General features: G+C 71.8%; 47 protein-coding genes. 23 read left to right on the forward strand and 24 right to left on the reverse strand.

Annotated features, from left to right (window positions below):
* Positions 1-141: 141 nt before the first annotated feature.
* Genes ACFXMF_RS02990 through ACFXMF_RS03015 form a run of 6 tightly spaced genes read left to right on the forward strand, consistent with a single transcriptional unit; the run spans position 142 to position 6,198 of the window.
* Positions 142-1,047: a sugar ABC transporter permease gene (locus tag ACFXMF_RS02990; protein WP_360313434.1), complete on the forward strand. Its 906-nt coding sequence runs from the start codon at positions 142-144 to the stop codon at positions 1,045-1,047.
* Entirely contained in the window at positions 1,044-2,009 is a 966-nt protein-coding gene (locus ACFXMF_RS02995) for a carbohydrate ABC transporter permease (protein ID WP_379992472.1), read from the forward strand. Before ACFXMF_RS02990 ends, ACFXMF_RS02995 begins: the two co-directional genes overlap by 4 nt.
* A gap of 35 nt (positions 2,010-2,044) precedes the next feature.
* Positions 2,045-3,109, forward strand: coding sequence for an NAD-dependent epimerase/dehydratase family protein (locus ACFXMF_RS03000; RefSeq protein WP_379992471.1), 1,065 nt, complete (start codon positions 2,045-2,047; stop codon positions 3,107-3,109).
* Positions 3,110-3,157: 48 nt separating this feature from the next.
* Positions 3,158-4,252: a dihydrodipicolinate synthase family protein gene (locus ACFXMF_RS03005; RefSeq protein ID WP_360313444.1), complete on the forward strand. Its 1,095-nt coding sequence runs from the start codon at positions 3,158-3,160 to the stop codon at positions 4,250-4,252.
* Entirely contained in the window at positions 4,236-5,297 is a 1,062-nt protein-coding gene (locus tag ACFXMF_RS03010; protein ID WP_379992470.1) for a hydroxyacid dehydrogenase, read from the forward strand. Before ACFXMF_RS03005 ends, ACFXMF_RS03010 begins: the two co-directional genes overlap by 17 nt.
* 49 nt (positions 5,298-5,346) lie before the next feature.
* Positions 5,347-6,198, forward strand: coding sequence for a fumarylacetoacetate hydrolase family protein (locus ACFXMF_RS03015; protein ID WP_360313426.1), 852 nt, complete (start codon positions 5,347-5,349; stop codon positions 6,196-6,198).
* 67 nt (positions 6,199-6,265) lie between these two features.
* Here ACFXMF_RS03015 and ACFXMF_RS03020 read toward each other — a convergent pair whose 3' ends face one another.
* The 4 genes from ACFXMF_RS03020 to ACFXMF_RS03035 all read right to left on the reverse strand — a co-directional run bounded on the left by ACFXMF_RS03020 (position 6,266) and on the right by ACFXMF_RS03035 (position 11,828).
* On the reverse strand, positions 6,266-6,661 hold the full coding sequence (locus ACFXMF_RS03020) for a RidA family protein (protein ID WP_360313424.1): 396 nt from the start codon (positions 6,659-6,661) through the stop codon (positions 6,266-6,268).
* A 346-nt stretch (positions 6,662-7,007) separates the two neighbouring features.
* Positions 7,008-8,768 carry a Cys-Gln thioester bond-forming surface protein gene (locus tag ACFXMF_RS03025; protein ID WP_360313422.1) on the reverse strand — a complete coding sequence of 587 codons (1,761 nt, stop codon included), beginning with the start codon at positions 8,766-8,768 and terminating at the stop codon, positions 7,008-7,010.
* A gap of 258 nt (positions 8,769-9,026) precedes the next feature.
* A complete protein-coding gene (locus ACFXMF_RS03030; protein ID WP_360313420.1) occupies positions 9,027-10,475 on the reverse strand; it encodes an APC family permease in 1,449 nt (482 codons plus the stop codon).
* 57 nt (positions 10,476-10,532) lie between these two features.
* Positions 10,533-11,828, reverse strand: a complete 1,296-nt coding sequence (locus tag ACFXMF_RS03035) for a zinc-binding dehydrogenase (protein ID WP_379992652.1) — start codon at positions 11,826-11,828, stop codon at positions 10,533-10,535.
* A gap of 177 nt (positions 11,829-12,005) precedes the next feature.
* On the opposite strand from ACFXMF_RS03035, the gene ACFXMF_RS03040 reads away from it, so the two are divergent.
* Together ACFXMF_RS03040 and ACFXMF_RS03045 are read left to right on the forward strand one after the other, a co-directional pair.
* Positions 12,006-12,680: a helix-turn-helix domain-containing protein gene (locus tag ACFXMF_RS03040; RefSeq protein WP_379992653.1), complete on the forward strand. Its 675-nt coding sequence runs from the start codon at positions 12,006-12,008 to the stop codon at positions 12,678-12,680.
* A gap of 166 nt (positions 12,681-12,846) precedes the next feature.
* Positions 12,847-13,548, forward strand: coding sequence for a transcriptional regulator (locus ACFXMF_RS03045; RefSeq protein ID WP_360313414.1), 702 nt, complete (start codon positions 12,847-12,849; stop codon positions 13,546-13,548).
* Between the two features lie 94 nt (positions 13,549-13,642).
* Here the strand turns inward: ACFXMF_RS03045 and ACFXMF_RS03050 are convergent, their stop codons facing one another.
* A complete protein-coding gene (locus ACFXMF_RS03050) occupies positions 13,643-14,449 on the reverse strand; it encodes a zf-HC2 domain-containing protein (RefSeq protein WP_360313412.1) in 807 nt (268 codons plus the stop codon).
* The gene (locus ACFXMF_RS03055) at positions 14,446-15,006 is read right to left on the reverse strand and encodes a sigma-70 family RNA polymerase sigma factor (protein ID WP_360313410.1); all 561 of its coding nucleotides are present in this window, start codon (positions 15,004-15,006) and stop codon (positions 14,446-14,448) included. The genes ACFXMF_RS03050 and ACFXMF_RS03055 overlap by 4 nt, the downstream gene beginning before the upstream one ends.
* A gap of 347 nt (positions 15,007-15,353) precedes the next feature.
* Here ACFXMF_RS03055 and ACFXMF_RS03060 point away from each other — a divergent pair, with 347 nt between their 5' ends.
* Positions 15,354-16,325 (forward strand): ATP-binding cassette domain-containing protein, encoded by a 972-nt coding sequence (locus tag ACFXMF_RS03060; protein WP_360313408.1) that lies wholly within the window; start codon positions 15,354-15,356, stop codon positions 16,323-16,325.
* Positions 16,322-17,122 carry an ABC transporter permease gene (locus ACFXMF_RS03065; protein WP_360313406.1) on the forward strand — a complete coding sequence of 267 codons (801 nt, stop codon included), beginning with the start codon at positions 16,322-16,324 and terminating at the stop codon, positions 17,120-17,122. The genes ACFXMF_RS03060 and ACFXMF_RS03065 overlap by 4 nt, the downstream gene beginning before the upstream one ends.
* A gap of 516 nt (positions 17,123-17,638) precedes the next feature.
* Here ACFXMF_RS03065 and ddaH read toward each other — a convergent pair.
* Positions 17,639-18,484 (reverse strand): dimethylargininase, encoded by an 846-nt coding sequence (gene ddaH / locus ACFXMF_RS03070; RefSeq protein ID WP_360313404.1) that lies wholly within the window; start codon positions 18,482-18,484, stop codon positions 17,639-17,641.
* A gap of 1,267 nt (positions 18,485-19,751) precedes the next feature.
* Between ddaH and ACFXMF_RS03075 the strand changes: the two genes are divergently transcribed.
* Together ACFXMF_RS03075 and ACFXMF_RS03080 are read left to right on the forward strand one after the other, a co-directional pair.
* Complete coding sequence (locus ACFXMF_RS03075) at positions 19,752-20,444, forward strand: LmbU family transcriptional regulator (RefSeq protein WP_380020496.1); 693 nt, start codon at positions 19,752-19,754, stop codon at positions 20,442-20,444.
* A 703-nt stretch (positions 20,445-21,147) separates the two neighbouring features.
* Positions 21,148-22,497, forward strand: a complete 1,350-nt coding sequence (locus tag ACFXMF_RS03080) for a lysine N(6)-hydroxylase/L-ornithine N(5)-oxygenase family protein (RefSeq protein ID WP_379990206.1) — start codon at positions 21,148-21,150, stop codon at positions 22,495-22,497.
* Between the two features lie 85 nt (positions 22,498-22,582).
* Here ACFXMF_RS03080 and ACFXMF_RS03085 read toward each other — a convergent pair whose 3' ends face one another.
* From ACFXMF_RS03085 to ACFXMF_RS03095, 3 genes are all read right to left on the reverse strand, one after another.
* On the reverse strand, positions 22,583-23,455 hold the full coding sequence (locus ACFXMF_RS03085) for an SAM-dependent methyltransferase (protein ID WP_360313398.1): 873 nt from the start codon (positions 23,453-23,455) through the stop codon (positions 22,583-22,585).
* A gap of 191 nt (positions 23,456-23,646) precedes the next feature.
* A complete protein-coding gene (locus ACFXMF_RS03090) occupies positions 23,647-23,799 on the reverse strand; it encodes a hypothetical protein (protein ID WP_379990205.1) in 153 nt (50 codons plus the stop codon).
* Positions 23,800-23,935: 136 nt separating this feature from the next.
* Entirely contained in the window at positions 23,936-25,435 is a 1,500-nt protein-coding gene (locus ACFXMF_RS03095; protein WP_360313394.1) for an MFS transporter, read from the reverse strand.
* A 131-nt stretch (positions 25,436-25,566) separates the two neighbouring features.
* Here ACFXMF_RS03095 and ACFXMF_RS03100 point away from each other — a divergent pair, with 131 nt between their 5' ends.
* On the forward strand, positions 25,567-26,337 hold the full coding sequence (locus ACFXMF_RS03100) for a TetR/AcrR family transcriptional regulator (protein ID WP_379990203.1): 771 nt from the start codon (positions 25,567-25,569) through the stop codon (positions 26,335-26,337).
* 189 nt (positions 26,338-26,526) lie between these two features.
* On the opposite strand, the gene ACFXMF_RS03105 is transcribed toward ACFXMF_RS03100, so the two are convergent.
* Entirely contained in the window at positions 26,527-26,967 is a 441-nt protein-coding gene (locus ACFXMF_RS03105) for a MarR family transcriptional regulator (protein ID WP_360313390.1), read from the reverse strand.
* 160 nt (positions 26,968-27,127) lie between these two features.
* On the opposite strand from ACFXMF_RS03105, the gene ACFXMF_RS03110 reads away from it, so the two are divergent.
* Entirely contained in the window at positions 27,128-28,642 is a 1,515-nt protein-coding gene (locus ACFXMF_RS03110; RefSeq protein ID WP_379990202.1) for an MFS transporter, read from the forward strand.
* Between the two features lie 65 nt (positions 28,643-28,707).
* The gene (locus ACFXMF_RS03115; RefSeq protein ID WP_360313386.1) at positions 28,708-29,727 is read left to right on the forward strand and encodes an NADP-dependent oxidoreductase; all 1,020 of its coding nucleotides are present in this window, start codon (positions 28,708-28,710) and stop codon (positions 29,725-29,727) included.
* A 122-nt stretch (positions 29,728-29,849) separates the two neighbouring features.
* On the opposite strand, the gene ACFXMF_RS03120 is transcribed toward ACFXMF_RS03115, so the two are convergent.
* The 5 genes from ACFXMF_RS03120 to ACFXMF_RS03140 all read right to left on the reverse strand — a co-directional run bounded on the left by ACFXMF_RS03120 (position 29,850) and on the right by ACFXMF_RS03140 (position 35,049).
* On the reverse strand, positions 29,850-31,307 hold the full coding sequence (locus ACFXMF_RS03120) for a CHRD domain-containing protein (RefSeq protein WP_379990201.1): 1,458 nt from the start codon (positions 31,305-31,307) through the stop codon (positions 29,850-29,852).
* 194 nt (positions 31,308-31,501) lie between these two features.
* Positions 31,502-32,125, reverse strand: coding sequence for a hypothetical protein (locus ACFXMF_RS03125; RefSeq protein WP_379990200.1), 624 nt, complete (start codon positions 32,123-32,125; stop codon positions 31,502-31,504).
* A 242-nt stretch (positions 32,126-32,367) separates the two neighbouring features.
* Positions 32,368-33,837 (reverse strand): SDR family NAD(P)-dependent oxidoreductase, encoded by a 1,470-nt coding sequence (locus ACFXMF_RS03130; protein ID WP_360313380.1) that lies wholly within the window; start codon positions 33,835-33,837, stop codon positions 32,368-32,370.
* Between the two features lie 187 nt (positions 33,838-34,024).
* The gene (locus ACFXMF_RS03135) at positions 34,025-34,438 is read right to left on the reverse strand and encodes a PPOX class F420-dependent oxidoreductase (protein WP_360313378.1); all 414 of its coding nucleotides are present in this window, start codon (positions 34,436-34,438) and stop codon (positions 34,025-34,027) included.
* The gene (locus ACFXMF_RS03140; protein ID WP_379990199.1) at positions 34,324-35,049 is read right to left on the reverse strand and encodes a YitT family protein; all 726 of its coding nucleotides are present in this window, start codon (positions 35,047-35,049) and stop codon (positions 34,324-34,326) included. The genes ACFXMF_RS03135 and ACFXMF_RS03140 overlap by 115 nt, the downstream gene beginning before the upstream one ends.
* Positions 35,050-35,173: 124 nt before the next feature.
* On the opposite strand from ACFXMF_RS03140, the gene ACFXMF_RS03145 reads away from it, so the two are divergent.
* Positions 35,174-35,644 (forward strand): MarR family winged helix-turn-helix transcriptional regulator, encoded by a 471-nt coding sequence (locus tag ACFXMF_RS03145; protein ID WP_360313374.1) that lies wholly within the window; start codon positions 35,174-35,176, stop codon positions 35,642-35,644.
* 32 nt (positions 35,645-35,676) lie between these two features.
* Here the strand turns inward: ACFXMF_RS03145 and ACFXMF_RS03150 are convergent, their stop codons facing one another.
* Together ACFXMF_RS03150 and ACFXMF_RS03155 are read right to left on the reverse strand one after the other, a co-directional pair.
* The gene (locus ACFXMF_RS03150; RefSeq protein WP_379990198.1) at positions 35,677-36,621 is read right to left on the reverse strand and encodes a nuclear transport factor 2 family protein; all 945 of its coding nucleotides are present in this window, start codon (positions 36,619-36,621) and stop codon (positions 35,677-35,679) included.
* 226 nt (positions 36,622-36,847) lie between these two features.
* Entirely contained in the window at positions 36,848-37,393 is a 546-nt protein-coding gene (locus ACFXMF_RS03155) for a GNAT family N-acetyltransferase (RefSeq protein ID WP_360313368.1), read from the reverse strand.
* 150 nt (positions 37,394-37,543) lie between these two features.
* Here ACFXMF_RS03155 and ACFXMF_RS03160 point away from each other — a divergent pair, with 150 nt between their 5' ends.
* The 4 genes from ACFXMF_RS03160 to ligD all read left to right on the forward strand — a co-directional run bounded on the left by ACFXMF_RS03160 (position 37,544) and on the right by ligD (position 40,811).
* Positions 37,544-39,022: an aminotransferase class V-fold PLP-dependent enzyme gene (locus tag ACFXMF_RS03160; RefSeq protein ID WP_360313366.1), complete on the forward strand. Its 1,479-nt coding sequence runs from the start codon at positions 37,544-37,546 to the stop codon at positions 39,020-39,022.
* A 62-nt stretch (positions 39,023-39,084) separates the two neighbouring features.
* Positions 39,085-39,255: a DUF5670 family protein gene (locus ACFXMF_RS03165; protein WP_355537031.1), complete on the forward strand. Its 171-nt coding sequence runs from the start codon at positions 39,085-39,087 to the stop codon at positions 39,253-39,255.
* Between the two features lie 258 nt (positions 39,256-39,513).
* Positions 39,514-39,792, forward strand: a complete 279-nt coding sequence (locus ACFXMF_RS03170; RefSeq protein WP_360313363.1) for a hypothetical protein — start codon at positions 39,514-39,516, stop codon at positions 39,790-39,792.
* A gap of 137 nt (positions 39,793-39,929) precedes the next feature.
* Positions 39,930-40,811, forward strand: a complete 882-nt coding sequence (ligD, locus tag ACFXMF_RS03175) for a non-homologous end-joining DNA ligase (RefSeq protein WP_360313361.1) — start codon at positions 39,930-39,932, stop codon at positions 40,809-40,811.
* Between the two features lie 54 nt (positions 40,812-40,865).
* Here ligD and ACFXMF_RS03180 read toward each other — a convergent pair whose 3' ends face one another.
* Positions 40,866-41,816: an ATP-dependent DNA ligase gene (locus tag ACFXMF_RS03180; RefSeq protein ID WP_360313359.1), complete on the reverse strand. Its 951-nt coding sequence runs from the start codon at positions 41,814-41,816 to the stop codon at positions 40,866-40,868.
* 306 nt (positions 41,817-42,122) lie between these two features.
* Positions 42,123-46,748, reverse strand: coding sequence for a hypothetical protein (locus tag ACFXMF_RS03185; RefSeq protein ID WP_379988162.1), 4,626 nt, complete (start codon positions 46,746-46,748; stop codon positions 42,123-42,125).
* A gap of 352 nt (positions 46,749-47,100) precedes the next feature.
* Between ACFXMF_RS03185 and ACFXMF_RS03190 the strand changes: the two genes are divergently transcribed.
* A complete protein-coding gene (locus ACFXMF_RS03190; protein ID WP_360313355.1) occupies positions 47,101-48,213 on the forward strand; it encodes a glutamate--cysteine ligase in 1,113 nt (370 codons plus the stop codon).
* 183 nt (positions 48,214-48,396) lie between these two features.
* On the forward strand, positions 48,397-50,190 hold the full coding sequence (locus tag ACFXMF_RS03195; RefSeq protein WP_379988161.1) for an amidohydrolase: 1,794 nt from the start codon (positions 48,397-48,399) through the stop codon (positions 50,188-50,190).
* A 74-nt stretch (positions 50,191-50,264) separates the two neighbouring features.
* Here ACFXMF_RS03195 and ACFXMF_RS03200 read toward each other — a convergent pair whose 3' ends face one another.
* Together ACFXMF_RS03200 and ACFXMF_RS03205 are read right to left on the reverse strand one after the other, a co-directional pair.
* Entirely contained in the window at positions 50,265-50,810 is a 546-nt protein-coding gene (locus tag ACFXMF_RS03200; RefSeq protein WP_360313351.1) for a YbaK/EbsC family protein, read from the reverse strand.
* A gap of 251 nt (positions 50,811-51,061) precedes the next feature.
* Positions 51,062-51,739 (reverse strand): hemerythrin domain-containing protein, encoded by a 678-nt coding sequence (locus ACFXMF_RS03205; RefSeq protein WP_360313349.1) that lies wholly within the window; start codon positions 51,737-51,739, stop codon positions 51,062-51,064.
* A gap of 167 nt (positions 51,740-51,906) precedes the next feature.
* Between ACFXMF_RS03205 and ACFXMF_RS03210 the strand changes: the two genes are divergently transcribed.
* Positions 51,907-55,389 (forward strand): BTAD domain-containing putative transcriptional regulator, encoded by a 3,483-nt coding sequence (locus ACFXMF_RS03210; RefSeq protein WP_379988160.1) that lies wholly within the window; start codon positions 51,907-51,909, stop codon positions 55,387-55,389.
* 35 nt (positions 55,390-55,424) lie between these two features.
* Here ACFXMF_RS03210 and ACFXMF_RS03215 read toward each other — a convergent pair whose 3' ends face one another.
* Both ACFXMF_RS03215 and ACFXMF_RS03220 read right to left on the reverse strand, forming a co-directional pair.
* Positions 55,425-57,170: a GMC oxidoreductase gene (locus ACFXMF_RS03215; protein WP_379988159.1), complete on the reverse strand. Its 1,746-nt coding sequence runs from the start codon at positions 57,168-57,170 to the stop codon at positions 55,425-55,427.
* Between the two features lie 139 nt (positions 57,171-57,309).
* Positions 57,310-57,540 carry a DUF5302 domain-containing protein gene (locus ACFXMF_RS03220; RefSeq protein WP_355547702.1) on the reverse strand — a complete coding sequence of 77 codons (231 nt, stop codon included), beginning with the start codon at positions 57,538-57,540 and terminating at the stop codon, positions 57,310-57,312.
* Positions 57,541-57,671: the final 131 nt, after the last annotated feature.

The following is a 57,671-nucleotide window of genomic DNA, read 5'->3' on the forward strand; positions in this document are numbered from 1 at the left end:
GCCCGCCTTCCCCGCCGGCCCCTGGGCGCCCCCGGGCGGCGCGGCGCGCCCCCCGGGGGGGCGGGCCGGGTCGGCCCGCCCCCCCCACCCCGCCCCCGCTTCCCGTCCCATCCATCCGCTCTTCAGCCCAAGGAGGTCCCCGTGGCCGCAGTCGCGGAACAACCCCGCAGGCTCCGCCGACGCGGGCCGCACGCCCGCCGCGAGGCCCGAATCGGGCTGCTGTTCGTCCTGCCCGCCTTCGTGCTGTTCGTGCTGTTCCGTTTCGGCCCCAGCATCGCCGGCGTGCTGCTCGGCTTCACCGACTACTCGCTGATGGACTCGCCGAAGTTCACCGGCCTGGACAACTTCACCCGCCTGTGGGACGACCCGGTCTTCTGGTCCTCGCTCAAGGTGACCGTGCTGTACACGGTGATCACCGTGCCCGGCACGATCATCGCCGCGCTCGGGCTCGCCCTGCTGACCCGACGCGCCTTCCGCGGTTCGAAGTTGTTCCGCTCGATCTTCTTCCTCCCGGTGGTCACCAGCCTGGTGCTCGCCTCCACCGTCTTCATCTGGATCTTCTCCACCGACGGCCCGTGGTCCACGGTGATGAGTTGGGTCGGCGGACACACCGGATCCTGGCTGGCCGACGACGTGTTCGTGGTGCCCGCGCTGGCGATCGTGGGCATCTGGTCGCGGTTCGGCTACGGCATGCTGATCCTGCTGGCCAGCCTGCAGAACGTGCCGCGCGAGCTGGAGGAGGCCGCGCTCACCGACGGCGCCGGCCCCTGGCAGCGCTTTCGCTACATCATCGCGCCGAGCCTGAAGCCCGCGCTGTTCTTCCTCGCCGTGATCGAGACCACCGCCAGCTTCCAGGTCTTCGACGCGGTCTACGTGATGACCGGCGGTGGCCCGGCGAACGCCAGCTACACGCTGGTGTTCCAGCTCTACGACGCCGGCTTCAAGTACTTCGATCTCGGCTACGCCAGCGCGATCGGCCTGGCCCTGTTCGTGCTGACGCTCATCGTCGCGATCATCCAGCGCCTGGTGATCGGGAAGGAGAAGTGACCATGTCCCTCGATACCCACGAGGTCACCGAGAGCACGCCGCCGCCGATCGTGACGGCGAAGCACGAACCCCCGCGCGCCCGCCTGCGGTTGCGCCGCGACCGCTCCGCCGGCAGCCGCGAACAGGACACCGTGCCGCACGCGTTGCGCGGCACCCGACGCGGCAAGGTGCTGCGCGGCGTGCTGCTCGGGGTGGTCGCGCTGGCCACGATCTTCCCGTTCTACGCGATGGTCGTGCTGTCCCTGAAGCCGTCCGGCGCGGTCGAGTTCCCGGGCAGTCTGCTGCCGTGGAACCTGACCACCAGCGCCTACAGCGACGTCCTCGGTTCGCAGGACGTCCCCCAGTGGTTGATCAACACGCTCATCTACTCGATCGTCGGCGTGCTCGGCACGCTGCTGCTCTCCGCGCTGGCCGGCTACGCGTTCGCCAAGAAGCGTTTCCCCGGCCGCGAGGCGATGTTCTGGTCGTTCCTGTCGATGGTCATGGTCCCGTACCACGTGACGATGATCCCGACGTTCGTCCTGATCGCGAAGATGAACGGCGTCGACACCTACTGGGGCCTGATCCTGCCCTCGCTGGCCAACGCGCAAGCGGTGTTCCTGATGCGGCAGTTCATCCAGGGACTGCCGGACGAGCTGTTCGAGGCGGCCAAGATCGACGGCGCCTCGGAGTTCCAGATCTTCGTCCGGATCGTGTTGCCGCTGATCAAGCCGATCATGGCCACGCTGGGCACGTTCGTCTTCCTGTGGCACTGGAACGACTTCCTGTGGCCGTTGATCGTCGGCCAGAGCACCGACATGCGCACGCTGACCGTCGGCATCGCCTCCCTGCAACAGCAGAACGTGCCGCTCAACGTGGTCCTGGCAGGCTCCGTGGTCGCGTTCGTGCCCATCTTCATGGCCTACCTGGTGGGCCAGCGCTACGTCACCGAAGGCGTGGCGGCAACCGGAATCAAGGGCTGATCACCCGTCATGGCTGATCATCCGTCAGGAGAGAGGTGGCTGTAGCTGTGGCCGAAGCGAAGGGCACACCCGCGGGACTCGCCTTCCCGGACGGCGAGGCCGCGTTGGAGGAACTCCTCGCGACCCCGTCCGCGGCGCTGATCGCGGACCTGGCCGAACTCGACGGCGACCTGGTCGTGCTCGGCGCGGGCGGCAAGATGGGCCCGAGTCTGTGCCGGCTGGCCCGCCGTGCGCTGGACGCGGGCGGACGCGCCGACGCGCGCGTGTACGCGGTCTCGCGCTGGTCGGACCGGGCGGCGGCGAAGGCGCTGGAGGCCGACGGCGTGCACACCGTCGCGTTCGACCTGATGACCGGCGACCCGGCCGAACTCCCGGACGCGGGCAACGTGGTGTTCATGGTCGGCGCCAAGTTCGGCTCGGCCGGCGCCCCCGAGCACGCGTGGGCCGTCAACGCCGCGCTGCCGGACCGGATCGCCCGCCGCTACCCCGACGCGCGGATCGCCGCGTTCTCCACCGGCAATGTGTACCCGCTGGTGGACGCGGGCTCCGGCGGCAGCGTGGAGACCGACCCGGTCGGGCCGGTCGGCGAGTACGCGATGTCGTGCCTGGGCCGCGAGCGGGTGTTCACCCACGCGGCCACCACGCGCGGCACCCGGGTCGCGCTGATCCGGCTCAACTACGCGGTGGACCTGCGCTACGGCGTGCTCGCCGACATCGCGGCGGCGGTACACGCGGGCGCACCGGTGGATGTGACGACGGGTCAGGCCAACGTGGTGTGGCAGGGTTACGCCAACGAGGTCGCGCTGCGCTCGCTCGGGCACGCGGGCACACCGTTCACGGTGAACCTGACCGGCCCCGAGACCGCGTCCGTACGACGCCTCGCGGCGATGTTCGGCACCGAGTTCGGCCGGGAGGCGATGGTGACCGGAGCCGAGTCGGGCAGCGCGTTGTTGTCCGACGCGAGTCTGTGCCACGAGTTGTTCGGCTATCCCGAGGTCCCCCTGCGCACACTCGTGGCCTGGCAGGCGGACTGGATCCGGCGCGGGTATCCGCTGTCCGGCAAGGCCACCAAGTTCCAGGTTCGCGACGGAAAGTTCTGAGGCATCGTGATCAACTCCGCAACGGACAACCCGAGTCCGGTCGGCTCGATGGACCCGGTCGATCCGGCCGGTGGGCTCGACGCGGTCGGCTCGACCGACGCGGCGGCAGGCCCGCGCACGCCGATCGAACTGCTGCTCGAAGGCACCGTGATTCCCGCGCACCCGCTGGCGCTCGACGCCGAGGGCCGCTTCGACGAGCGTCGGCAGCGGGCGCTGACCCGCTACTACCTCGCCTCCGGCGCGGGCGGCCTGGCGGTGGGCGTACACACCACGCAGTTCGAGATTCGCCGGCCCGAGGTCGGGCTGCTCCGGCCGGTGCTGGAGCTGGCCGCCGAGACGGTCGCGCGCGAGGCGGGCCGCCCGGTGGTGCGGGTGGCGGGCGCCTGCGGGTACACCGCGCAGGCGGTGGCCGAGACCGAACTCGCCGCCTCGCTCGGCTACGACGCGGTGCTGCTCAGTCCCGCCGTGCCGGGCGCGGACGAACAGGGCCTGTTGGACCGGGCGCGGGCGGTCGGCGAGGTGTTGCCGGTGATCGGCTTCTACCTCCAGGACGCGGTGGGCGGCCGGTTCCTCACCCCGGAGTTCTGGCGCGCGTTCGCCGACATTCCCAGTGTGGCGGCGATCAAGATCGCACCGTTCGACCGCTATCGCACCTCGGACGTGCTCGCGGCGGTGGCCGACGCCGACCGGGCCGACGAGGTCGCGCTGTACACGGGCAACGACGACGCGATCATCACCGACCTGCTGACCCCGTATCGGGCCGGCGACCGGCCGCGCTGGTTCGCCGGCGGGCTGCTCGGCCAGTGGGCGGTCTGGACCTCCAGCGCGGTCACGCTGCTCGACCGGGTCCGCCGGGCGCGCGCCGGCGATCACCGCATGATGGTCGAACTGCTCGGTCAGGCACCCGAGTTGACCGACGCCAACTCGGCGGTCTTCGATGTGCGCGGCGGCTTCCGCGGCTGCATCGCGGGCGTGCACGAGGTGTTGCGCCGGCAGGGGTTGCTGGCCGGGACCTGGTGCCTGGACCCGGCGGAGACCTTGTCGCCGGGACAGGCCGAGGAGATCGCCCGGGTGGCGAAGGCATATCCGTGGCTGACCGACGACGCGTTCGTGGCGGAGCACCTCGATGCCTGGCTCGCCTAGTCCGACGTGGGCCGCCGGGCCGGGCGCTCGCGCCGCGGTCGTGCTGGCCGTCCCGCCCGGGTTGCGCGCGGAGTTCTTCGGCGCGCGGGACCCGGCCGGGCCCGGGGGAGTGGCCGAGCGGCTGCGGGACCTGGCCGAGGTGCTGCCGGTGGACGATCCCGCCGACGTCGACGCGCTGCGGGCGGCCCTGGCGGGGGCGGACGTGCTGGTGTCGTCGTGGGGCATGCCGCGGTTGACCGGCGAGTTGCTCGCGGCGGCGCCCCGGGTCGGGCTGTTGGCGCACACCGGCGCGGCGATCACCCCGTATGTGGGCGCGGACGCGTTCGCCCGCGGGGTCCGGGTGACCCAGGCCGGGCAGGGCATGGCCCGCTCGGTGGCCGAGGTCGCGCTGACCTTCACCCTGGCGCTGTTGCACCGAACCCATCGCTACGACCACGCGCTGCGCGGGGGAGGCGACTGGGCGACGGCCTCGGTCGCGCCCGAGCGGCACGAGATCCTCGGCAGCCGGATCGGCGTGGTCGGCGCGTCGCGCACCGGGCGGGCGTACATCGAGGTGGTCCGCGCGCTCGGCGCCCGGGTACAGGTCACCGACCCCACCCTGAGCGCCGCCGAAGCGGCCGACCTCGGGGTCGAACTCGTCGAATTGCCGCGACTCCTGGCCACCAGTCGCATCGTCGCGCTGCACGCACCGTCGTTGCCGGAGACCCGGCACCTGCTCGGGGCCCGCGAGTTGGCCCTGCTCGCGGACGGCGCCGGGCTGGTGAACACCGCGCGCTCGTGGCTGGTGGACGAGCGGGCGCTGCTCGCGGAGTTGGCCACCGGTCGCATCGACGCCGCCTTGGACGTGTTCGACCGGGAACCGCTGCCCGTCGAGCATGCGTTCCGGGGGTTGCCGAACGTGCTGCTGACGCCGCATCGGGCCGCCGGTACGGTCGAGTGCCGCCGCCGGCAGGGCGACATCGTGCTGGCCGAGGTGCAGCGCTACCTCACCGGCGCCGCGCTCGACCACGAGGTCGGCCCGGACGCGCTCACCCGGGTCGGCTGAACCCTCCTTCACCTCCCATACCGACACCTTCACCCCTGGAGAGACCACCGTGCGCCTGATGCGCGTAGGCGAACCCGGCAACGAACGCCCCGTACTGTTCGCCGCCGACGGCCGCCACTTCGACCTCGGCCGGCTCACCGCCGACATCGACGGAGCCTTCTTCGCCTCGGACGGCGTCCGGCGGGTCCGCGAGGCCGCCGCGGCGGGCACCCTGCCCGAGCTCGACGTCGCGGGCCTGCGGGTCGGCGCACCGGTGGCCCGGCCCGGCGCGGTGCTGTGCATCGGTCAGAACTACGCGGCACACGCGGCCGAATCCGGCGCCGAGCCGCCGAGCACGCCGATCCTGTTCTACAAGACCCCGCACACCGTGGTCGGGCCCTACGACGACGTGTCGATTCCGCGCGGCGCGGTCAAGACCGACTGGGAGGTCGAACTCGCCGTGGTGATCGGCCGCCGAGCCCGCTACCTCGACTCGCCCGAGGAGGCGTTGGCCCACGTCGCGGGCTACACGATCAGCAACGACGTGTCCGAGCGGGCGTTCCAGCTCGAACAGTCCGGCGGCCAGTGGTCCAAGGGCAAGAACTGCGAGACGTTCAACCCGTTGGGCCCGTGGCTGGTGACCACCGACGAGGTCACCGACCCGCAGACGCTCGGGCTGCGGTCGTGGGTCGGCGGGGAGATCCGGCAGGACTCGACCACGGCCGACATGATCTTCGACGTGGCGTACCTGATCCACCACCTGTCGCAGTATCTGGTGCTGGAACCCGGCGACATCGTCAACACCGGGACGCCGCAGGGGGTGGCCCTGTCCGGGCGCTTCCCGTATCTGGCGGCGGGCGACGTGATGGAGTTGGAGATCGATCGGCTGGGGCGCCAGCGCTCGCACCTGGTCCCGGCCTGACCCGTTCGTGATCGGCGCCGGCCGGGGTGGTTCACCCGGCCGGCGCCTTCGCATGTCGGGGCGCGGGTCAGGGGCGCACCGCGACCGCGTCGACCTCGAACAACATCTCCGGCAGGGCCAGCGAAGCGACACCGCTGAGCGTCTGGGTCGGCGGCACGTCACCCCAGATCGCCCCGATCGCCTTGCCGAGGATGGCCAGTTTGTCCGAGTCGTGATCGACGATGTGGGTGCGCAACTGCACGATGTGGCTCAGGTCCAGGCCGACGGCCGCGAGGGCGATCCGCAGGTTGTCGAAGGACTCCTCGACCTGCTCGGCGAAGTCGTCGGTGCTCACATGGCCGTCGGCGTCCGACGCGTACTGTCCGGCGACGAACACGAGTTCCCCGGATGCCACGGCGACGTGGCTGTAGCCGAAGTGCACCGGGTCGTGCAGGCCGTCGGGGTTGATGATGCGGTGCGACATGGTCGGGGTCCCTCCGAAGCGAACGGTCGTCGAGTACAGGTCGTCCAGGGGTCGGATCATTCCCGGCGACGGTGACAATCGCGGCCGTCGGAGTGCCCGCGTCACAATCTTGTACCAGTCGAGTTCTTTCGAATTATCGAGCCGTTTCGGTGCCCGCCAGGGAAATGAATCGTGCTGTCGACAAAGCACGGATTGCATTCGCAGGAATACGCATGGGAATCGCGCCCGTCCGGCCGGCCGAAAACGACAAGGGCCCCGCCGGGTCGGCGGAGCCCTTGTCATCGGATCGGGTCACCTGGTGACTCGGCCCGGTTCAGCGGTCGTGCGGTTGCCCGGGTCGAGGACGTCAGACCTGGTGGCGACCACGGCGGCGGTTGAAGTAGATCGCGCCGCCACCGGCCGCGAGCAGTGCGGCGGCCGCACCGGCGATCAGGAAGGTGGCGGAGTCGTCACCACCGGTGTTGGCCAGGTCCTTGCCCTTGCCCGCGGGGGCGACGGGCAGCCACGGCACGACAACGGCCGGGTCGTCGGTACCGGGCTCCACGATCGGCTTGGTCGGCCCGGTGCTGCCGCTCGGCTGCGCGCTGGTGGCCGGCGGCGCCGAGGAGGTCGCGGGGGCGGACGTGGTCGTCGGCGCGCCCGTGGTCGCGGGGGCGCCCGTACCCGGGCCCTGGCTGGTGGTCGGGGCCGCACTCGTCGGCGGCGCGGACGAGGTCGCCGGTGCCGAGGTGGTCGGCGCGGCGCTGGTCGCGGGGGCGGACGTGCCCGGGGCCGGCGGCGCGGTCGTGGTGGGCGGCTTCGGCGTGGTCGGCGGCGTGGTGTTGACCGGCGGCAGGCTGGTCGGCGGAGCCGTCGTCGGCGGGACGGTCGGCGTCTCGACGCAGTCGAGCTTGTTCGTGTAGGTCTGCGAGTAGTTGCCCGGGCCGGTCACCTTGATGGTGTAGTCGGTGTCCTCGGCGACCTTGACGAAGTGCGTCTTGGTCGAGCTCGGCGGCACCTTCACCGTGGTGCCGTTGACCTTGAAGTCGGCCGGTCCGTCACCGGAGTTCTTCAGCGTGACGGTGACACCGCCCTCGACGCAGTCCTCCTTGGCCGCCGAGGAAGGCACCGGGACGGGCTGGTGGGACCACTTGACCTGGGCCGAGGCACTGGCCGAGAACGGCTGCGAGCCCGCGGTGATCAGGGTCTGGGTGTGCTTGCGGTTCTTGCCCAGGAACACCCGGCCGATGTTGATGCCGGCCTTGGTGGTGGCCGAGATCTTGGTCTCGCCCGGCGTCTTGGGCGCCTTGACGTAGAGCTCGGTGCCGTTCGCGGCCGTGTTGATCGGGTTGCCGTCCTTGCCCACCAGCGAGGCGCCGGCCGGGACGTTGCCGTCGAGCTTGACCGCGACCGGGTCGGTGCCGGAGGTCGTGACGGTGATCGGACCGACGCCCGGAGTGTCACTGTCGTTGCCCGACTTGGTGGTCGGCGACAGCTCCAGCGCGGCGCCCGGCTCGGTGGCCAGACCCTTGTTGGCCGGGCCAGTCAGGTAGGCGTAGAGGGCGTTGACGTCCTCGTCGTTGCTGCTGCTCGCGTCGACACCGTTGCTGTAGTGCCAGATCGCCGCCTGGGTGGCCGCGACGGCCTCCGCCGCGTCGAGGTCGTAGAACTTCTTGTCCTTGTCCTTGCCCCGGCCCTTGTGCAACGGCAGACCCGCGGTCTTGGCCAGCGCGTCGAGGTCGGCGGTCTTGGGGTACGAGTTGTTCAGCACCCAGTTGATCTTCGCGACCTTCGCGGTGTCCTGGAGCCAGGACTCCCCCCAGGTGCCCTCGCGGTACTCCGCCTGGTCCTGGACGGTGGTGTCCAGGTCGATGCAGTAGACCAGAACCTCGGGCGTCCCCCGGCGCTCCTGGCTGAGGATCATCAGCTCGGTCTGCACGCCGAAGGGGAAGCCCTTCAGGCGGACCGAGCCCTCCGTGTCGTCCACGTGACCGCGGAAGCGGAGCTTGGTGCCGGCGTCGGCGTCCGCGTGCGCGGTGGGCGCCAGGCCCACGACCGCGACCGCGGCCAGTCCGGTGGCGACGAACGCCGAAGCCACGCGGGATATACCCCGCTGCGTCTTATGCATGAAAGAAACGACTCCTCGCGAAAAGGCGGCCCCCGCTGCCCGGGTCTGTCACCGGGATCCCCACCCCTGGGCCGCCGAACGCAAGAATCGTGGTAGCGCGAAGTTTAGTCAATTCACGTCCAGGGAAATCCGGCCGCGAATCGGAATCCGCCCGGCGGCGTATCCGGGCATTGATTACCATTTGCCGTTTTTGATGCCGATGGGCGTCCGTCGCGCCCGCCGCCCCCGAGCGGGCGGCGGCGGGCGCGACGGAACCGGCTACGCCGCGTCGTCGGCGAACGTGCCCGCGCGGGCGGCGCGTTCCGGGTCGCGGGCGCGCAGGACCGCGTAGCCGGCGATGCCCACCACCAGGGCGCCGACGAAGACGTACGGCAGCACGTTGAGCGGGGATTCCGGGACGGGCCACAGGTTGCGGTAGAAGACGTAGACCATCGCCGCCGCGCCGATCAGGCCCAGGGCCCAGGTGATCGCCAGGGCCCGGGCGCCCGTCCTGCGGACGAACAGCGGCGCGGCCAGACAGACCAGGACGTACGACAACATGTAGCCGAAGACGCCGATCGTGTCGATGTACGTGGTCGCGTCCAGGCCGTTGGTGCCGGCGAGCACGACCGCCACCGTCGGGATCGCGACGAAGGGCGTGACGACCAGGATCGCCGCCGAGGGCGTCTTGTGCGTCGGGTGCGCGCGACCCAGGCGGGCCGGCACCACGCCCTCCCTGGCCATGCCGAACAGCAGTCGGGCCGCGACCGTGACGCAGGCCATCACCACCGCCAGGAACGAGGCGGCGAAGCCCGCGTGCAGGAAGAACTTCAGGAAGCCCAGGCCGGAGAGTTCGGCCAACTCGTCCATCGGGTCGGCGCTGGCCACCAGGCCGTCGGGGCCGCCGAAGCCGACCACCTGCGCGTAGGTGGCGAACATGTACAACAGCCCGGCCAGCAGCGCGCTGCCCATCACCGCACGCGGGATCGCCTTGTACGGGTCGGTCGCCTCCGCCCCCAGCGAGGCCGCGCCCTCGAAACCGACGAAGCCGAGCACGCCCAGGACCACCGCGAACACGACGCCGTCCAGGGTGCTGCCGCTCAGGGTGAGTTGGTCGGTGTCGAACAGGTCGTTGCCGCTCTTGAAGAACACCGCGAGGAGCACGACCACGATCAGCACGATCGAGATCACCTCCAACGTCGCCGCCACCCGCGCCGCGGTGCGCACGCTCGCGATGGTCAACCGCACCGCGATGGCGGCCAGCAACACGTCGAGCAACACCTGACCGGCCACGCCGGTGAAGGCGCCCACGCCGATTCCGTCCAGCGCCCGGCCGGTGTAGTAGCCGGCGCCCGCGAGCGAGCCGGAGCCGATGCACACCGCGCCGATCAGCAGCGCCCAACCGGTCACGAACGCGCCGGCCGGTCCGAGCGAGAGCCGGGTGAAGGCGTACAGCGAGCCGGTGCCGGCCCGGCGGCGGGCGAACACGCAGATGCAGTACGCGATCGCCAGCACCGCGGCCATGGCCAGGAAGAACGAGAACCACGCGCCGTTGCCCGCGGACGCGGCCATGCTCGCGGGCGCGAACGCGATCACCGCGCTGGGCGCGACGTTGGCCACGCTCTGCGCGCCCACCTCGAAGGTGGTCACGCTGCGCCGGGCCAGGCCGTCGTCGGGCGGGCCGGAGTGGGCGCCGGGGGAGGGGAGCGAGGCTGCGGATGCGGGCACGGGTGCTGCCTTTCCGGACTTTCCGGCCGAATTGCCTGGGGTGAGAGTAGTCATCGGTCAGCCCTCGCGCTTGGTGGGGTCGTACGCGGACGGGGCGTGCGTGGTGGAGCCGGAGGCGGACCGGGGCGCGACGCACGCGGTGTACGCGTCGTAGGCCGCCGAGTCGGAGCCGGCCACGCCGGCCTCGGCCGGGTCGTGGGGCGCCGGCCGGTAGCCGGTGATCAGCAACTGCCGCAGGGCACGGCCCTCGTTCAGCTCCGCGAGGGCGTCCCCGGCCTCCTCCAGCGGACGCCGGGCCGAGATCATCGACTCGACGTCCAGGAAGCCGCCGACCACCAGGTCGACCAGCACCGGGATGTCGCGGTGGGCGACCACCGAGCCGTAGTTCGAGCCGAGGATGCGCTGGTCGGCCTCGGCCAACGCGAGCGGGTCGAAGCGGGCGGTGCTGCCGGTCGGCGGGAGGCCGACGATCACCGCCGCGCCACCTTGACCGAGCGCGGCGATGGCCTGCTCGGTGGTGGCGATCTTGCCGATCGCGTCGAACACGTAGTCCAGGCCCTCCGGGACCAACGTGCGCAGCGCCGCCACCGGGTCGACCGCACTCGCGTCGACGGTGTCGGTGGCGCCCAGCGTGCGCGCCAGGTCGAGCTTGTCCGCGACCACGTCCACCGCGACGATCCGGCCCGCGCCGGACAGCCGGGCGCCCTGTACGCAGGAGAGCCCCACGCCGCCGCAGCCGATCACCGCGACCGTCGCGCCGGCCTCCACTCCCGCGGTGTTGCGGACCGCGCCCACCCCCGTGGCGATCGCACAGCCGACCAGGGCCAGCGCGTCCAGCGGCGCGTCCTTGCGCACCTTGATCGCGCCGGAGGCGGGCACCACCACCCGGTCGGCGAACGAGGACACGCCCAGGTAGTGGTGCAGTTGCTCGCCGTCGGTCGAGCTCAGTCGGCTGGTGCCGTCGTACAGCACGCCCTTGGGCGCGACCACCTCGGCGACCAGCGAGCACGCGGCGGGCCGGCCGGCGAGGCAGTAGCGGCAGGCGCCGCAGGCCGGCACCCAGGACAGCACCACGTGGTCGCCGACGGCCAGGCCCGAGTCCTCGGTGTCCGGGCCGAGCGCGGTCACCACGCCGGAGCCCTCGTGGCCCAGTACGACCGGCATCGGCACGTCCCATTCGCCGCGCACCACGTGCAGGTCCGAGTGGCACACGCCGGCCGCGACCACCGCGACCTCGACCTCGCCGGAGCCGGGCGGGGCCAGCACGAGATCGGTCATGGTCAGGTCGTTGCCGGGGCGCAGAACCACGCCGCGGACGCGGTCGGCGGGTGCCGGGGAGGGGATGGTGCTCATGGCTGCTCCTGGCTGGACGAGGTCGCGTTTAGTAGCGCTAAACTTTCGTCAAGGTTTTACAGGAGTAAACTCGTGGCGTAAAGACCCCCGAGCAGGGTGAATCCGAACCTTTACGGACCGCTCGGCGGTCGCGGAACGGTGCGCTGAAACGACGGGAGGACGGGTACCGTGTCGCGCGTGCCAGCACATACCGGAGCAGAGTCCGGCGCAGAGCCCGCGGCCACACCGGCCGCCACCGGCGCAGAGCCCGCAGCCACACCCGCCGCCAAGGACACCTCCAGCCGGATGTCCCGGGTCGGCCCGCGCCTGCGCGAACTGCGCCTGGCCCAGGGGCTGACGCTGGTCCAGGTAGCCGGCGCCGCCGGGGTGACCAAGGGCTTTCTGAGCCTGGCCGAGCGCGGCAAGGCGTCGGTGTCCGTGCCGACCCTGCTGCGCATCTGCGACGCGGTCGGCACCAGCATCGCCGCCCTGTTCGACTACCCCGACCAGGACGTGGTGCGCAGCGGCATCGGTGCCCCGCTGGAGATGGGCGGCATCGGGATCGAAGAGTTCCTGTTGACGCCGGCGGAGGAGACGCACGTCCAGGTGATGCGCACCGTGCTGAGCCCGGGCGGCGGCTCGGGCGGCGCGTACGCGCTGGAGGCCGAGACGGTGTTCGCCTACCTGGTCCGCGGCAGCCTCGAACTCACCGTCGACGGCGCCGTGCGACATCTGGGCGCGGGCGACTCGACCACGTTCTCCGCGCGACTCGAACACGGATGGACGAATCCGGGCGAGATCGAGGCCGAGGTGTTGTGGTCGATCGCGCCGGCGCTGCCGCGCCATGTGACCAAGCTACGGCCCAACCGGTAATCATCGGTTGCCGATCGGTTGCCGCTCGCTTGCCGACCGGGGTCGATCGAGTGCACACCCGGTACGGACCGGGTGCCGGCCCGATGTCCCCCGGACGCGGGCCGGTTCGCCGTGTTCCCGGAGACGTCGGCACCACGCCGGCGCCGAGGCTTTCTATGCTTGCCGCGTGACCGACCCCAATGACCTCGATGTCCGACCGGCGTTCTCGCCGTCCGCAGCCGCCTCCGCCCGGGGGGTGATGGCGCTAACCTGCGAGCGTGTGGCCGCGACATTGGCTTCGTACGAGCTGCGGGTGCTGCCGTCGACCGTGGCCCAGTGGGAAGCCGGGACGGAACGCCCGAACGAAGCCGAACTGCTCGCCCTCGCCAAGTCCTTGGTCGTCCCCGTGAGCCAACTCATGGGCGGCCGACCGGGCAATCTCCAGGACCACCGGATCGCGGCCGGCCTCACCCGCGCCCAACTGGCCAACCAGGTACGGATGAAGGAGATCGGCTACGCCCGACTCGAACGTGCGAACAAGTGGCGGGCCGACGAGCAGCGGACCGGCTTCCTGGTCCGCGCCCTCGGCCTGTCGATGCGTGACCTGGCCGAGGTGTCCGGCGTCGGCCCCGAACTGGAAAACCTGCTCGCCGAGGCGGTGGTGGGCCGCTGGAAGACCCAACTGCCGGATATCACCCGGTTGATCGGGATGCGCCGCAAGCGCATCGGCGAGGTGCTCGAAGCGCTGAGCTCGGTCTTCCCGGAGGGCATGGACGTGGCCGACGTGCCGCGGGCCGCGGTGGTCGAGCGGTTCTGGGGGCTGCTCGGCGACCCGGTCGCGGACCCGGGCGCCCCGGGCGTGTGGCTGCTGCAAGGACGATTCGCGTAACCGACCCCGAACCGAACGGTCCTGCCGTCCCGGGGGTTCCGACGGGACGGCAGGACCGTTCTTTGTTCGCGCCGGGCGCGTCCGGCGGCACGTACTAGACCGGTACGCCGACCAACGTTCCGCCGTCGGCGATGCGGACCTCGAAGCGGGCGAGTTGGTCCGCGGGCGTCCAGGTGCCGGTCCGGATCACCAGGGGCGCCTCCGAACCCGGTACACCGTAGCCCTTCGGCGGGACCGTCCAGCCGGAGATCTGCTGTTCCTTGCCGTCCTTGCCGATCGCGACCAGCGAACACCGCAACGGACCGCGAACGTTGCGCAGTTCGAGCGCGAGGTTGGTGCCCCAGGCCTTGCTCTCCAGCGCGATCCGGGCGGCTGCCCCGGTGCGCGGATCGGTGGCCTGCAGCGTCGTCCCGTTCTCGGCGATGGCCCGGAACGGGTCCGCCTGCTGCGCCGAGGTGGACGAATCGTCCTTGAGCCAGGTCCGGCCGGCGAGCACGCCTGCGCCCAGACCGATCACCAGGAGCGCGACGCACGCGGCGACCAGGAGGGCGAGCCGGGGGGTGCGTCGGGCGTTGCGCCGCGCGGCCAAATCGTCCACCGGACCCGGGCCGGCGACCGGTGGCGGGGCAGCGGTCGGTTCCGGCGTCGGCACCGGGACCGGTCCGGGTGTCCACGCCGGTCGGGTCGGCGCCGCGGGTGCCGGTGCCGCCGGCTCCGGCAGTTCGTACACGCCCTCGTCGCGCACCTCGGTCAGCAGCGTGGCCAGACCGGAGAAATCGGCCAGCTCGTCGAGACAGCGGTCGCAGCCGGCCAAATGCTCCTCGAACGCATCCCGGTCCGCCGGCTCCAACAGGCCGAGGGCATACGCGGCGACATCCGCATGTTCGGGTTGCACGCTCATGCCGACACACCCCTCTCCTCCAGGACGAGCCGCAGCGCGCGCAGCGCGTAGTACACGCGTGACTTCGCCGTACCCGCCGGGATGCCGAGTACCTCGGCCGCCTGGTTGACAGTACGGTCGCGGAAGAACGTTTCGATCAAAATTTCCCGGTGCGATGTGGAAAGGGCGTCCAGCGCGTCGCCGACCACCACCGAGCGCAGCAGCCGATCGACCTCGTCCCCGGTGGGCAGCGTGGCCAACGGCTCGTCGCCGACCTCCGGCGGACGGGCCGCGCGGGCCCGCTGCTCGTCGATGACCAGCCGGCGGGCGACGGTGACCAGCCAGGGCAGCAGCGGCGCGGCGGGATCGAGCTTGGCGCGATTGCGCCAGGCCCGGACCAGCACCTCCTGCACGCTGTCCTCGGCCCGCTGCCGATCGCCACCGTTCAGTCGCGACACGACCGCGAGCAACGGCCGTGAGTACTCGCGATAGAGCATCGTGACGAACTTGGTCTCCTCGTCCGAGCCCGGCGGGTCGGAACCCGGCGGGCCGGACCCCGGCACGTCCACATCGGACATTCGCGACCGGCCTCCTCCCGTAGCCGAGATCCGCATCCCGGAGCAGGCAACACCCTAGGGGGCGCCTGCCTGCCGCCATGGCGCCATCCCTGTTTCGGCCCTCCGACCAGGCACGATGCGAAAATGACGCCACTTTGGCTCCATAGGGTTCACTGTGGCGTCAAAAGTGTGCCATGCTGGCCGCAACGGACCTCCAGGGTCACCGGAAGCGGTTGTTGTGGTCGGATCGCCGCCGGACTGCGACCCGATCACGGACCGATCGGTACTTGGCACCACCATGGCGCCGCAGCACTGCCATGCCGGCGCCGAACCATTCGACAGATCCAGGGAAAGGAAGGGTGGGCGCGATGACCGCCACCACCACTCGGATCGCCACCCCGGGCGGAATCACCGCCCGCGGGGTGCGCAAGTCCTACGGCGACAAGGTCGTGCTCGACGGCATCGACCTGCACATCCCCGAGGGCACGATCTTCGCCCTCCTGGGTCCCAACGGCGCCGGCAAGACCACCACCGTGCAGATCCTCACCACGTTGATCGGCGCCGACGCGGGCGAGGCGCGGGTGGCCGGGCACGACCTGCGGACCGACCCGGACGGGATCCGCCGGGAGATCGGCGTCACCGGGCAGTTCGCGGCGGTGGACAACCTGCTCACCGCCGAGGAGAACCTGCTCCTGATGGCGGACCTGCACCACCTGGACCGGCGGGAGGGCCGGCGGCGCGCCGCCGATCTGCTCCACCGCTTCGACCTCGCCGCCGAGGCCGGGAAGTCGGCGTCCACCTTCTCCGGTGGCATGCGACGCAAGCTCGACCTGGCGATGACCCTGGTCGGCCGCCCGAGTGTGCTCTTCCTCGACGAGCCGACCACCGGCCTGGACCCGCGCAGCCGGCGGGTGATGCGGGACCTGATCCGCGATCTGGTCGCCGACGGCACGACCATCTTCCTGACCACGCAGTATCTGGAGGAGGCGGACCAACTCGCGGATCGCATCGCGGTGTTGGACCACGGGAGGCTGGTTGCCGAGGGCACCGCGGCCGAGCTCAAGGGGCGCATCCCGGGCGGGCACATCCGGGTGTTCTTCGCCACCGAGCGGCGCCTGGACGCGGCGGCCGCGCTGTTCCCCGGCGCGCTGCGCGACAACGAGGAACTCGCCCTGCAAATCCCCGGCGACGGCAACATCGCGGCCCTGCGCGACGTGCTGGACGCGCTGGAGTACGCCGGTGCGGAGGCGCAGTCGCTGTCCGTGCACACCCCCGACCTCGACGATGTCTTCCTCGCCCTGACCGGTCGGCCCGAGTCGTCCAAGGAGAACGCGCGATGAGTACTTCCACCTATGCGGTACGCGACTCGATGACGATGTTGCGCCGCAACCTCAAGCGCGCCCGGCGCTACCCGTCCATGACGCTGTCGACGGTCATCACCCCGATCCTGATGTTGCTGCTGTTCGTCTACGTGTTCGGCAACGCGCTCGGCAACGGCATCGAGCTGCCCGGCGGCGGCTCCGGCCGCGGCGACTACATCGACTACGTCACCCCGGGCATCATCTTGATGACGGCCACCTCCGGTGCCGTCTCCACGGCCGTGTCGGTGTGTTCGGACATGACCGAAGGCATCATCAACCGCTTCCGCACCATGTCCATCTCCCGGGCCTCGGTGCTCACCGGTCACGTGCTCGGCAACGTCATCCAGACCATGATCGCGCTGGTCATGGTGACCGGCGTCGCCTTCGCGGTCGGTTTCCGGTCGAACGCGACCCCGATCGAATGGCTGGCCTCCATCGGCCTGTTGCTCCTGCTCGCCTTCGGGTTCAGTTGGCTCTCGGCCGCGATGGGCCTGGGCGCCTCGACCGTGGAGACCGCGAGTAACGCGCCGCTGCCGCTGACCTTCCTGCCGTTCCTGGGCAGTGCGATCGTCACGCCCGACTCGATGCCCACCGGGCTGCGCTGGTTCGCCGAATACCAGCCGTTCACCCCGATCAACGAGACGCTGCGCGGCCTGCTCCTGGGCACCGGGATCGGCAACGACGCCTGGATCGCCCTGGCCTGGTGCCTCGGCCTGGCACTGGTCGGCTACCTGTGGTCGCGCTCGATCTTCAACCGCGAGGCCCCGAAGGTGTAGGCCCGTCACCGTGTCGCACGATGCCGAAGGGCTCGGCCCGTCACCAGGTGACGGGCCGAGCCCTTCGGCATCGTCGCGCGCTCGGGGTGCCCCGAATTCCGGCGGATTTCCCGGCCGGCGGTATTTCCCGGGCGATGACCCGGTTCCTCCTGTGACCGGCCGGCCGCAGGAGGAACCGGGCCGCCGACGGGAATTGCCCGGGCGGAGGCATTTCCCGACGGCAGTCGATGGGTGGAACCGATGATCAGCCTTGTCCGGCCGGCGATTCGGGTAATTCGGTGCGACCCGGTTGCAGGGGTCGCGCCCGAACCCCGCCGAGTTCCCGATCCGTATTCCGACACCCGCTCCGGTGAGGCGAGCATACCTCCCGGTCGGAATTCGGTGACCGGAAACGACGGTCGGTCGAGTCGGCCGCGAACAATTGGGCCCACCACGAATCCTCGGCGCCGCCGGCGGGGGCTGTCCCGTCGACGGGACCCGGTACCGAACGAGCGCCCCGCCCCGCATCGGGGCCGCTCAGCGGCGCAGTTCGAGCGTGCAGCACTTGGCGTTGCCGCCGGCCTTGAGCAACTCGACCAGGTCGATCCCGATCGGGACGTAGCCACGTTCGCGGAGCTGCGGGCCGGCGAGTTCGACGGCGCGTTCCGGCAACAGCACGTGTCGGCCGTCGGACAGCGCGTTGAGCCCGAAGACGACCGCGGTGGCCTCGTCGGCCAGGATCGCGTCGGGGAAGCGCTCGGCCAGCAGCCGCCGGCTGTCGGGGGAGAACGCCTGCGGGTAGTACATGATCTCGTCGGGGCCGAGCACCGTGAGCGCGGTGTCCAGGTGGTAGAACCTGGGGTCGACCAAGGTCAGGCTGAGCACCGGGATGCCGAAGAACTCCCGTGCCTCGTGGTGCCCGCGCAGGTCGCTGCGGAATCCGGAGCCGGCCAGCAGTTCGCCGCCCACGTAGAGGAAGTCGCCCTCGCCCTCGTTGAGGCTCTCGGCCTGGCGTACCTCGGACCATCCGTCGGCGCGGAACCAGTCGAGGTACGCCTGCGATTCGTCGGCGCGCTGCGGGTGGCGAAACCGGGCGACGAGCACCTTGCCGTCCACGACCGTCGCGCCGTTGGCCGCGAACACCATGTCCGGGAGACCGGGCACCGGTTCGATCAACGCCACGTCGTGCCCGAGCGCGACGTAGGCATCGTGCAGACCCTTCCACTGGGCCGACCCGGTGTCCGCGGAGGTGGGCACCCGCGGGTCCATCCACGGATTGATCGAATACGTGACGTCGAAGTAGGTGGGCCGGCACATCAGGAAACGCCGCGGCCGAGCCGTGCGGTTGCCGTCCGAAGTCGCCTGGGTGTTTGTCTGGGTCACTTTGATTCCCTTGTTCTCCGCGATTTGTGTCCGGGGTGAAATCAATGCCGATGCGAAACGGTGTGTTCGACCGGACGGAAACACGGCGTTCGCCCGATGCAGGCATGCCGGAAAGGAGCGGGATCGCCGCGGGCCGAAGTTAGCACGAGGTGTGGGCCGCACTCGTCCCGTTGACGGGACAATCACCTGCAATTGATATTCGGGGATTTCATCGGAGTCGATTCGGGTAATTCCCCCCGGCGTTCCGTCGGGCGCTCGGTCGGGGTGCGGGGCGGGTGCACGACGGGGTGCGCGACGTGGTTCGCGGGCCGGGCCGAGGTCGCCGCCGGCGGGCTGCGGCGAGCCGGGCCCGCATCTGCGGATCGCCCACCGGCCGGCCGACTCGCCCGGTGGCGGGTCGACGCCCGACCCGGCCGCGTCCGGTGCGGTGCACAGGCCGGGAACCGCCGCGGAGCCGAGCGCCGGCCCGGTTCGGCGCGGATCCGGGCCGGCCGAATTCGATCGATCGACGCGCGTCGCCGGCACTCGAACGGGGCGCCGAAGAATCCGTCCGGATGGTCGAGGTCATTCCCGATGCGGCCCGGTCGTGAATGTGCGATGACACCCGCCTATCGGTGCCGTTAGGACCGCGTCAAGACGGCCGGGTTTTCGAGCCGCAGCAGGTACGCGCCCTTATAGTGACCGGCCCCGCGAACTCGCTCGATCCGATCACCCCGGCCATGTATAGAAACAACTTGGTTGGTCAAATCTTTTTTCGCCGGTTGTGGAATGAGACGATCGACTACCCGGCGACAGTGGGCGGTATCGTTCCGAAACGATCAGCGGCCGTTTCCTTGATTTCCGGGAGTTGCTGGGATCTACTCGGGTAGGCCGTCGAAGAGGCCCACTTTGAATGTGGATCTTCGGGAGACGGCAAGGCGTGACGCCGGTAGCCGCAATGCCAACGGGGATCTGCAAAGAGGCGAACGGGGCAAGTCGTTGATGCACGCATTCGTACATATGTCCACCATGTCCGACCGCGCGATCCCAAGGATCGCGTGGCACGGTCGTACGCAGGTGGAGCCCAGGTCGTCGAACATTCGGCCGGGAGCGATCCGAGAGTGGCCTTCGGGTCCGATCGCGCCGATGGGATCGATGGTCGACCGAATGTATATCGGATATGTCTGGTATGCACCCGTGGTGGGACTCCCCGTGGCAACGAACTGCGCAAGAGCGGCACGGAATCTGCGCAACATTCGCTTGTTCGAGCGTGCACTCACATGGAGGCATGGTGGCGAATCAAACCAGAAATCATGAAATCGCGAGAGAGACGCAGCTTCGCTCGGGCCCGGGGGTCGTCGCCCGACCGCGGAGAGCCGTCGGGGACCATCCGCACTGCGGTCGGTTGCTCACCACAAAAGTGGGTCTGCAAATACCTGCCGATATGACCTTCGAAGACTGGGAGCAGGCCGGTCGCAAGCTGTCGGGAATCCTGGATTCCTCGTCGTGGTGGCTCGGCGACTGGTTGGTATACGGCAAGGACCACTATACCGATCTGTACCAGCGGGGGATACGCGCGGCCGGATTAAGCTACCAGACGCTAAGGAATTATGCATGGGTTTCGAGGCGTTTCGAGTTCCATCGCAGGCGGTCGGCACTGAGTTTCCAACACCATGCGGAATTGGCCTCGTTGCCGCTCGCCGAACAGGAACTGTGGCTGGACCGCGCGGAAGAGATGAAGTGGACCACCAAACAGCTTCGCAACGCCATCCGTGACGTCCGGGCGGCGACCGAGGGACAGGACGGCCGGCAGGCCGAGGCGACGCGCCGGCTCGCGGTGCCGGGCGATCGCATCCAGTGGTGGCACAAGGCCGCGGAGCAATCGGGGATCGACTTCGAGCAGTGGGTGCTCGCGACGCTGGACAACGCCGCCGAGCGGGTCCTGGAGGACGTCGAGGAGCAGACGGCGGTCAGCGCCTGACGGCAGGTGATCGAGGCACAACGGGGTGATCGTGGACAGTGCACCGCCCGGGGCGGTGCAACGCACCACGATCCCGGGGCCCGTGCTCGCGAGCACGGGCCCTTCGGTCGTTCTCCGGAACGGGTCCGGCTTCGGCCGCCCGGCCGCCCGGCAATTCGTCGATCGTCCGCCGAGCCCGGAATACCCGGCGGGTGTATGGCGAAAGGGGCGTCCGCCGAGCCGGCGTCCGACGCCGGTTACCAATTGATTACCACGGATCGGCTCGACCATCCATGAACGGCCCGGTTCGCGATACCGCCGGGTAACGAACACGCGGGAACTCACCCGCTCGGTAATCCGGTGCGCCATGTCGCGGAGCATCCTGGCTTCGTGTGCCCGGGCAGTGGTTCGGTACCCGGGTGGACGATCGGGCCGGCGGACCGACCGGAGCGTTGTCCCGTCGGCGGGACGGCCCCGGCGGTCGTATTGCGGACCGAGCCCCTTGAAAGGTTTGCCCGGCCCCCCTACGTTGGAACTGCGGTGCCCCCAGACGCAATATCGAATGCGTTTCTCCCGTATGGCCGGTCGAGAGATTCGGGAGCATGGGCACGTCGGACAATGGTTATCCTGAATTCCCGACCAGGGTCCTCTTATCGGTTTCCGTGACCGACCCGCCGAAGATACGGAAGTCCCTGTCGCCGCCCTGCTAGCGGGAGAGTTTTCTATGGGCACTTTTGCACGCGAGATCTACGACGTGGTGGGCATCGGGTTCGGCCCTTCCAATCTGTCGCTGGCCATTGCGCTGGACGAGTATCGGTCCGCAGGTCCGGACGATCCGTCACAGCCGTCGGCGATGTTCTTCGAACGACAGCCCGCGTTCGGCTGGCATCGCAATATGCTGTTGCCCACGACGACCATGCAGATTTCCTTCATGAAGGATCTGGCCACGTTCCGCAATCCGGTGTCGAGCTTCGGCTTCGTGTCGTTCCTGCATGCGTCCGGTCGGTTGACGCAGTTCGTCAACAACCAGGACTTCTTTCCGACGCGCCAGGAATTCCACCAGTACCTGGAATGGGCGGCGGCCCGCTTCACCGACCGGGTCCGCTACGGCACCGAGGTGACCGGGATCCGACGGCCCGCGGCGACCGAGGGCGACGCCGGCGAGCCGTACGTGGAACTGGAGGTCCGCAGCGGCTCCACGACCCGGGTGGTGGGCGCACGCAACGTGGCCGTCTCCACCGGCCTGGTGCCGCGCATGCCCAAGGGTGTGCAGCGCGACGAACGTGTGTGGCACAGCTCGGAGTTCCTGGACAAGTTCGGTCGGATGGACCCGGCCGGGCTCAAGTCCGTGGCGGTGGTCGGCGCGGGTCAGAGCGCGGCCGAGATCACCCGCTATCTCTACGACGAACTGCCGCACGCGCAGGTCTACTCGATCATTCCGTCCTACGGCTACTGCGTGGCCGACGACACCCCCTTCGCGAACCAGATCTTCGACCCGGGCGCGGTGGACACCTACTACTTCGGGACGGATCGCTCCCGCGAGGCGTTCTGGCACTACCACCGGAACACCAACTACTCGGTGGTCGACGACGAGGTGATCCGCGACCTGTATCGGCGTTCGTACGACGAAGAGGTGCGCGGCCTGGACCGGTTGCGCTTCCTCAACCTGACCAGGGTCGACCAGGTCAAGCGGGCCGGCGACGAGACGCGGGTGTCGCTGCTGTCCCTGCCGACCGACGAGACGCCGGAACTGGACGTGGACGCGATCGTGTTCGCCACCGGCTACGACGCGATGGAGCCGACCGCGCTGCTCGGCGACCTCGATCGATACTGCCTGCGCGACGACACGGGTCGGCATCGCGTCGCCCGGGACTACCGGCTGGTCACCACGCCCGAGTTGGGCTGCGGCATCTACCTCCAGGGCGGTACCGAGCACACCCACGGCCTGACCTCGTCGCTGCTGTCGAACCTGGCCGTGCGCAGCGGTGAGATCGCCGAATCCATCATCGGCCGGCGCGCCGAGCCGATGGCGGAGCCACCGCTTCGCCGGGTGGTCGCCGGCGAGACCGGGTGATCCCCTCCATCCGGGAGTCGCGGCCCGTCGGCGATCCCGACGGGCCGTTCCCGGCTCGGACGCGGCCGTCCGGCGCGGTGCCTCGTCAGGGCTTGATGCCGACCGCGCCGTAACCCCAGACGTTCTCCACCGTGTCCAGGGGGTGGTCCGGCTCCGCGTCCGGGTTCCAGTGGGTGCGCAGACCGGGGTCGACCAGGTCGAAGCCGGCGAACAGCGACAGGATGTCGTCGTGGCCGCGCATGGTCATCTCGGCGGAGGCGTTCTTCCATCCGTCGGCGCCCTTGCGGCCTTGGTTCGGGTCGGCGTCGAAGGACGCGTGCGAGAGCAGCAGCATGCTGCCGGCGGGCAGCGCGTCGCGCAGTCGGGCGACGATCTCGTGCGGCTTCTCGTCGTCCCGGATGAAGTGCAGTATGGCGACCAGCATCAGCGCGACGGGCTCGCCGAAGTCGATCACCTCCAGCACCTCGGGCGCCGACAGGATGTCCTGCGGCGAGCGCAGGTCGGCCTGGGTGAAGGTGGTCCGGCCGGGTCCGGCGTCGGCCATCAGCGCCCGCCCGTGCACCAGCACGATCGGGTCGTTGTCCACGTACGCCACCCGGGCGTCCGGGGCGATCTCGTGCGCCACCTCGTGGGTGTTGCCCGAGGTGGGAATGCCGGTGCCGATGTCCAGGAACTGCCGGATGCCCCGGCGCGCGGCGTAGCGCACCGCGCGGCGCAGGAAGAGCCGATTGAGTTGCAGGGTGACCGGCAGGTCGGGAATGGCGGCGACGATGGTGTCCGCCGCCGCGCGGTCGACCGCGAAGTTGTTCTTGCCGCCCAGCAGATAGTCGTAGATCCGGGCGGTGTGCGGAATGCTCGTGTCGATCCGTGCGGGCAACCGACTCTCGACCTCGTCGAGGCGGGGCAACCGCCAGGTCTCGTCGTCGTCTCCCGCGTCCCCCGCCGGTATGGATGTCACGTTCGCCTGCCTCCGCACCACCGATTCCCCGTTTTCGCCGAGCGTACTGTGGCCATTCGCGGTTTGGGATCGCGCCGAAGGCGCTGTGGGGGAATCGATACACGGCCCGGGTCGCCGGGCGGTCGACTCGGGCGGGCGGTGCCGGCGATCGGCCCCGTGGCGCGGACCGCCGGCACCACCCTGCTCGGGGGTTACTCGGGCATGCCCTCGTCGACCCAGCGGGCGATGGCGTCCACCCGGTCGGCCGGCCAGGGCCCGTCGCACGGCATGGTGCCCGCACGCAGCCGGGCCAGGATCGCCTCGGCATGCGCGCCGACGCCGGCGTGCGACCACAGGTCGAACATGGCGCCTGGTACGGGCGTGAGCCGGCGGGCGCGCCGATCCCGGCGAACCGGCCGTACCGCACCGCGTCGCTGATTCGGCGCGCCCTCGGCGGCACGATCCCCCCGACACCCCACCGCCGTCCACCCCGGCCACGCCCTAAGGCGAGTCGATCGGCTCCTCGTCGCGCGGCCGGCGCGGCAGCAGGAACGCGGTGAGTACGACGAGCGCGAGTGCGGCCACGACCACCCACAGGGTCTGTTCCAGCGCGTGCGTGTACGCATCGGCCCGATCCGCGGCGTCCGGTGCGGCGGCGGCGTCGAAGAACACCGTGCCCAGGATCGCCACCCCCAGCGTGGCGCCGAGTTGCTGGTTGGCGTTCAGCACGCCGGACGCCGAGCCGGTCTCGTGCTCGTCGACGCTCGCCAGTGCGATGTCGAAGAACGGGGCGAGCACCAGGCCCATGCCGATCCCGACGACCACCAGGGACGGTGCGAGCTGCCCGGCGTCCACGTCGGCGCCCACCCGATGCAGGGTCAGGGACAGCGCGGCCACGCCCACCGCCATCACCACCGCGCCCGCGTGCAGGACGGTCCGGCCGAACCGCGGCACCAGCACGGCACCGGCGGCCACCGCGCCGAGCACCACGCCCAGCGCGATCGGGGTGCTCGCCAGGCCGGCGTGGATGGCCGACCAGCCCAGGCCGATCTGGAGGAACAGGCCGAACACCAGGATCAGTCCGTTCATCGCGGCGAAGAACACCAGGCCCACCGACAGGCTGCCGGTGAACGCCCGTTTGGCGAGCAGGCTCGGTACCACCAGCGGTGATCCGCCGGCCCGCGCGATCCGCCGCTGCCACCAGGCGAAGGCCGCCAACACCGGCAACGCGCCCGCCATCGAGGCGAACGTCCAACCGGGCCAACCCGATTCGCGCCCCTGGACCAGCGGATACACCAACAGCAGCACGGCGGCCGAGACCAACACCATGCCGATCGGGTCGAGCCCGGGCCGCCGCGGCGCCCGCGATTCGGGCACGTAGCGCAGCGCGCCGAGGATGGCCAACACGCCCAGCGGCACGTTGATCAGGAAGATCGCCCGCCAGCCGGTGCCCGCGGGATCCGCCTCGATCAGCGCGCCGGCCACGATCGGGCCGCCCACCGAGGCCAACGCCATCACCGGCCCGAACAGGCCGAAGGCTTTGCCGCGTTCGGCCGGCGCGAAGACCGACACCACCACCGAATACGTCTGCGGGATGGTCAGCGCGGCGAACAGGCCCTGCACCGCGCGAGCCGCGATCAGCAGCCCGATCGACGGCGCGACCGCGCACAACGCCGAGGTCGCGGTGAAGCCGCCGAGGCCGATCAGGAACATCCGGCGGCGGCCCAGGATGTCGCCGAGCCGACCGCCGGTGATCAGGCCGACGGCGAAGGTCAGCGTGTACGCGGCGGCGATCCACTGCAGCCCGGTCGAACCGCCGCCCAGGTCCGCCCGCACCGACGGCGCGGCGACCCCGACCACGGTCGCGTCGAGCAGGTCCATCGTCTCGGCCAACAGGGCCACGGCGAGCGCCGCCCACCGCCGCGGATGGGGCACGGCCTCCGTCACCGAAGGCCGGTCCGGGGCCGGCGGGGCGCCCGACGGGAAGGTGCTGACATCCATGACTCTCCTCGACGAATAAGGTTCGTGCCGAACGAATGTCGTTCGGTGGAACGATCGCTGTTCGTTCCAGGAGTCAGTGTTCGGGTCAACTACGCTGTTCGCAACCCCCGATCGAAACAGGACGGCAACAGATGGCGAGAACGTCGCGGACCGGATCCCCAGGCACCCCCGACCGACCGCCCGCGGACGCGGGCGCCGACGTGCCGGAACTGCCCACCCCGCCGTGGCGGCGCGGCCGGGCCAGGCCGGTGCGCCCGCCGCTGAGTCGGGCGTCGATCGTGCGGGCGGCGCTGGCCGTGCTGGACGAGGGCGGCCTCGAAGCGGTGAGCATGCGGCGGGTCGCCGACGAATTGCAGACCGGACCGGCGTCGTTGTACGTCCACGTGTCGAGCAAGGAGGAACTGCTCGAACTGGTGCTGGACCACGTGCTCGGCGACGTGGTGATCCCGGAGCCGGACCCCGAGCGCTGGCAGGCCCAACTCAAGGAGGTGGTGCTGGACTTCCGGACCGTGTTGGCCGCACACCACGACCTGGGCCGGGCGGTACTGGCGGCGATCCCCTCCGGACCCAACGCGCTGCGGATCAGCGAGGGGCTGTTGGCCGTGATGCGCGGCGGCGGTGTCCCCGAACAGGCCAGCGCGTGGGTGCTGGACGTGCTTCAGCTCTACATCTCGGCCGACGTCTACGAGGCGGCGCTGCACCTGTCCCGGTCCGAACACGGGGAGGATCCGATGGCGATGGCCCAGTCCTACCTCGGCGAGGTCATCGAGTCGTTGCCCCCGGACCGATTCCCGACCCTGATCGCCCTGAAGCCGCACATGACCACCGGCGGCCGGATGGCCCGGGTCGAATTCGGCCTGGACATCTTCATCCGCGGCCTGGCGGACCTGCCGCACCCGTGACCCCGGCGGCGCCGTCGCCTTGGCCCGCGCCGGGCGGGTGCGGGCGCTCTGTCGGCGTCGATCACCCAGGGCGGCCCCGGCGCAGGCCGAACCCGCAGCGGCGCGGGCAGTACGGCGCGACGACGATGGTGACGCCGTTGGGCAGTTCGACCACGCCGGTGCCCGGCCCGGCGAGGCGACCGATTCCGGTCAGGCGTGCGGAGCCTCCATGGCCGGCCGCAGCCGGGCCAACAGGCGGTACAGCGCGAGGCGTTCCTCTGGGGTGAGGGCGTCGAGGGCGGCGCGGGTGGTCTTCATCTCGCTGCGGATGCGGCGGATCGTGGCGTGGCCCTCGTCGGTGGCCACCACGTTCTTGACCCGGCGGTCGTTCGGGTCGGGCTCGCGGCGGACCAGGCCGCGCGATTCGAGCCGGTCCACGATGCCGGTGACGTTCGAGGCGTCGCACACCAGGCGGTCGGCGAGCCCGCGCATCGGCAGCGGGCGGCGGAGCAGGGACAGCGTCTTGGCCTGCACCGAGGTGAGGCCGTGCCGGCTGACCACGGCGGCGAAGTCGTGGAAGTACGCCGTGCCGACGGCGGCCATGGCGTCCATGATCTCGGCGGTGTCGGGGCGGTCCGCAGTGCTGCTCATGGAGCCAAGTTAACGCAAAAAGGTTGAGGACTTCAACCTTTGAACTTGACGTAGCAATTTCCGGCTGTCTACGGTCGATCCGTCGTATTGCTTGAAGACCTCAACCATCGAGGCTCCCAAGCTTCCCTCCTGCCCCGTCCCCTTCCAGGAAGAGCACCCCGTGAGCCTCACCCCGCCCGGCAAGGGCACCGGTACCGCCGCCGGTGGCGCCACCGCCGACAAGGGACGATCCGGCGCCCCGCTGATCCTCGCCCTGGGTCTGGCCGCCATGGTCGTCGCGATGGCGCAGACCCAGGTCATCCCGATCCTCGGGCTGCTCCAACAGGAGCTGGGCACCACTCCCGCCGGCGTCGGCTGGGTGACCACCGCGACGCTGCTGTCCGCGGCCGTGTTCACCCCGCTGCTCGGCCGCTTCGGCGACCAGCACGGCAAGAAGCCGACCCTGGTCGGCGTGCTGATCGTGATGATCGCCGGCTCCGTGCTGGCGGCGGTCACGTCCTCGCTGCCGCTGCTGATCCTGGGCCGGGTGCTCCAGGGCGCGGCGACCGCGATCTTCCCGCTCGCGTTGTCGATCATTCGCGAGGAGCTCCCGGTGGAGAAGCTGCCCGGCGCGATGTCGCTGATCAGCGGCACCCTCGCGTTCGGCAGCGGTCTCTCGCTGGTGGCCACCGGGCTGCTCACCCGTGGCGACGACCCGAACTACCACCTGGTCTTCTGGTTCTCCGCGATCCTGTCCGCCGTCGCCCTGCTCGCGGTGATCCTGCGGGTGCCGGCCGGGGGCAGCAAGGCGGGCGGCCGGATCGACCTGCTCGGCGCGGCCACCCTCGGCCTGTTCCTGGTGCTGCTGCTCCTGGGCATCTCGCAGGGCCACGAATGGGGTTGGGCGTCCGGCCGGACCATCGGCGCCTTCGTCGGCGCGGTGCTGACAGCGGGTGTGTGGGTCCGAGTCGAGCGCCGGGTCGCCGACCCGCTGGTGGACCTGCGGATGTTCGTGCACCGTCCGGTGCTGCTGACCAACCTGGCCGGTCTGTTCGTCGGCTTCGCCGCGTTCAGCCAATTCATCGGCATCTCCTACCTGGTGCAGATGCCGGAGCGGGTGGCCGGCTACGGATTCACCGCGTCGGTGTTGCGGGCCTCGGTCGAATACCTGCTGCCGGGCGCGCTGATCTCGCTGCTCGCGGCGCCGCTTGGCGGTCTCCTGGTGGGCAGGATCGGCGCCCGCACGACCCTGGCGATCGGCTCGACGGTGGGCATCGCCGGCTTCGCGTGGCTCGCCTTCGGCCATGGCACCTCCGCGTCGGTGATCCTCGCGGGCATGCTCACCGGCATCGCGATCTCCTTCGGGTACGCGGCGATGCCCGCGCTGATCGTGGCCAACGTGCCGCACCACCAGACCGGCATCGCGAACGGCATCAACTCCATCTCGCGCAGCGTCGGCAGCTCGATCGCCAGCGCCGTGATCACCACGCTGCTGGCCTCCGAGTCGGTCCGGGGCCTGCCCGCCGGCGTCCCGCCGATCCCGGCCGAGAGCCGGTTCACGCTCAGCTTCGTGATCGCCGGGGTGATGTTGGTCCTGGTCGTCGGGGTGGCGTTGCTGGGCCTGAAGCGGGTACCCGCCAGGGCCGAACCCGTGGCCGTCCCGGTGCCGCAGGAGCGGCAGCCCGTGGACGCCTGACCCGAGAGCCGCACCGACGCCCCGCCTCCCCACCCACCCTTCACCGACGAGAGAGGCCACCTCCGATGACCCCCACCACCAGCCGCGCATGGCACCTGCTGGCCCGCCCCAAGGGCTGGCCGAAGGCGGAGGACTTCGCGCTGCGCGAGGTCGAGATCCCGGAACTCGCCGACGGGCAGATGCTGATCCGCAACCTGTTCCTGTCGGTCGACCCCGCGATGCGCGGCCGGATGAACGACGTCAAGTCGTACACCCCGCCGTTCGAGCTGAACAAACCCATGGACGGCGGCGCGGTCGGCCGGGTCGTGGCCTCCAGGGCTCCCGGTTTCGAGGTCGGCGACGCGGTGCAGCACTGGCTCGGCTGGCGCGAGTACTCGGTGGTCCCGGGCAAGGGCGCGGGCGCGGTCAAGGTCGATCCCGACCTCGCGCCGCTGTCCGCCTACCTGGGCGTCCTGGGCATGCCGGGGATGACCGCGTGGGCGGGCCTGCTCGACGTCGCCTCCTTCAAGCCCGGCGACGCGGTGTTCGTCTCCGGCGCGGCCGGTGCGGTGGGCAGCCAGGTCGGCCAGATCGCCCGGCTCAAGGGCGCCTCGCGGGTGGTCGGCAGCGCGGGTTCGGCGGACAAGGTCGCCTTGCTCGTGGACGAGTACGGCTTCGACGCCGCGTTCGACTACAAGCAGGGTCCGATCGCCGAACAACTCGACAAGGCCGCGCCCGACGGCATCGACGTGTACTTCGACAACGTCGGCGGCGAGCACCTGGAGGCCGCGATCGGCGCGTTGCACACGCACGGGCGGGTCGCGATGTGCGGCGCGATCGCGCAGTACAACGCCACCGAGCCGACCCCGGCGCCGCGCAACCTGGCGCTGTCGATCGGCAAGCGGCTGCGCCTCCAGGGCTTCATCGTGATCGACCACTTCGGCCGCCGCGACGAGTTCCTCGCCGAGGTCGGCGGTTGGCTGCGCGAGGGCAGGCTCAAGTATCGCGAGACGGTGGTCGAGGGCATCGAGAACAACCTCGAAGCGCTCCTGGGCATGCTGCGTGGGGAGAACACCGGGAAGATGGTCGTCGCCCTGCCGGAGTGACACCGCCGCGGCACGGTGCCGCCGCCGGACATGCCGAGGGACCGCGCGTGGGGTCGGTCGCGCGGTCCTTCGGGTCCTTCGGGTCGGGCGGGTCGTGCGGGTCTTGAGCGGTGCGCCTGCGGTCAGCCGATGAACAGGTAGTCGGCCTGGTAGGGCACCTCGGCGGTGGGCCGGCTCGCCGGGTCGCACGCGCCGGCCGGCGCCACGCCGCCCCGGGTGTTCAGCCGCAACACCTGGGTGGTCGCGGAGAGCAGCCCCTCCGGCTTGCCGGTCCGGGTCGCGTTCAGCACCAGCTCGGGGATGTTGCCGTCACCGTTGGGCAGCTTGCTCGCCACCGCGCCGGTCACCGCGCTGCCGTCCGGAGCGATCCACTGCGGCGGGCCGGCGGTCGGGGTCACGAAGGTGTGCTTGAGACCGCCCTGGAGCTTGGCCGCCACGTCGAGTTGGGTGAACGCGGTGCCGCCGTCCTTGGTGGTGCACTGGTAGATCTGCTTGCCCGCGACCACCGACAGGTTCGCCGCCGGCGGCTTCGGGGTCACCTTCCGGTCCGGTTGCCCGCGCACCGCGCCGCCCGGGAACTCGCCCGTGTGCAGGTTGGTGTAGTAGTTCGCCGGCGTCGCGTCGATCCGCTCGACCACGGCCGGGTCGATCCCCTCCACGGTGCCGGCCAGGCCGGTCACCGACTGCGGCAGGCCGGCCTTCGCCTCGAACAGCGGTGCGACCACGTCACCGTTGGCGCCCGCCGCCCCCCGGTGCAGGTGGCCCAGGGTGGGTGGCGCGACGCCGGTCCAAGCGAACGACCAGTCGATGCAGTTGCCCCACGGCCGGATCGAGGTGTCCGCGCGGCCGTCCGGGTCGCCGGTCTTCCCGCCCGCCGGGTCGGCCACCTCCTGCTTGCCCGTCGCCTCGGCGGGCAGCGTGCCGTTCTTGAGCACGCTGTTCACCTCGACGGGGCGGGTGAGCTCGACCAGTTGGCCGCGGATCGCCCCGCCGGGAAACTCGCCGGTGTGCACGTTGAAGTACACGCTCGCCGGGTCGCTCGTGATCTTCGCCCGCAGCGCGGCGTCGACGACCCGGACGCTGCCGGTGACCGCGTTCGCGGTGCCGGGCAGGGTCGAGGCGAAGAACGGCACCGCGACCTCGCCGTTGCGGCCCTTGCCGCCCAGGTGCAGGTGGGCCGCGGTGGGCGCGCCGATGCCCTCCCAGCGGATCCCGAAGCTCACCTGGTCGCCCTTGATCCGGACCAGCGCGGTGCCCTTGCCGTCCCGGTCGCCCACCGCGGCGTTGCCGCCGGGCACCTCGTTCGCGCCGGACAGGCCCGCGGCGAAGAAGGTCTCCGCACCGGACGCCGGTTCGGCCGCGCCGGTGGTGGTGTGGTCGGCGGCCGGGACGGTGCCGCCGTGTTCGGCCCCGTGCGCGGTGCCGGGGTTGTCGGCCGGGTCGTTGGCGCCCTTGGCCACGGTGGCCGAATCGGCCTTCCCGGCACCGGACTTGGTGTCCGAGGACGCGCAGCCGGAGACGGCGAAGGCGAGGGCGGTGGCGAGGGCGAAGGTGGGCAGCGTGTACTTGCGTGCGGGCATGACGAATCTCCCCGAGGTCATGGTTCGGTGAAGTACGCGTGGGTGGGATCGGCCGGGCCTCGTCCGCGTCGTCGGCGCGGGGGCGCGGGGCCGGTACTGCCGGTGGCAACTCATCGATGATGCCCCGGAGTTGCCGGATCAGTGGTCCTTGGCGAGCGGTGCCGGGGCGGACCGACCGGCACCGCTCGGGTCGGTCAGTATCCGCCGCCGGTCGAGGGCTTGTCGGTCTGCGGCGCCGTGCTCGTGGCCGCACCGGCCTTGCTGCCGTCGGGGGTCACCGCGAACCAAGTGCCGTTGACGCCCTGGCCCTTGGTGTCGCCGGGCTTGGCGTCGGCCGCGAAGCGGTACACCGGCCAGCCGCCGATGGTGACCTGGGTGCTGCCGTCGGTGCGGGTGACACTGCCGACGGCGGACTGGTCGATACCGTTCAAGGTGACGCCGCCGGTGTCGGTCACGGCGGGCCACTTCACGGCGCAGTCGCCGTCGCAGTTTGACTTGGCCGGCTTGGCGGTGTCCTTGTCGAAGCGGTACAGGGTGAAGCCGCTGCCGTCGGTGACGATCGCACCGAGCTTGGCGTCGGTGCCCGCCTTCAGTACGGCCTTGCCCGCCGTGCCGTTCGGGGTCTGGCCGGGCGCGCTCGGCGCGGGCTGGGACGGCTGCGTGGCGGGCGGGGTGGTGTTGCCGGCGGCCTTGCCGTCGTCCTTCGAGTCGCTGCCACAGGCGGACAGCCCCAGCCCGAGCGCGCCGGCGATGGCGACGGCGGCGATGCCGCGGGTGCCGCGGCGGCTGTGGGTGCTGTGGGTGCTGAAAACGGACATGGTGAACCCCCGCAAGATGATCGATGGTTTGGTCGAACGGCGGTACGGGAGGAGGACTTTGGGTCCCCGTTCCCGAGTCGACCGGTTCGCGTGCCGGTCGTTGCGCGTCGACATCCAGCAGTACGGGGGAGGGGTCGCGGAGGGTTCAACACGGTCCGAAGTTTTTTTCCGCGAACCCGGCCGGAACCCGAACCGGCCCCGGCGCGAAGCTTCGCCGGGGCCGGAACGCGCAGGTGGGCGGCCTACCAGGCGGCCGGTGCGTAGTCCTTGAGGAAGCAGCCGTACAGGTCCTCGCCGGCCTCGCCGCGCACGATCGGGTCGTATACCCGGGCCGCGCCGTCGACCAGGTCGAGCGGCGCGTGGAAGCCCTCGTCGGCGAGCCGCATCTTCTGCGGGTGCGGGCGCTCGTCGGTGATCCAGCCGGTGTCCACGGCCGTCATCAGGATGCCGTCGGAGAGCATCTCCTCGGCGCTGGTGCGGGTCAGCATGTTCAGCGCGGCCTTGGCCATGTTGGTGTGCGGGTGGCCGGGGCCCTTGTAGCCGCGGCTGAACTGGCCTTCCATCGCGGACACGTTGACCACGTACTTGCGCCGTGCCGAGGCCGCGGCCATCGCCGGACGCAGCCGGCTGACCAGGACGAACGGCGCGGTCACGTTGCACAGTTGCACTTCGAGCAGTTCGACCGGATCCACCTCGTGCACCCGCTGCGTCCAACTGTTCACCGGGTCCAGGTCGGGTACCAGGCCGCCCGCGTCGATCGCGGTGCCGGTCTCGATCCGGGCCGGCGAGGCCGATCCGCTGGTGAGCGCGAGCGCGGTGAGCGCCTGTGGGGTCAGTGCCTGTTCCTCCGCGCGGGACTGGCCGGGCAACAACACGTGACCGCTGCCGCCGATGTGGCCGAACGAGACCATCTCCGGCAACTCGCCGGCCGGGAGCGGGGCGGCCTCGGCGGCGGCCAGTGCCGCGTACGCCTGCGGGGTCCGACGCACCGTCTGCGCGGCGTTGTTGATCAGGATGTCCAACGGCCCGGCCTCGGCCACCGAGTCGGCCAGCGCGACCACCTGGGCCGGGTCGCGCAGGTCTATCCCGGCGATCTTGAGGCGGTGCAGCCAGTCCGCGCTGTCCGGCATCGCGGCGAACCGGCGGATCGCGTCGTTGGGGAAGCGGGTGGTGATCGTGGTGTGCGCGCCGTCGCGGAGCAGGCGCAACGCGATGTACATGCCGATCTTGGCCCGACCGCCGGTGAGCAGGGCGCGGCGCCCGGTCAGGTCGGTGCGCTGGTCGCGGCGGGCCCGGTTCTCGGCGGCGCACTCGGGACACAGCTGGTGGTAGAACGCGTCCACCTCGCGGTAGCGCTTCTTGCAGATGTAGCAGGCCCGGGCGCGTTCGAGCACGCCGGCGATCTCGGTCGTGGTGACCGTGGTCAACGCGATGCCGAGCGTCTCGTCGTCGATCCGCCCGGGGGCGCCGGTCGCGGTGGCGGCGGTGACCGCCTCGTCGTTGGCGATCACCCGGTCCCGGCGCTCCTTGCGGCGGCGTTCCTTGACGCTCTTGTAGATGGCGGCCGTGGCCCGGCGGATCCGCACCGCGTCCGGGTGCTCGACGTCCAGGTCCTCGACCTCGGCGAGCACGCTCAGACACAGCTCCATACGCACGGGGTCGATGCCTGCCCGCACGCTCGTGTCCGCCTGAATGTCGCTACTCGCTGTCATCGTCGTTGCCGTTTCCTGTATTCGCCGCCACCACGAAACCCCGGCGAAACTCTACGTCGTGCGGGGACCTGGACCAATTCCCGCACCGGCCCGCCCGGGTGCTCCCGGACCCGGCCGCCGCCCGTCACGCACCGCCACGGCATCGGTGCGAGGGGTTCGCGGCGGCCCGCCGGACCGGCGCCCTCGCTCAGGTGCGGGACCAGCCGTAGGTGCGCTCGACGGTGATCCGGATGACGACCCGGTGTTCGGCGGCCATCACGGCGCGGTATTCGGTCCAGTCCGGGTGTTCGCCGACGATCCGGCGGTAGACCTCGACCAGTTCGTCGGCCGCGGCGTCGTCGGGGGCCCGGCAGGGCGCGCCGATCTCGGCGCGGCCCTCGGCGACCAGGTAGCCGGCGTAGTCGGGCGCGGTGACCAGGAAGCTCGCGCGCGGGTCGCGGGCGAGGTTGCGGGTCTTGGCGCGGTCGGCGGTGGCCGAGATGCGAATCAGCCGCAGGTCCGGCTCCCAGAGGTAGGAGACCGGGGAGAGCTGGGGGCGGCCGTCCCGCTTGAGGGTGGTGAGGACGCCGCGTCGATCGGTGCCGAGGAGTTCCGTGTCCATGTCGGGTGGCTCGCTTCCGGTTTGGGGGGCAGGGTCAGGCGGGGCAGGAACCAGTGGGCCAGCGGGCCGATGGTGAGGGTGAACACGACCGTGCCGACGCCGACCGTCCCGCCCAGCAGCACCCCCGCCACCAGCACGCTCGCCTCGATCACCGTGCGGCCCACCCGGATCGAGTGGCCCCGGGCGGCCCATCCGGTCATCAGCCCGTCGCGCGGCCCCGGGCCCAGACCCGCGCCGATGTACAGGCCGGTGGCGATCGCGGTCACCACGACGCCCGCGAGCAACAGCCCGGTCCGCAGCGGCAGGCCCGTCGGCGTCGGCAGCAGCCACAACAACGCGTCCACCACCAGGCCGACCAGCACGACGTTGGCGATCGTGCCGATCCCCGGTCGCTGCCGCAGCGGGATCCAGAGCAGCAACACCAGGACGGCGGTGCCGATCACGATTCGTCCGAACGGCAGCCCGCTGCGCTCCGCGACGCCCTCGTGCAGCACGTTCCAGGCGTCCAGCCCCAGCTTCGCCCGCACCATCAGCGCGATGCCGACGCCGAACAGGGCCAAGCCCAGGAACAGCCGGATCAACCGATTCGGCAGGCGATCGGGCACGCTCACGAGGTACCGGCCTTCCCGGCCGCACCGTCGGCGTGGACGTCGGGCCGAACGGAGTGGTTGATGTGTCATGTAAATCGTCGCGGGCAGGTATATGACATGTCAAGTAGCTGCTAGATTGGCGGCCATGGCCGGTATCGAGGAGACGCCCTGGCTGGACCCGGGGCAGCAGCGCGCGTGGCGGGGATACCGCCGCCTGCGGCTGCTCGTGGACACCCGGGTGGCCCGAGACCTGGCCGTCGACTCGGGCCTGTCGGATCCCGACTACGACGTGTTGTCCGAACTCTCCGAGGCGAGCGGGCACCGGCGCAGGCTGGGCGAGTTGGCCGAGCGCATGTTGTGGTCGCAGAGCCGGATGTCGCATCACGTCAAGCGCATGCAGCAGCGCGGCCTGGTCCGCCGAGAGGAGTGCGCGCGGGACGGGCGCGGTGCCGAGATCGTGTTGACCGCCGAGGGGTTGCGGGTGATCGAGGAGGCCGCACCCCGGCACGTCGCCTCGGTCCGGCGGAACCTGATCGACCTGCTCACCCCGGACCAGATCGCGCTGCTGGAACAGATCGCCGACACCGTGGTCGAGCACCTGGAGGCCCGCCCGTGACCCGCGCCCGCCGGCGGGCGCGGGCGAAGCCGTCAGGCGCCCTGCGCGTAGCCCTTGGCGACGTGTTCCAGCCACCACTGCGGCGCGGCGTTCATCAGCGTGCCGAAGTCCCAGTAGTCGTGCCAGCGCACGATCTTCCCGTCCCGGAACTCGTGGATCGACACGAACGGCAGGATCACCTGCTCGCCGCTCTCCCAGTGCCACTCCTCGGCGTGCTCGGTGACCACCAGGTCGCCTTCCGCGACGGTGCTGCGGTGGTGATGGATGTAGCCGGTGAGCATCTCCAGGCCCAACCGCAACCGAGCCTCGATCGCGGCCGGCCCGGTCGCGCCGGGACCGGGCGCGGCGACGTCCGTGTAGTGGCCGTCGTCGGCGAAACAGGCCGCGACCTTGGCGAAGTCGCGGGCGTACAGGTCCTGCCAGAACTGCTCGATCAGCCGCTTGTTCGCGGTCGCGTCACTCATGGCGCGCACCCTACGCACGCACGCCGAAACTAAACAGAGGCAAGCTTCTCCGTGCCGCCGCGCCGCGCCGTGCCACGACGCGCCCGAGCTCGGGTACGCCACACCCCGGCCGCCGTCGGGTCGGCCGGCGGGATCCCGAGCGGCGCCCGGAACCGGTCGACCACCTCCTCCGGATCCACCGCCGTGCCCCGTCGCAGCACCGGCCACCTCGGCCGGGCCGCGCAGGTCCAGCGCGAGTTCGCGCGCCGGCGCCGCGCCGGCCCGCTCGTCACCGCGCCGGCGGTTGTCCGCCTGGGCCCCCGGATGGAACGGCTCGGGCAGACCGAGCCGCCGGGCCAACTCCGAAGCGAACAACCGCGGCTCGCGCAAGGTGCCAGGCCGGCCCATCAGTTCGGCCGGCGAACACCACAACACCTGCGCCAACGCCAGGAGTTGTGGCTCATTCGGGCGGGCGGTGTCGGCTTCCCAGGCCGCGACGTCGGTGGCCGTGACCCGGGTCCGGAACGCCGCCATCGCCTCGGCTGCCCGCGCGAAGGGCGGCCTCGGCGCGCGACGTTGCCGGCCGGCCGCCCGGGGCGAACGGCGGATGGTCCGCGAATCCCGGAAGTGACCGCACGCGCACAGGCCGGGGCGGTGCGCACCGGGTACGAATCGGTGTGATCACCCCACGGCGCTGCCGGCATGTGTGCTCGGATCGGGAGGATCCTCCGACGCCCGTGCCGGTGTGTGCGGCACCGGGTCAGCGCCGATCGAGCAGCATTACCGTGAGCAGCGGCGCGTCCGGCCAGGCCGGACGCAGATCGCCGAGCACCCGATAGCCCCACCGCTCGTAGAGCGCGAGCACCCTCGGGTGGGTCGGATCCACCAGCAGGGTCACCCGCTGTTCGGTACGGGCCGCCAGCAGCGTGTCGTGAATGGCGCGGGCCGCACCCGAACCGCGCCACGGTTCGCGAACCATCAGCTCGTTGAGCGCGAACGTGCGCCGGCCGTCCTCCTCGATGTCCACCGCGGGCACCGGCTCGGTCAACCCGACCCACCAGCGCGCACCGGCCCGGAGCGGGTAGCCGAACGCGTAGCCGACCGGGATGTCCCGGCTCCAGCCCACGACGCACTCGAAGCCCGGCGCGGCGGCGTAACCGGCCAGCCGCCGCGCGAAGTTGTGCACCGACTGGAAGGGGCGGTCCAGATCCGCCGCGTACACCTCGGCGTAGATGTCGAGCAGCACCTGCCGGATCTCGTCGAGGTCGCCGCCTCGGTGATGGGTCCGCTCGATGTCGGTTGCCACGCGTCCTCCAGACAGAGGTGATCGGCCCCCCGGGCGGATCTTCCCCGCGCCGCGCGTCCCCCACGCACCGCCGTCCTGATGAACCGTCAACGACCTTGCACAGCAAGGAAATACTCGACGCGGACCGGGCCCGCGTGTTCCCCTGCCGGTATGGCTGACCCCCTCCACGAACGCGACCTCGTCCGGCCCGCCCTCGACCTGGTGGCCAAGGCCGCCGGGCCCTACCTGGAGGCGCTGCCCGAACTGCCGGTCCGCAATCCGGCCGCCGACGCGCTCTTCGACCGGTTGGGCGGGCCGCTGCCCGAGCGTGGCGACGGCACACTCGCCAGTGTCGAGGAACTGCTCGACGTCGGCACCCGCGCCGCGATGCAGTCCTCGGGGCCCCGGTTCTTCCACTTCATCGTCGGCGGCGCCACGCCCGCCGCCCAGGCCGGCGACTGGATCACCGCGCTGCTGGACCAGGCGGGCGGTCTGTGGGCCGCATCGCCGCTGGCGACCGAGGCCGAGACGGTGGTGCTCGGCTGGCTCAAGGACCTGTTCGGGCTGCCCGACGCGTACGGCGGTGTACTCACCCCGAGCGCCACCTTCGCCAATCTCACCGCGCTCACCTGCGCGCGCCACTGGTGGGCCGCGCAGCACGGCGTCGACGTGAGCGCCGACGGTCTCGCCGGACTGCCGACCATGCCGGTACTGGCGAGCGGATACGTCCATCCCAGCAACCGCAAGGCGTTGCAGATCCTGGGCTGCGGGCGGGACACGCTGCGGGTGTGCGCGCGCGACGACGTGGGCCGGGTGGACATCGACGCGATGGAGCGCGCGCTGATCGAGATCGACGGACCCGCGGTGCTGATCGCCGCGGCGGGTGAGGTCGACACCGGCGACTTCGACCCGATCGAGGCGCTCGCCGACCTGGCCCGGCGGTATGGCGCGTGGCTGCACGTGGACGGTGCGTTCGGCCTGTTCGCCGGGGTCTCGCCGCGGCTTCGCCACCTGGTCCGGGGGGTCGAGCGGGCGCACTCGGTGGCCGCCGACGGACACAAGTGGCTCAACGTGCCCTACGAGAGCGGCTTCGCCTTCGTGCGCGACGCCGAGCTGATGGGCAGGGCGTTCGGCGCGTGGAATGCCCCCTACCTGCCCGGTGTCGGCGACACGCACCTCAACTACGCCTCGCTCGGGCCGGAATCCTCGCGTCGGGCCCGGGCCCTGCCGATCTGGGCCACGCTGCGCGCCTACGGCCGGTCCGGCTACCGGTCGATGATCGAGCGGCACCACGACTTGGCGAACCATCTCGCCGCGCTGGTCGAGCAGGCCCCCGAACTGGAACTGCTGGCCCCGGTCCGGCTGTGCGTGGTGTGCCTGCGCTACCGCCCCGAAGCCGCGCTCGGCGAGGCCGGACTCGACGAGCTGAATCGCCGGCTGGGCGCCGAACTGAACGAGGACGGCCGGGTGTACGCCGGTACCACCGTGTACGCGGGCCGGGTCGCGCTGCGTCCGGCGATCGTGAACTGGCGGACCACGGCGGCGGACGTCGAACTGTTCGCGCAGGTGGTCCGGGAGATCGGTGCCCGGGTGGCCGCGGACCTGGGTGTGGGCACACCGGCTGGCGCCGACACAGACGCCCTCGAATGAATTTGCGACGCACCGCGTGAACCGAGACTTCCGGGGCAGACGTCGGCCGGAGGTGGTTCAAGATGATTCCGCTGCTTGTCGTGCTTTTGCTCGCTTTGATCCTGTTCGGTGCGGGATTCGCCCTCAAGGCTCTCTGGTGGATCGCCGTCATCGTATTGGTGCTCTGGGCCCTGGGGTTCGTCTTCCGCAGCGCCGGCGCGGGCGGTCGGCGCGGGCGTTGGTATCGCTGGTGAGTCACGCGTAGCCGAACCGGCGCAGACGGGGCCCGTCCGGGTGACGGGCCCCGTCGCCGCGCCCGGGGTCGGTCGGCGCGGCACGCGCCGATTCGGCCGCGCCGCGATGTCGAAACGATTTTGCGCGGGGGTCCGGACGGCGTGACGGTAGGAGTACTTTGGGCACACCGAGGGCACCTCGTATGCCGTCATCCACGGCGGCGTCGTCTGCGGCGATCCGGACATTCGCGCACCAGACCGACCAGAGGATTCGAACCCATGTACTCACAGCACTCGATCGCGGGACACCGCCGAAGCGCTCGACCGGAGACCACGGTCGAGATGACCTACGGCCTGGCCTGCACGATGTGCGGCCGCGACCTGCGGGCCGCAGCGGACCGACCCGCGCACGACGCGGTGCCGGTCGGACACGTGGAGGAGCGGCAGACCTTCGCCTGCCGAGGAGTGTGCGCCCGCTTCGCCAGCGGTTCGGCGGACGGGATCGCCGAGGAGCCGGTGCCGCTGGACGAGCGCGTGGCGGCATTCCCCACCGACTGAACACCGCCGGGCGACCGACCGAAAATCCGCCTGGCCGGCGACCGGGGTCCACCGGGCCGCCGACCGGAATCCGCGAGGCTGCCGGGCGATTGCTCGGCCCCGCGCATCGAAACGCGGCAGCGGGGGACTTTCCTCCCATGCCGGACCGCATCGCCACGACAGTCGACGGACGTTCGCTGACGCTCACCCACCTGGACAAGGTGTGGTGGCCCCAGACCGGATACACCAAGGGCCAAGCCCTGGACTACTACGCCCGGATCGCCCCGGTCCTGCTCCCGCACATCACCGGACGCCCGGCCACGTTCATCCGCTTTCCGCACGGCGTGGACGGCGGCAGCCGCTTCTACAACAAGAACGTCCCGGCCGGCGCGCCCGACTGGGTGCGCACGATCGAGGTGGTCGGCCGGGAGGAGAACCGGCGACACGTCGACGTCGACTCGTTGGCCACCCTGATGTGGGCGGCCAACCTGGCCGCGATCGAGATCCACGTGCCGCAGTGGGGCACCGACCCGGACGCCCACGACCGGCTCGTGCTCGACCTGGACCCCGGACCCGGCGCGGGCCTGCCCGAGTGTCGCCGGGTCGCGCTGCTGGCCCGCGACCTGCTCGCCGCCGACGGGCTGACCTGCGTGGTCAAGACCTCGGGCAGCAAGGGGCTGCACCTGTACGCGGCCCTGGAACCGACACCGGAGGCGGCGGTCGGCGCCTACGCCAAGGCACTCGCGATGCACCTGGAGCGGGAGCACCCGGACCTGGTCGTGCACCGGATGGCCAAGAAGCTGCGCACCGACCACGTGTTCGTGGACTGGAGCCAGAACGCGAGCGCGAAGACCACCGCCGCGCCCTACACCCTGCGTGCGCAGCCCGAACCGACCGTGTCCACACCGGTGTCCTGGGCCGAGATCGAATCGCGCGCGGAGCTGGTCTTCACCCCGGCGCAGGTGCTGGAACGGGTGGCCCGCGACGGCGACGGGTTCGCGCCGCTGCTCGCCGCCGAGACGACGGGCAGGCTGCCGTAAGGGCTTCCGAGTCGGTCGGTCCTCGGCTGTCGGTCCGGTCGGACCTCGACCCGGTCAGTCCTCGGCCAGGTCCGGCCGCAGCCGGTGCCAGGACGGATGGCGCAGCAGGCCGGCCCGGGTACGCATCGAGTACCGCACCTCGCCGACCAGCCGCGGCAACACCCAGCGCGCGTCGGCCACCACGGGTTGCGGCGTGAACGGGCACGCGTCGATCGAGGACACCTCGAGCAACTCGCCCAGCACGACCCGATCCCGGATGCCGAAGCCGGTGCCCACCGCGCCGACGTAGCGCAACAGCCCACCCTCGCGCACCCCCACCAGCAACGCGCCGGGCAGCCCGGTGAGCCGGCCGCGACCGGGCACCCATCCACCCACGATCACGTCCACGGTGTGCACGTGCCGGATCTTCACCCAGTTCGGCGAGCGCTCGCCGGGCGTATAGAGCGAGTCCAGCCGCTTGCAGACCAGCCCCTCCAGACCCTCCGCCCGGGTCGCCGCGAGGGCGGCCTCGCCGTGACCGACCAGCGCGGCCGGGGTCGACCAGTGCGGGCCGCGCAGATCGAGCCCTTCGAGCACCCGGCGCCGGTCCGCGTACGAGCGGCGGAGCAGCGGCTCACCGCCCAGGAACAACACGTCGAACAACAACAGCCGCACCGGCACCCGCTCGCGCATTCGGGCCGCCTCGGCCGGCCGACCGGCCAACCCCATCCGGGACTGGAGCCGTTCGAAGTCGCTGTGCCCATGCTCGTCCGGCGCGACCACCTCCCCGTCCAGCACCGCCGACCGGGTACCCAACGCGGTCCGCAACCCGCGCAACTCCGGATAGGCCGCGGTGATGTCCGCCCCCGACCGCGCCCGCAACACCACCGTGCCGTCCCCCGGCAGGTAGCCGACACACCGCTGCCCGTCCAACTTCGTCTCGTACGCCCAGGCGTCGTCCTCGGCGACCGGCGGCAATACCCCCGAGGTGGCGAGCATGGGCGGATACACCGGCAGATCGACCATGGGAGGAACGTGGTCGCACCACCCCACCGCTACACACCCGACCCCCCGAACGGCCCAACGCCGCCCGGTCCGCCCACCACCGAAGCCGTCGGCGCGCCGACCTCGGTGGTGGACGGTCGCCCGATCCGCTACGTTCGGTGCCCGCGTGTTGTCGGAACGAACCGGTCGACGAGGGTCGCCCGGTCGTGCGGGGGGAGCGGCATTGAGCACGGAGGCGCCCGGGGGAGCGCCGGTTCTGCCGCGATTCACCCCGGGGCAAACCCCGCGAACGCGGTGTGCCGATCGGGGCCGCTCGGTCGGGTGGGGTCAGCGGGTCAGCAGGGCCTCGATGGTGGAGCCGGGGGACTCCGGGAGCCAGGTGGGGTCGCAGCCGGCGAGGGCGGCGAAGACTCGGTGCCACCGGGTCGGGTCGGGGTCCAGGTGGGTCTTGAGCAGGGCGGCGATCTCCGTGTGCGCCTCGGTGGCGGCGGCGTGGATGGCGGGGTCGACCCCGATGCGCCGGGTGGCCTCGGCGATCCAGCGCAGCAGCGAGCCGGCGCCGCGGGCGAGGTGTACCAGGTCGTGGCCGGTCAACAGGCCGGCCGAGACCAGGTGGTCCAGGTGGGTGTACCACGCGGCGTCGCCCAGGACACTGTTCCCGAAGGCCACCGAGGCGCGCGCGTGCGCCGCGTCCAGGGTCGCCGCCGTGCGGGCCACCCGGTAGTACACCGGCCCCAGTTCGAGCAGCCGTGCGGGCGAATCCGGCTGGAGGACGAGACGGTTCACCACCTCGGCCGGGAACGGCTCCCGCTCGTGCTCGGCCACGATCAGGGCCCAGTCGCGCAGATACGGCAGGTCGAGCACTTCGCCGGCATCGGTGCCATCGAAGCACCTGCGCAGCTTGGTCACCAGCTTCTCGCCGGACCGCTCACGGTCGATCCGCTCGGTGAGCGCCGCGTCCGGATCGGCCGTCGCGAGTGCCTTGACCACCACCCGACCGGCGGTCGCGCCCAACACGCCCTGCTCGACCAGGTCGCCGATCCGATCCGCGCCGCCGTGGCGCAACAGGCCGCGCAGGCCGAGCAGTCGGTCCAGCAGCGACGCCTTCTTGCCCAACTGGCGCAGTGCGTGCTCGATCAGCTCCGGATCGGCCGCCTCGACCTTGATCCGCAGCGCCGGCAGCACCGAAGCGGTGGCCCGACGGTCGGCCGACAACCGCTCGCGCAACACCGGGTCCAGCGCGAGCAGATCCGCCGGTCCGGCGGCGGGCCGACCCTGCGGCACCCGGGACAACACCGCGCGGCGCACCGCGACGTGCTCGCGCGCCGACGGCGTCCCGTACAGATCCGCGTTCAACTCCGGATCGTCCAGCCGCAACAGCCGGGCCCGGACCTCGGCGTCGCGACGCCGGGCCGCCAGGATCCGCAACGCGTCCCGATCGCCGGTCAGGAACGCGTATTCGTCCAACGCGCTCGACGCGTACTCGACGTGGCGCGCATACGCCCACAGGGTGGGGTAGGCGTGCGTGCCCAGGAGCGGCAGCAGCACCGCGAGCGCCTCGGGCGACGCGCGCAGCAGCAGATCGCCGGCCGGCCACCGCCAACCGCGCCGAATCCGCCAAGTGTTCGCGTACGCCGCCTCGAACTCGACGACGATCGGCGACCGGAGCCGCCGCCAATCGCCCACGCCGCCGACCGCCGCCGACTCCACCGCCGCGTCCAGGAGTTCCGGCAACGCGCGGTCGCCGGCCGTACCCATGGCGAGCAGCGCGGCCGACCACCGGGCCGGGTCCACGCCCAGCCGCTCGGCCACCGACACCTCGATCGCCCGGTGCAGCGGATCCGCCACGATCCGCGAGCGCCACTTCCTGGGCAGCGGGGTCAACGCCCGTGCGGGCAGCACGCCGAGCAGGTCGAGCGGCCCGACGAAGCCGTGCCGATAGGCGCTCTCGGCCAGGAAATCGCCACCGCCACGCTGCTCGTCGTAGTACTCGCGGATCCAGCGCAGGTACGAATCCGGCCGGGCCGGGCCCGGCCAGGTGTCCGACGTCGGGTACTGCTCCGGGCGTTCTGCGGGCGTGCCGGCCAGGATCGAGGCGAGCCGATCCCGGGTCGGCTCCTCCAGGTCCTTGTTCTCGGCCATCGCCGCCAACACCTCGGGCTCGCCGAGGTCGATCAGGTCGTTGGCCACCGACTCGTCGAACACCCGGCGCCCCAACGCCGCACGCGGCCGCACCGAAGCACTGTCGAAACACGCCTGGTAGAGCCAACCGGGGAACTCGTAGCCCGGCGTGTCGGCGATCCGCACCGACGCCAGCGCCGCGAGCACGTCCGGATCGTCCGGCACCGGAACGCCCTGCGGATCGGGCCCCGAGGCCAGGGTGCGCAGTACCTGCACCGCCACCAGCCGGGACGAACGATCGGGCTCGGCGGCGCGGCCGACCCGGGCGCGCCGGATCGTCGGCTCGGCCGCCGGTTCGCTGCTCGCGCTCTCCGCCGCCTCGCGCCGGGCGGCCTCCAGCGTTGCGGCGTCCGCGCGGGCCAGCTCATCGGCGTCGGGACGCGGACCCGCCACCTGGCCGGCCAGCACCACCAACTCGGCGAGCGACCCGGTGAAGCCGTCGACCAGACCGACCGCGACGGCCAACGCCTCGGTGTGGCCCGCGAGATGCTCCCGGGTCAGCTCGGCCAGCCGGGCCCGCATCGGGGCCAGCACGGTCTCCGGGTTCATCGAATGCGCGGACTGGACCACGGCCTGAGCCGGATGGGCCACGTCGATCAGTTGCACCGGATCGAGCAGGTCGTTCTCCACCGCCGCGTTCACCCAGGCTTCGTCCCGGCCGAACGGCTCGGCGCGCAGCCACTCCGGCGGCGGGGTGTCGATCGTCCGGCGTGCGTAGGTGCGCTGGGCGTTGACCAGCATCAGGCACAACCGGGCCCGATCCTCGTCGGTGGCGTCCTCGTGCCGGATCAGGTCGTCGATCGCCTCGAAGGCGAACGGTTCCGCCCGGTTGGCCGCCATCAGCAGCGGGAAGTCGTGGGCGTACGGCTCGTGCACCAGGTCGCGCACGGTGGTGCGACTGGTCCGGGTCTGCAGGCGGTGCGGCAAGGTGGCCGGGTCGTCGTAGGGCTCGCCGCTCGCACGCAGGTCGGCCAGGCCGTCCTCGGCCTTGAGGGCGGCCTCCACCCGCTTGCGGATCTGCGCCGCGGTGTCGGCCCCGCTCCGGTCCAGGAGGGTGCGCACGCCGTCCGGGCCGTGCCGCTCCCACACCTTGATGTAGGCGTACTGCTGGGCGATCTTGCGGCAACCGAACGCCAGCGCCCGCGCGGCCAGTTCCGGTTCGCCGCCGGCCACCAGCGGCAGCAGCGTGCGCCGGTCGCCGTGCGCGAGCAACTCGCTGCGCAGGCCCGGGTCCAGCGGTGCGCGTCGGGCGATGACGCGGCGCAGCGACGGGGTCGCGCGCATGCCGAGATAGGCGGCGGCGTCCACCGCCGGGACCTGCTTGGCGACCAGGCGGGCGAGTTCGCGGATGTCCAGACCGACATTGCCGGCCAGCGCCTGCCACGCACGCGGGTCGGTCGAGGTGATCGCCGCCTCGTGCACGTGCGGGGGAAGCGAGCCGCTGGAGAGCAGGTCGCGAACCAGGGTGTCGGGCAACTCGGGCAACAACTCGCGCAGGTCGTCGGGGTCGGCGCAGACGAGCAGGTGGCGGAACGGCTTGGTCAGGGTCGGCGGGGGACCGCCGGCCTGCTCCGGCGGCGCGGTCACGGTGCCCGCCTCGATGCCCGCCAGCAGGGTCGGCAGCGCGTCGCGGTGCCGGGGCAGCACGGCCCGCAGGGTGTTCCAGCGGTCGGCGTGGCGGCCCAGGTGTCGGTGCAGCAACGCGCGCAGTTCGGGGCACTCCGGCAGTTCGACCAACGTGGCGACCGCGGTCCGGGCGGGGGTCACCTCGGTCAACACCCGGGCCGGGTCGGCGGGTTCGGCCAACTCGCGGGCGAGCGCGGCGATCCGGGCCAGTGCGGGGTGCTTGGGCGTGCCGATCGCCGCCCGCAACACCGCGAGCGTCGGCCGGGCCACGGGGCCCACCGTCGTCGGATGCGCGGTGTAGAGCGCGACCAGCAGGTCCTCGGGGCAGTCCGGGTCGGCGGCCAGCAGCGCGGCGGCGGCCTCCGGCAGCGGCTCGCGCCCCTGCTCGACCCGCAGCGCGGCCCAGTCGATCTCCCGGCGCCAGGTCGAGGGATGGAATCCGGCGCGCAGTTCGGCGATCAGTCCGGCGGGGCCCTCGGCCTCGGCCACCGCGACGGCGAGCGCGTCGGCCGCGGCCCGGTGTGCCCCGGCCGGCTCGCCCGGGCGGTCGAGCAGCGCGGCCACCTCGGGGCGCACGTGGCGCAGCGCCTCGGGCAGCAGGTCGGTGCCGCCGTGTCGGCTCAGGGACAGCAGGCCGCGCAGTTCCTCGGCGGCGGTCAGGGTGCCGGCGCACACCCGCAGCGCGTGTGCGACCAGCTCCGGTCGTTCGGCGACCACCGCGGCGGCCGGTCCGAGGGCCGGCGGATCCTCGGCGGACCGGGCGAGCAACTCCTCGTGCAGCGCGCTCAACGGGTGCGGCGTCCCGGTGTGGCGCCCGGGGGCGAGCACGACCCGACGCATCCAGGTGGTCGCCTCGGGATGCGTGTGCACGATCCGGTCGACCACCGGGTCCGGTTGCTCCAACAGCGCGGCCAGGTCGGTCGGCGTGAGCACCGTCCCGTTGTGCGCGAGCCGGCGGCGGACCCACGGGTCGGGATCGTGTGCCGCCAACGCCCGCAGGGCGGGCGAGAGTTTCCGGTCGCCCAGGAGGGCGGCGATCACGTCGTCGCCGATCCGCCGGCGGACTCGGCCCAGGTCGCCGACGGCGGCCCCCTCGAACAGCAGCCCGACCAGGAGAGCCTTGTTCGCGACCTGCACCCGTGACATCACGTGCCCCCGTACTCGCCCGTTCCACTTGCGGGTTCCACCTCATCACAACGCCCGGACATCGGGGACGCCGACCCCGAAGCGGACTCGCCCGACTCGGACGCGACCCCGGGTCGACGTGTCGACCTGCGGTGGATACGGGTACAACCGAGCGAGTCCTCCCAAGTAGTACGGCCTGTCCGGATCTTGGTCGAGTACGTACTGCGTCGCGATGCCGAACCCGGTGGGGTGCCGGGGTGTTCCCGGAGCCGATGAGCAACCGGGCGCGGTCGTGGCGCATACCGGCTGCGGACGGGTCGGGTCCGAGTGGAGGCCCTGCCCGGCGGGTTCGCCCGCTCGAAAGGACGGTTCGGTGAAGACCACCCTGGGTGTCGAGGAGGAGTACCTGCTCGTGGACCCGGTCAGCGGACTGCCGGTGCCGGCGGCCGAGCGGGTCCGGGCCGAGGTGAGCTTACGGCCCGGGTACGGCGTCGGAGACGTGCAGCCCGAACTGCTGAAGGCCCAGTTGGAGGTGGCCACTCCGGTGTGTTCCTCGCTCGACGAGATAGGCCGGCACCTGTACCGGATGCGACGCGAACTGTCGGCGGCGGCCGAACGGGTCGGCTGCCGGCTGGTCGCCTGCGGGACCACGCCCGCGGGCGACGGGAAGCCGATGGAGATCAGCGAACATCCGCGCTACCTCGCGATCGCCGAGAACGCCCGGCGATTGGCCGACGTGCAACTCATCCACGGGATGCACGTGCACGTGGCGGTGCCGGATCGGGAGACGGGTGTGCAGGTCGTCAACCGGATCCGGCCGTGGTTGCCGCTGTTGGTCGCGATGGGCGCCAACTCGCCGCTCTGGCAGGGGGTGGACACCGGGTTCGCGAGTTGGCGCACGATCCATTACGCGCGCTGGCCGGTCGAGGGTCAACCACCGGTGTTCGTCGACTTGGAGGAGTACGAACGCAGGGTGGACGCGCTGCTGGCGGTGGGAGTGATGCTCGACCGAGGTCAGGTGTACTGGCAGGTGCGACTGTCCGAACGATTCCCCACCATCGAGATCCGCTGTCCGGACGTGCAGTTGCGGGCGGACGACGCGGTGATGCTGGCCGGGCTGATCCGGGCACTGGTGGTCACCGCGCTGCAACAGCACGGCGAGAAGGCGCCGTACGCCGCACCCGACCCGGAACTGCTGCGTGCGGCGTGCTGGTTGGCGGCCCGGGACGGGCTGGAGGGGGATCTGTTCGGGCCGGTGGGGCCGGCGGGCACGGCCCGTCGGGTCGAGGCGGGCGACCTGGTCCACGAGATGCTCGCGCACGTCACCCCCGTGTTGGATCGCTTCGGGGACACCACGCGGGTGTTCGCCCTGGTGGATCGGCTGATCCGGCAGGGGACGGGGGCCGATCGGCAGCGGGCGGCATTCGTGGCCGGGGGGCTGCCGGGCGTGCTGGACCTGATGGTCTCGGATACGTCGGCCGGGTAGCCGTCGGCCGGCCATGCCGGTTGAGCTCGGCCGAGTGGCCCGCCGACGCGTGGGCCCGATTCGTCCCCCGGTCGGCCCGACCGACACAGGATGTCCGAATATCACCTTCGATGTAACGGTCCGTCGCCGACAGACTGCATAGCGACACGGGTGTCGATACAACGAAGGACGGGGTGAGCGGTGATGTCGGAGGGATTCGCGCCGGAGACGGGCGCACAAGGGGGCCCGGGAGCCGAGCCCGGCGCGGCCGACGTGATTTTCCACGGCGGCGAAATCGAGACGGTGGCGGGTGGGCCCGGCCCCGAGGCGGTCGGGGCGGAGCCGGGTGCGCGGCCCGAGGCGGTCGCCGTCAAGGACGGCCGGATCGTCTTCGTCGGCGACCTGGACCGGGCGCTGGAACACTGGCGCGGGCCCGAGACCCGGTTGTACGACCTGGCCGGCCGGGCGTTGTTGCCGGGCTTCATCGATCCGCACGGCCACGTGGTCGGCACCGGACTCCAGGAGACGATCGCCGACCTGCTCGGCGATCCGGACGGCGACGTCGGGGACGTCGACGCGATCGTGCGCAAGTTGCGCGAGTTCGCGGACGGCGAGGTCGGCCGGCGATCGGCGTGGATCGTCGGCTTCGGCTATGACGACGCGCGGCTGGCCGGCGGGCAACACCCGACCCGGGAGGACCTGGACCGGGTCTCCACGGAGCGACCGGTGCTGGCCATCCACCAGTCGTTCCACCTGGGCGCGGTGAACAGCAAGGGGCTGGAACTCCTGGAGTACAGCGCCGCGACGAAGAACCCCAAGGGCGGGGTGATCCGGCGCGGCGACGAGTCGGTACTGCCGTTCGGCGAACCGAACGGGGTGCTGGAGGAGACCGCGTTCTTCCCCGCCTCCGGTCACGCGATCATCGGCATCGCCGAACAGGACCGGGCCCGGTTCCTGGCCAAGGGTCTGCAGGCGGCGGCGAGTTACGGCTTCACCACGGTGCAGGAGGGCGCCGCGGAGTTGGCGGTGCTGGGCGACCTGCGGGCCCTCGCCGCGGTCGCGCCATTGCCCTTGGACGTCGTGGTCTACGTCAAGGCGGCCGAGGCGATCGAGGCGCCGCATCTGGTCGAGGCGAGCCCGGACTACCTGAACGGTCTGCGGGCGGCCGGGATCAAACTCAACCTGGACGGCTCTCCGCAGGGCCGGACGGCCTGGCTGCGCGAGCCGTACCTGACGCCGCCGGAGGGCCTGGACGACGACTACTGCGGCTACCCGACCCTGGAGGAGGAGGTCGCCCTCGACCAGGTCCGGGCCGGCTTCGCGCACGGCTGGCAGGTGATCGCCCACGTCAACGGCGACGAGGCGATCGCCCAGTTGATCCGCTGCGTGCGGATCGCCACCCGGGAGGCGCGGCCGGCCGATCGGCGCACGACCGGCATCCACTGTCAGACGGCGGGCGAGGACCAGATCGAGGAGTTTCGCCGGCTGGGCATCATTCCGTCGTTCTTCTCGATGCACACGTTCTACTGGGGCGACTGGTACTACGAGACGGTGCTCGGGGAGGAGCGCGCCGTCGACATCTCGCCCGCGCAATGGGCCCTGGCCCGCGGCATGGTCTACACGTCGCACCACGACGCGCCGGTGGCCCGGCCGAGTTCGATCGCGATCCTGTCCGGCCAGGTCACCCGCAGGACCCGCAAGGGCATGGTCCTGGGCAAACATCAGTGCGTTTCGGGGGCGGACGCGGTGCGGTCGATCACCATCAACGCGGCCTACCAGTACGGCGAGGAGGCCGACAAGGGCAGCATCGAGGTGGGCAAGCTGGCCGACCTGGTGATCCTGAGCGCGAATCCGGTGACCGTACCGGGTGAGGCGATCGCGAGGATCACCATCGAGGAGACGATCAAGGCGGGTCGCACGATCCACCCGCCGATCGAGGAGATGCCCGTTCCGGTGCCCTCGGGCGTGGGATTGCAGTTGTTCACGCACCACTGCTGACGGCGTGGTCCTCCCGCCCGGATCGGCACGGGCGGTCGGCACGGCCGGATCGGCACGGGCGGGAGGACCGGGAATCAGGCCAGGGGGACGCCGAGACCGGGCAGCACCCGCGCGCCCGGGAGTTCGGCCAGCAGGCGGCCGGGTACCCACAGCTTGGAGCCGCGAATCCCGGAACCGACCACGATGCGCGGGTGCGCGGCGACGGCGGCGTCGATCAGGATCGGCCAGTCCGCGGGCAGCCCGATCGGGGTGATCCCGCCGTACTGCATCCCGGTCGCCGCGAGCACCACGTCCACCGGCGCGAACGACGCCTTGCGGGCGTCGAGGTGCCGGCGGACCAGGCCGTTCACGTCCGCCCTGGTGGTGGCGGTGACCAGACACGCCGCGTAGGTGACCGTGCCGCCGCGCTTGGCGGCAATCACCACGCAGTTCGCTCCGTCGGCCGGGGCCACGTCGTAGCGGGCGCAGAACGCGGCGGTGTCGGCCAGTTCGGGATCGATCGCGGCGACCTCGACCGGATCGGCGGCCCCGGCCGGCCAACCGGCCAGGGCACGGGCCACCGGTTCGGCCAGCAACTCGGGGTGGGACAGGGCGGGATGAACGGCAAGTGCGGTGCTCATGAGGCCATCCAACCCAATCGACGACACTTTCGGGTCGGCGCGCGGGGCCGAATGTGCGCCACCGGCGCGTCGATGGGAGTGGGCCGCGTGCGGTGGGTGCGGGCCGGCTCCGGGTCGCCGAGACCGGCGTCGCCTGGGTCGAGTCGGGTCGGGACCCCCGGATCGCGCCGGGCCCGGCGGTGCGTGCGCGTCGCGGGGGCGCGGATCCGGCCGCAGGCGGACAGGCGCACGGGCACCGGGAGTCGATGCGTTCAGCCCCGGACCCGGCGGACCATGCGGGCGTACATCGGGCGTCCGACCAGGTGCCAGAGCAGCCGGGCCGGGAGCGGCAGCCCACCGAGCATCGTGGCCCGCTCGGCCGGGCGGGCGTCCTCCAGCACCACCCCCAGCAGAAGCAGGATCTGCGGCTTGGGCGTGGTCTCCACGAAGTGCTCGCCCATCGCGTGCCACTCCTGCGCGGTGAGCAGCCGCTGAGCCAGCGGAAGCAGTTCGGCCTCCTCCTCGTCGAGGTGCTCGATCAGCGCCGCGCGGTGCTCGACCAGCGCCGCGACCAGCGCGTCCCGCTCGTTGCCCCCGGCGTTCGCCGCCCACGCCGCGAGCAGTTCCCCGGCGGTGGTCAGCGAACCGGCCACCCGCTCGTGCTGGGCCTCCATCCGCAGCACCAGATCGGCCTCCAGGTCGACCCGCGCCAGCAGCGGCGGCCACAACAACTCGTCCTCGCCGGTGTGGTGCCCGTGCAGGCCCAACCGGTACAGGTCGAAGTGGTCGGCGAGTACCTTGGCCCGGGCGGTGTCGCCCGGCTCGACGGCGGCGACCAACTCGATCAGCAGCCGCGATTCGCGGCGCAGCCCGCGGTGGACGATCACCATGTCCCGGGTGTCGAAGCCGGCCGAGGCGGGGGAGACGGGCGAGGAGGACGAGGCGGTCATGGCGGGTGATCCCTTCGGTGGGCCCTCGGCGTGGTGTCGCCGGGCATGCTCATAGCCTGGTCCGGGCGTCTTGGAGGAATCCTGGAAGGAACATGGAGCCGCCCGACGGAGTTGTCCGGCGAGCGGCTCGCCGCCGGCCGAGCCGCTCGAACCGGATAGGGGGATGGATGGTCTACCTGCGTGTGCTCGGCCCGTTCGAGGCCGACGTGGACGATGCGACCGTGCCACTGGGTGGTCCGCGCCAGCGCGCCGTGCTCGCGCTCCTGGTGGCCGCGCGCGGGCGGGTCGTGTCGATCGACCGGATGATCGAGGACCTGTGGCGCGGCGAACCACCCGCCCAGGCCGTCACCTCCCTCCAGGCGTACGTGTCCAACCTGCGTCGCCTGCTCGAACCGGGTCGACCGCGACGGGCCCCGGCCACGATCCTGGTCAGCGCGGCACCCGGCTACGCCCTGCGCCTGCCGGACGACGCGGTGGACGCGTGGCGCTTCGAGCACCTGCTCCGCGCCGCGCGGGAGCGGGCCGAGACCGACCCGGCCCAGGCGCGCACCCTGGTCGAGGCGGCGCTCGCGTTGTGGCGCGGCCCGGCGTTCGCCGCCGCCTCGGACGAGCCGTGGGCCCTCGCCGAGGCCGCCCGGTTGAGCGAACTGCAACTGAGCGCACGCGAACTGCACATCGCCGCCGGCCTGCGCTCGGGCGCCGCAGCGGGCGCGGCTGCGGACGCCGAACGGCTCACCCACGAGGCGCCGTTGCGCGAGGAGGGTTGGCGTCTGCACGCCCTGGCGCTGTGGGCGGACAACCGACAAGCGGACGCGCTGGCCACGCTGCGCCGGGCCCGCGCGGTCCTGGCGGCCGACGTCGGCCTGGACCCGGGGCCCGCCCTCGCCGAGGTCGAGGCGGCGATCCTGGGTCGCCGCATGGACGTACTCCGGTCGGCGACCGGCGTCGCCGACCGGGCTGCGGCGGGCGATCGGGACGAGGCAACCGCCGGGGCGGCCGGCCGACCGACGACCGGTCGCGCCGACGCCGACCGGCCCGCTGCCCGTACCGACCGCGACGCGGTGCCCGCGAGTTTGGCGCACCCGACCGCGGCGCCGGCCTTCGGCGCGGTCCCCGACGCCGACATCCACCCCCGACCCGGCGGCCCCGCCGACCTGTTCGTCGGACGGGACGACGAACTCGCCGCGCTGCTGGGCGCGGCCGGCCGGGTCGGAGCGGCCGGCCTGCGGGTCGCGCTGGTGACCGGGGAGGCCGGACTGGGCAAATCCGCGCTGCTGAGCCGACTCGCCGGCGAACTGGAGCGGGCCGGGCTGCTCGTGGCCACCGGACGGTGTCCCGAGGTCGACGGCGCACCGCCCGCGTGGGCGTGGGTGGAGGCGCTGCGGGCGATCGCCGAGATCGTGCCGCCGCCGGCCGAGTCGGCCGCCGCCCTCGCGCCGCTGCTGGGCGACGACCCGGCGGAGGGGCCCGGGCAGGACACCGCGGCGGGCCGGTTCCGGCTGCACCGCGCGGTCTGGTCCTGGCTGGCCGCCGGCGCCCGGCGTCGGCCGCTGGCCATCCTGCTGGACGACCTGCACCGCGCCGACGCCGAAACGCTGGCCCTGCTCGCCGCCGCGGCCGACGGCGAGGCCGCCGGCGCGCCGCTGTTCGTGGTCGCCGCCTACCGTCCCGACGAGGTGGCCGGCCGGCTCACCGAGACCCTGGCCGGACTGGCCCGCCGATCGCCGGTCCGACTGGCGCTGCCCGGCCTGCCGGAGGCCGCCGTGGCCCGGGTCGTGGACGCCGTGTCCCAGACGCCCGTCGACTCCGCGACGATCACCGCGTTGGCCGAACGCACCGGCGGCAATCCGTTCTACGTGCGGGAGAGCGCCCGCCTGCTGGACAGCGAAGGGGCCCTGGTCGCGCTCTCCGACGTGCCCGAGGGGGTCCGCGACGTGCTGCGCCGACGGCTGGCCCGGCTGCCCGAACCCGCCGTCGCGGTACTGCGGTTGGCCTCGGTGGCGGGCCGCGAGGTCGACGTGGACGTGCTGGTGCACGCGGCCGAGGTCGAGGAGGGCGGCGTGCTGGACGCGTTGGACGCCGGCCTGATCGCCGGGCTGCTCACCGAACCGGCCCCCGGGCGGGTGCGGTTCGTGCACGCGCTGGTCCGCGACACGATGGTCGCGGACCTGAGCGGGCTGCGCCGCACCCGGATGCACGGCCGCATCGCCGCCGCCCTGGAACGTCTCGGCAGCGGCGACGTCTCGGCGCTGGCCTACCACTACGGCCACGCGGCCACCGCCGGCACCGCCGCCCGGGCCGTCGAAGTGTGCGTGGCCGCAGCCGAGTTGGCCGAGCGCCGGTTCGCCCACGACACGGCCGTCGAGCTGCTCGGCCGGGCGCTGGAATGCCTGGACCGGATTCCCGCCGACACCGCCGGCGACCGGGACGGGCGGCGGGCCGACCTGTTCGGCCGGCTGCTGCGCGCCCAGGTCCGGGCCGGCGACGTCGGGGCGGCCCGGTTGACCCGGCAACGCGCCTTCGAGGCCGCCGAGTCGATGCACCGCGACGACCTGACGATCGCCGCGTTCACCGCGTGGACGGTGCCCACGCCGTGGCAGAGCCGGCCGTACGGAAGCCTGGACCTGGGTGTGCTGGCGGTGTTGCGCCGGCTGATCGCGCGCACCGACCTCGACCCGCGGACCCGATGCCGGTTGTTGAACGGCTACGCAGGCGAGCTGATGGGGGAGGACATCGAGCCGAGGCCCAGGGCGATGGCCGAGGAGGCCGTCGCGCTCGCCGCCGACCTGGGCGATCCCGACCTGCACGCACTCGCCCTGACCACGCTCACCGGCAACCTGGACAGCCTGCCGGACGCGCCGGCCCGGGCCGAGGCCGCCGCCGAACTGGCCCGGATCGCAGATGCGTTCGACCTGCCGGAGTATCGCTGGTACAGCCGGTACAACCAGGCCATCGCCGCGGCCGACCAAAACGATCCGGCCGTCGCGCGCCGGTTGGTCGAGGAGAGCACGGCGATCGCGGAAAGCTACCGGATGCCGGAGGCGATCGGCGTCGGCGGCTGCGCGCTCGCCACTCTCGCGCACATCGACGGCCGCCACGACGAGGCCGAGGAGTACTACCTCCGGGCCACCGAGCCGATGATCGCGCAGGGTTCGCTGCACGCGTACGGTCTGCGCCGGCTCGCCCTCGCCACGATCCTGCTCGGCCGCGGCCGGATCCGCGAACTCGCGCCACAGGCACTGGGGATCCTGGCCGACTTCGGGCCGTTCGTGGCCGACCTGTGCGCCCTCGCGGTGGCCGCCGACGGTCGGATCGAGCAGGCGCGGGCGATCCGGGCGGTGATCGAGCCGATCCGCCGCGACTTCTTCCACACCCCGATGTCGGTCTTCCGCGCGGCGGTGGTGGTGGCGTTGGGCGAACACGAGGAGGCCGCCGCGCTCTACCCGACCCTGCTCCCGCTGCGCGACGCCGCACCCGCGTGCGCGGGGTTGTCCCTGGCGATCCGGCCACCGGCCCACGACCTGGGCGAACTGGCCCGCTTCCTGGGCCGGGAGAGGGAAGCCCGCGCACACTTCGACCGCGCCGCCGAGATCGCGGACACCTGGCACGCGAAGCAATGGGCGGCCGACGCCCGAGCGGCACGTGGCTAGGGACTACACGAGCCGAGCCGCTGCCGCGCCCGCCGTCAGTCCTGTGCCGACCGCGGTCCCGACCGCACCTCCACGATCGGCAGTCGCAACGCCCCCGGCGCGTCCGCCGGGACCGCCGGCGCCACCGGTGCGGTGCGGGCGATCCGCCGATAGGCCGAGCCCAACTCCGGCCGGGGATCGGCCTCGCCGCGGTTGGGCCACAGCGCCGTCGCACGCTCCGCCTGGGCGGTGATGGTCAGGGACGGGTTGACGCCCAGGTTCGCGCTGACCGCCGCACCGTCCAGGACATGCAGTCCCGGATGCCCGTACACGCGCTGGTACGGGTCGACCACCCCGGTCGCGGCCGAGTCGCCGATCACGCAACCGCCCAGAATGTGCGCGGTCATCGGCACGTTGGCCAGATCGCCCCAGGTGCCGCCGGCCACCCCGCCCAGTCGTCGGGCGATCCGTCGGACCGCCTCGTGGCCGGCCGGGATCCAGTTCGGGTTGGGCTCGCCGTGGCCCTGTCGGGTGGTGATCCGGGTCCGGCCGAACAGGCCGCGTCGGCGATACACCGTCAGCGAGTTGTCCCGGGACTGCATGACCAGCGCGATGATCGCCCGCTCGGACCAGTTGCGCACGTTCATCAGCCGCAACCGGGCCGGGTGTTGCCACGACTCGCGCAGGAATTGGCGCACCCGGGGCCGGTCCCCGTCGGTGAGCAGGGTCTGCAACAGCCCCATCGCGTTGGAGCCCTTGCCGTAGCGAACCGGTTCGATGTGGGTGTCCGCGTCCGGGTGCCACGAGGAGGTGATGGCCACTCCGCGCGTGGCGTCGATCACCCCGGTGGTCGGGGCGACCGCGCCGACCAGCGCCTCGGAGTTGGTCCGGGTCAACCGGCCGAGCGTGCCGGACAGGTGCGGCAACGTACCCTCGGCCGCCATCCGGTGCAGCAACCGCTGGGTGCCCAGCGTGCCGGCGGCGAACACCACCTGCTCGGCGGTCCAGGTGCGGGGCGCGCGCGGCGCCGTCGCGGGCCCGGTGTGGACGGTCTCCACCGCATAGCCGCCGGTGGACCCGTCCGGGTGCCGGCCCGCGCCCAGCGGGCGGACCCGGCGCACCGTACGCTCCGCGTGCACCTGGGCGCCCGCCCGTTCGGCCAGGTACAGGTAGTTCTTGAGCAGCGTGTTCTTCGCGCCGACCCGGCAACCGGTCATGCACGAACCACATTCGGTACACGTGGTCCGGCGCGGCCCGGCTCCGCCGAAGAACGGGTCGGCCACCTCCTCGCCGGGCGACTGTCCCTCCTCGGGGAACAACACGCCGACCGGCGCGAGACGGAAGGTGTCGCCCGCGCCCATTTCCTCGGCGACGGCCTTCATGTGCTCGTCGGCGGGCGTCATGTGCGGGTTCGTCACCACGCCCAGCATGCGTTCGGCCTGGGCGTAGTACGGCGCGAGTTCGGCGTGCCAGTCGGTGATGCGGGCCCACTGCGGGTCGTCGAAGAAGGGTTGCGGCGGCTCGTACAGCGTGTTCGCGTAGTTCAGCGAACCGCCGCCCACACCCGCGCCGGCCAGCACCACCACGTCCTTGAGCACGTGGATGCGCTGGATGCCGGTCAGACCCAGGGCCGGCGCCCACAGGAAGTCGCGCAACTGCCACGAGGTTTTGGGGAAGTCGGCATCGGCGAACCGGCGACCGGCTTCGAGTACGCCGACCCGGTAGCCCTTCTCGGTCAGCCGCAACGCGGCGACCGAACCGCCGAAACCCGAACCGATGACCAGAACGTCGTAGTCGAACACGGGGGACCCTTCGCCGGGCGGGCAGGAGGCATGCCACGAGATCTCGCGATCCGGCGATCCTACTGCTCGGTAACCCGGCGAAGGCAGTCCCTCGCTGGTCCGATTCGGTGACTCGAATCGGCGTGCGGGGTGGTCCGATTCAGCCGCTCTTGCGACGGAACGAGCGCTGCTGCGCGGCGGGCCCGTGCGCACCGTGGATCTTGGACCCGTCGCCGCCCGGACCGTCGCCGGTGCCGTCGGTCTTGGTGCCGCGCTTGCGGGCGAGCGCCTCGCGGAACTTGCGCTTGGTCTCGTCCTCGGGCGTCTCCGGCTCGGTGGCCTCGACGACCGTCTCCTCGGGTGTCTCGTTCGCGGGTGTCTCGTCAGCCATGGTGCGTTCCTGCTCTCGAACTGGATGCGATCCGTGGGGACACCCTTCCACGTCCGAGCCCGGGATGGCACGCCCGCATCGGGTAACGCCCACAAGAGCGGACATACCGGTTGCCGGTGCCGACCTGTGCC

This window comes from Embleya sp. NPDC059213, from assembly GCF_042754445.1.
Classification (GTDB): Bacteria; Actinomycetota; Actinomycetes; order Streptomycetales; family Streptomycetaceae; genus Embleya.

Bases quoted from the DNA above. Each gene is read 5' to 3' on its own strand.
- ACFXMF_RS03060 (WP_360313408.1), top strand. From the start codon at position 15,354: ATGACCGCCACCACCACTCGGATCGCCACCCCGGGCGGAATCACCGCC.
- ACFXMF_RS03035 (WP_379992652.1), bottom strand. From the start codon at position 11,828: ATGAGCACCATCCCCTCCCCGGCACCCGCCGACCGCGTCCGCGGCGTG.
- ACFXMF_RS03205 (WP_360313349.1), bottom strand. From the start codon at position 51,739: ATGACCGCCTCGTCCTCCTCGCCCGTCTCCCCCGCCTCGGCCGGCTTC.
- ACFXMF_RS03005 (WP_360313444.1), top strand. From the start codon at position 3,158: ATGGACCCGGTCGATCCGGCCGGTGGGCTCGACGCGGTCGGCTCGACC.
- ACFXMF_RS03160 (WP_360313366.1), top strand. From the start codon at position 37,544: ATGGCTGACCCCCTCCACGAACGCGACCTCGTCCGGCCCGCCCTCGAC.
- ACFXMF_RS03025 (WP_360313422.1), bottom strand. From the start codon at position 8,768: ATGCATAAGACGCAGCGGGGTATATCCCGCGTGGCTTCGGCGTTCGTC.
- ACFXMF_RS03135 (WP_360313378.1), bottom strand. From the start codon at position 34,438: ATGGACACGGAACTCCTCGGCACCGATCGACGCGGCGTCCTCACCACC.
- ACFXMF_RS03130 (WP_360313380.1), bottom strand. From the start codon at position 33,837: ATGACAGCGAGTAGCGACATTCAGGCGGACACGAGCGTGCGGGCAGGC.
- ACFXMF_RS03165 (WP_355537031.1), top strand. From the start codon at position 39,085: ATGATTCCGCTGCTTGTCGTGCTTTTGCTCGCTTTGATCCTGTTCGGT.
- ACFXMF_RS03195 (WP_379988161.1), top strand. From the start codon at position 48,397: ATGTCGGAGGGATTCGCGCCGGAGACGGGCGCACAAGGGGGCCCGGGA.
- ACFXMF_RS03050 (WP_360313412.1), bottom strand. From the start codon at position 14,449: ATGAGCGTGCAACCCGAACATGCGGATGTCGCCGCGTATGCCCTCGGC.
- ACFXMF_RS03120 (WP_379990201.1), bottom strand. From the start codon at position 31,307: ATGCCCGCACGCAAGTACACGCTGCCCACCTTCGCCCTCGCCACCGCC.
- ACFXMF_RS03055 (WP_360313410.1), bottom strand. From the start codon at position 15,006: ATGTCCGATGTGGACGTGCCGGGGTCCGGCCCGCCGGGTTCCGACCCG.
- ACFXMF_RS03090 (WP_379990205.1), bottom strand. From the start codon at position 23,799: ATGTTCGACCTGTGGTCGCACGCCGGCGTCGGCGCGCATGCCGAGGCG.
- ACFXMF_RS03210 (WP_379988160.1), top strand. From the start codon at position 51,907: ATGGTCTACCTGCGTGTGCTCGGCCCGTTCGAGGCCGACGTGGACGAT.
- ACFXMF_RS03105 (WP_360313390.1), bottom strand. From the start codon at position 26,967: ATGAGCAGCACTGCGGACCGCCCCGACACCGCCGAGATCATGGACGCC.
- ACFXMF_RS03150 (WP_379990198.1), bottom strand. From the start codon at position 36,621: ATGGCGGCGTTCCGGACCCGGGTCACGGCCACCGACGTCGCGGCCTGG.
- ACFXMF_RS03125 (WP_379990200.1), bottom strand. From the start codon at position 32,125: ATGTCCGTTTTCAGCACCCACAGCACCCACAGCCGCCGCGGCACCCGC.
- ACFXMF_RS03065 (WP_360313406.1), top strand. From the start codon at position 16,322: ATGAGTACTTCCACCTATGCGGTACGCGACTCGATGACGATGTTGCGC.
- ACFXMF_RS03180 (WP_360313359.1), bottom strand. From the start codon at position 41,816: ATGGTCGATCTGCCGGTGTATCCGCCCATGCTCGCCACCTCGGGGGTA.
- ACFXMF_RS03185 (WP_379988162.1), bottom strand. From the start codon at position 46,748: ATGTCACGGGTGCAGGTCGCGAACAAGGCTCTCCTGGTCGGGCTGCTG.
- ACFXMF_RS03220 (WP_355547702.1), bottom strand. From the start codon at position 57,540: ATGGCTGACGAGACACCCGCGAACGAGACACCCGAGGAGACGGTCGTC.
- ACFXMF_RS03080 (WP_379990206.1), top strand. From the start codon at position 21,148: ATGGGCACTTTTGCACGCGAGATCTACGACGTGGTGGGCATCGGGTTC.
- ligD (WP_360313361.1), top strand. From the start codon at position 39,930: ATGCCGGACCGCATCGCCACGACAGTCGACGGACGTTCGCTGACGCTC.
- ACFXMF_RS03170 (WP_360313363.1), top strand. From the start codon at position 39,514: ATGTACTCACAGCACTCGATCGCGGGACACCGCCGAAGCGCTCGACCG.
- ACFXMF_RS03115 (WP_360313386.1), top strand. From the start codon at position 28,708: ATGACCCCCACCACCAGCCGCGCATGGCACCTGCTGGCCCGCCCCAAG.
- ACFXMF_RS03095 (WP_360313394.1), bottom strand. From the start codon at position 25,435: ATGGATGTCAGCACCTTCCCGTCGGGCGCCCCGCCGGCCCCGGACCGG.
- ACFXMF_RS03020 (WP_360313424.1), bottom strand. From the start codon at position 6,661: ATGTCGCACCGCATCATCAACCCCGACGGCCTGCACGACCCGGTGCAC.
- ACFXMF_RS03200 (WP_360313351.1), bottom strand. From the start codon at position 50,810: ATGAGCACCGCACTTGCCGTTCATCCCGCCCTGTCCCACCCCGAGTTG.
- ACFXMF_RS03100 (WP_379990203.1), top strand. From the start codon at position 25,567: ATGGCGAGAACGTCGCGGACCGGATCCCCAGGCACCCCCGACCGACCG.
- ACFXMF_RS03075 (WP_380020496.1), top strand. From the start codon at position 19,752: ATGGTGGCGAATCAAACCAGAAATCATGAAATCGCGAGAGAGACGCAG.
- ACFXMF_RS03010 (WP_379992470.1), top strand. From the start codon at position 4,236: ATGCCTGGCTCGCCTAGTCCGACGTGGGCCGCCGGGCCGGGCGCTCGC.
- ACFXMF_RS03145 (WP_360313374.1), top strand. From the start codon at position 35,174: ATGGCCGGTATCGAGGAGACGCCCTGGCTGGACCCGGGGCAGCAGCGC.